Source organism: Haloarcula montana (assembly GCF_035666295.1).
Taxonomy (GTDB): domain Archaea; phylum Halobacteriota; class Halobacteria; order Halobacteriales; family Haloarculaceae; genus Haloarcula; species Haloarcula montana.
The window spans coordinates 2,433,800-2,488,563 of record NZ_CP142027.1; the positions used below are offsets into that span (position 1 = coordinate 2,433,800).

A 54,764-nucleotide genomic window follows, 5' to 3' on the forward strand; every position below is an offset into this window, starting at 1 on the left:
GTATAGACTCAGTCCAGCTTGAGTTCGATGACCCTGCAGCTGACGATGGGTTCTCGGATCAAAGCGACGACTACACGGTTGAACTGGTCCGAGACGGTACGGTTGTCGAAACCCGAGACCAGCTTTCAACCAGTACTGGCTCCGTCACAGCCGACCTCAGCAATAGCTTCAGTCCGGAAGATGGCGACGTCATCCGGTTCACGGCTGAGAACTACAACGCCCCAGACACGGACGGGACGTACGGCGGTACTTACTCCGTCAACCCCGATTCCTCCGATGGGACTTCGACGGGTGTCTCCCTGCAAGTGGGTGACGGAACCGGCGTCAACGTCTCAGCCCTCGACGCTCCGCGCGTCGCGGCACACGGGCAGGAAATCACCGTGACGGCCAACGTCACCAACACCGGTGATTCCGAGGTTGACGCTGATGTCAGCTACGAGGCAGACGGCACCACTGACGCAGCCGGCACCACCACCCAGACAATTACGCTGGGCGCTGGTGAGACCCAGGAAGTCTCCTTCACCCTCAACACTGAAGACCTCCCTGGCTCTGATGCCGGTACTACCAACGAGTACACGCACGGCATCACCGCAAGCACCTCGGATGACACGGACACCCAAACGGCAGATCTCACGGTCGGTACCGACTCCAACGGTGAGATCAACATCGAGGTCATCGACCAGCAGAGTAACGCTGTCGCCCCGCCGACTAACGTCGCGCTGTACCGGGCAGGCGACTGGGGTGGCTCTGTCGATGCTACCACTACGGCCCCGATCCGTGTCGACGAAACCGACAGTCAGGGCTTCGCTCAGTTCAGCGACCTAGCGGTCGGTCCGAGCGAAACCGGAACCCCCGGTAGCCAGGATTACGTCGCTGTTGCTGGCTACGACGACGAGAACTTCACGTCGCGCAGCACGCAACTCAGCCTGTTCGATCCCGACCAGCGTACGGACTCCCGAACGCTGCGTCTCGAACGGGTCATCAGCCCGGGTGAGCTCAACGTTGAGGTCATCCGCGGCGAGGCTACTGCCAACGGGCAGGACCAGGTTCAGTACGAAGTTACCGTTCTCGGTGACCTCAACGGCGAGCCCTACGAGGGCGCAACCGTCAACGTTGCCGACGACGGCACTGACCTAACCTACGAAGACGGTGACCAGACCGAAACGACCGACGAGAACGGGACGGCCCGATTCAACATCTCGTCCGATACGGTCCAGACCGTCGAGTTCACCTTCTCGGAACCGACCGAGAACCTTGAGGAGACCGCATCCGGTTCCTTCATCCCGCAGTCGGGTGAGGGCAACCTCTACGGCTCCGTGGTCGGACAGGACACGACCGAAGGCATCGAGGGCGGCTCGGTGTGGCTCGTCCGCTCCTCCGACTACAACACGAACTCTGTAACGACTACCATCGACCTGGACAATATCGACCAGAACGGTGACACGGATGACGATACGGTCTTCATTCGTCTGAACGACTCCGAGGGCGGCGTTATCTCGCCTGACGAGTACGACATCCGGGTCGCGAACACCGAGGCAGATTCCGGTGACTCTGATGCCGTGACGCTGGTCGACCAGCTGAACGAGACCGACGCTGCAGTCGGCGGCGGTTACGCACTGATCGATCAAGACAACGACGGCCTCATCACGTTCAAGCACACCCGCCTCGCGCCTGAGAACTACTACGCTCAGGTCTCCTACGATGCAGCCAACGCCAGCGACTTCGACGGTGACGTCGACGACACGCTCGCTCTCGACGAAGAGAACGAAGCGTTCGTCAACGTCACTGGTGCCGGTCCGGTGACCGATGCTGATCTCGGAACCGGAACTGCTGTCGAGTTCAGCCCGTCGGCTAACCTGACGCTCGAGCAGGCCGTCGAGGACTCCGAGTCGTCCGGTGCGAACCTCGCAGACACGGAAGGCTTCACCAACTCCTTCGGCGTCCCGACGGAAGGGACGAACGAAGACGGTGACTACGTGCTCAGCGAGATCCCGACCAACTACCAGAGTGGTATCCAGTACGTCGCAATCGCTGACGCACCGTCCTACTCGACGGACTTCGCTGACGTCGAACTGCAAGAGGACGGTCAGCTGACCTTCTCCGAGACGCAGGGTTCGAACGACTTCTACCTCGAACCGGTACCGGTCCAGCCTGATGGTGTCGACATCACGCAGGTCGGTACGAAGGAGAACTCCACCGCGGAAACGGTCGAGTTCGACAATTCGAGTGACCCGTTCTACCAGGAAGTCCCACGTGACGGACAGACGATCGACGTCTTCAACGTCAACACGACTGCCGAAGGTGAACTCGTCAACGCGACCACGACCGTGACCTTCGACTCCGAGGTTGTGGATGGTGAATTCGTCAACATCGCAGGTGGCGACTACGTCTCCATCGACAACGAGAACAACACCGCAACGCTCTACACTGGTTCCGATGGCCAGGCACAGGTCTGGTACCAGAGCGACCAGGGAGCTGAAACGATCAACACGCAAAAGCGTGCTGTGCTCGACGCGGACACCTCGGTCGAGGACACCTCGAACGTCACGTTCGTCGGTGTCAAGAACTTCGGTAGTGCGTCCATCTCCGGGATCGTGACTGACTCCGAGGACACGCCGCTACCGAACTCCGCTGTGTGGACTGAGGAGATCATCCTCGGTACTGACGACTTCGACGACCGCATCGTGATCACGCCGAACACGTCGGCAACTCCCGGCACACCGGCATACGGTGACGCCGTCGACGAGGACAGCGACGAGTTCGATGTCCTCCTGCTGACGTACAACGCTACCAGTAACGACTTCGACACCGTCAACAAGAACACCACGACGGCAGGCGACCTCCGTTCCTACGACTTCAGTGCGTTCCCATCGCTCAACGCGAACGGTGAGTACAAGCTGTATCAGCGTGCGAACCAGGACACACAGGGCGAAGCGTCGTACACCTTCGATCCCGTGCCTGCTCTAGAGACTGGTGGAATCGTGGATGCGACGACCCGATACCGTGTTGGTGCCGTCCAGTACGGTGACTTCCAGAAGGGGAGTGTCTCGAACGACGCGCTTCCGAGCGTGCAGCCCAACACGACTGCAACTGCAAACGTCGTGATCCCGATTGTCGCGGATCCGGCGGAACTGCAGATCTCGGGCGTGACTGATCAGACGATCTCGGAAGGCGAGAACACGACGGTCACGGCGACGATCCAGAACACTGGCGGCAACTTCCAGGCCGATCAGCAGGTCGACCTGGTTGTTGATGGGACTGTCGTTGCGAATACTACTATCTCAGTGGCCTCCGGCGAGAACGCTACGGTCACCCTCGTGGGTGACACCAGCGATCTCGCGGCCGGTGAGTACGATCTGACTGTCTCTACGGCCGATGACAGTCAGAGCGCGACGCTGACGGTCAGCGCAGAGTCTACTCCGCCGACTAACGTTGATCGGTTCGACACCGACAATGACGGAACAATCGAATTCCAGGAAGTCATCGCAGCGATCCAGGCGAGCAACGACGGCTCGCAGATCGGCGGTCAGCCTGTTGGCTTCCAGGATGTCCTCGCCGTCATCGAAGCATTCAATCAGAACTAACCAATCGAAATAGACACAACAACACATGACACGTAACCACAATTCAGTAAAGGCACTGGGCCTGGCAGCGCTTATGGTGCTGTCCGTCGTTGCCCTGTCGATGCCTGTTGCTGCAGCCCCGCAGGCCGATCTGTCGGCATCCGACCCGGGGACGGCGACGCAGGGATCGACATTCGACGTGACGTATACACTGACGAACGATGGAGACGAGGCTGCATCCGCTAGCGGGCTTGAAATCCGGGGCCTCCCGGACGGCGTCACCGTGGCATCGGCCTCTGGTGACGGCCAGACCGGCGGCTTCGGTGAAGGAGATACCGGTATCTTCTACACCAGCCAGCTCGCCGCGGGTGACTCCTTCACGACGACAGTCACCTACCAGGTTGCGGACGACGCATCGACTGGTGACAGTGGACCGATCGAGGTCGCTGGCTTCGTCGGCTCGGAAAGCGAATCGACCGTGACCTCCTCGGTCACGATCGAAGAAGCTGGAACCGAACCGCCGAATGAGGGCGGCTCCGAGCCCGGAGCACCCGAGCTGCGCAAAGCAACGCACTACGTCGACTCCCAAGAGGGTACCATCCTTGAACTGGCGTTCAACGAGGACGTCTTCGAGGACAACCCTGAAGTCACGATCCACCTCAGCAACGACGACGACATCTCCGTCGACGACTCGCAGATCCAGTCGCCCGATAACGGGCGCGTAGTGGTGGACACTGACCGGACCTACAACCGCATCGACGAGGTCACCGTCTCCGGCTACGAAGACACGGACGGTAACAGCCTCGACGAAGTCACGCAGGAAGCGAAGTTCGCACCGGCGACGGTCAACACGCTCACGAACGACGACGTTGAAGCCTACCAGGGCTCCAACGTCACGTTCGAGGGCAACGTCGGTGACCAGTTCCAGATCAACACGGACGGCGACGATGACCTGACGTTCTCCGCCACGCGTGGTACTGGCGCGAACAGCCAGGTCTACGTCTTCGACACCGACAACCGCGACGTTGGCGACTACAACGTCGAGAACGACAACGCGGGCACCAACAGCTCGCTGCAGCTCGAAGACCTCGGCCTCTCGGTCGAGGCTGACGAGGACACGTTCGAGGACGACGAGAACGTGACCGCGACTGTTGAGTCCAACGACATCGACCGCGAGGTCGACGCCGATCTCCTCGACTCCAACGGTGACGAGGAAGTCGAGCGAACGGTCACGATCGACAACGACGGTGAGGCCGAGATCGACTTCGGTGAAGTCGACACCGGAAATTACACCGTCGAAGTCTCCGACGTCAACACGCAGGTCAGCGCGAACAGCGACGAATTCGAAGTCGTCGAAGCTGGCGACGCTGAAGCCGGCTTCGAAGCCGACGGTGTCTTCATCGAGGAACGCGGTGACGTTGTGAACGTCACGGTCAACCTCGAAAACACCGACACCGCGATGCTGAACATCGGTGACGAGTCCGACGACAACTACAACCTGCTGCTGAACCTGACGGACGACAGTGACGACGGGCAGGTCACTGTTCAGTTCAACAGCTACTCCGCGGGCGCGGTCCCGATGGACGAGATCAACCCCGGCGTCGTCACCGTCGCTGACGACGACGACGAACTGGAAGTCATCGAGCGGAACGGTGGCTTCGTCGACACCGACCGTGAAGTCGGAGAGGATCTCCTCGACTCCACGGACTACGAGATGAACGTCACCGGTGAGAACGACGCCGATGTCACCGGCGACAACGAGCAGGATGTCGGAACGATCTCCCTGCAGGACCGGTCGACCGAGAACCTGCAGAACTGGGTCGCTCCGGAAGACAGCTTCAGTGACATCGAAGACCTCGACAACGACGAGGTCGGCGATGTCTACCAGCTGATCCAGGACGGCGAGCTGACGCAGTCCGAAGAGCTCGCGACGCAGGACACGCTCGTCGCTCAGGTCGAGGCCTCCGGCCTCGAAGGTCTGTACACGTACCACTCGGAAGTGAACGATCTCTCCGAGACCGAAGCGCTGCAGGCGCACACGGAGAACTTCCAGGACGAGGACACGGGCCACATCTCGTTCCTCTTCGAGGACGAGGACCCCGGCGCTAACGTTGAGGAGTCCGACATCTCCATCGACGACCTCGGCACCAGCAACGTCCACGTCCTTGTCGACGAGGACAACAACACGCAGTTCGTTGCCGTCGACAGTCAGGCGCTCCTCGACGAGGGTGCCGAAGACGGTGACGCGTACACGACCAACTTCAGTGTTGCCGGCGACGACTACACTGAACTGGGTACTGACGACGAAGCGCAGGATGTCAACGGTACCTTCGATGTTCTTGACCGTGACGACGGTACCAGCCTGAACAACGACGACGATGTCGTTGTTCGCGCTGCTGAAGGCCAGAACATCTCCGGCGAGAGTGTCGTCGCACCTGGCACGGAACTTACGGTGTTCCTCCGGAGTTCCGACTCCAGCGCTCCGTTCCTGAAGCAGCCGACCGCGATCGTCCAGCCGGACGGTACCTTCACGGCCACGGCTGACTTCAGCGACGAGCAGCCCGGCGCCAACTTCACTGGTCAGGTTCGCCTGAGCGGTGACGAACTGGGCGAAGAGATTGACGGTCGCGTCGCAGCCGCACCGGTTGCGTCCGTCAATATCAGCGACCAGGAATCCGACGGCGAGACGGTCACGGTTGACAGCGCGTCGCTGTCCGACGGTGGCTTCGTCGTCATCCACGACGGCACGCTCCTCGACGGCGAAGTCGAGGACAGTGTCATCGGGAACTCCGACTACCTCGACTCCGGCAGTCACGAGGACATCGAGGTCTCCGTGGACGCCCAGGAAGAGGACTTCACGGCGATCGCGATGCCGCACCTCGACACCAACGGAAACGAGGAGTACGACTTCCCGGGTGCTGACGGTCCCTACACCGAGGACGGCTCGGCAGTGACCGACAGCGCGAACGTGACGGTCGTCACCTCGACGCCGACGCCGACGCCGACGCCGACGGACGAACCGACGGCAACGCCGACGCCGACGCCGACCGAGGAGCCGACTGACCCGAGCACGCCGACTGACGAACCGACCACCACGTCCGGAGACGGTCCCGGCTTCACCGCCGTGATCGCTCTGGTCGCGCTGGTCGCCGCGGCGCTGCTCGCAGTCCGCCGTAACAACTAACCGGAGTACCTCCGGTCCCTGAAACTCGCCTTTTTTATGCGCTAGCCCGGTAGCGACAGCTGTCGCCGTCGGTATCGCTTGACCGATGCACGCGGGCGTAACGACAAAGCATATACGCCGGATTTGCCAATATACGGCCAATGATGGCGACAGTCCTGCAGTCCCGTGTCACGTTCGCTGGACTGTCGTTTGACCCGCTCGTTCTCTCGGAGCCGCTGATGTGGCTCGTTCTCGCGAGCTTTCTCGGGAGTGCGCTCCTCCACCACAGAGACGAGCAGTGGGCTCGAATCACGGCAGTCACGGGGTGGGGACTGTTCGGCGCGTTCTGGCTCGTGTTGATCCCCCATTTCGTCCTGACACAGAAGAGCTTCGTCGAGGGGATCGGCAGCGTGGCCGCGGTCCCGCTGTCGCTGTATGCCGGCTATCTGTTGTGGAACGGACGGGACTCGCTGTTTGTCTTGACCCGGGCGATCGGGACGATGGGGATCGTCTACGTCCCCTTCCTCACGATCGAGCCGCTACGGCAGTTCCTGGTCGAGGTTGTCACCGACCAGACCGGCTTTCTGATGGCGCTTTTGGGCGTCGATCCCGTCGTCGTCGACGGCTTCTCACACAACGGGATCGAGATCGTCACCAAGCAGTACCCCTACGAGAGCACGTTCTGGTTCGACCACGAGGAGGGGCCGGTCACCTACAATATCCTGCTTGCCTGTACCGGGATCGGGAGTATCTCGATCTTCGCCGGTGCCATCCTGGCGGTGTCGGCGCCGTGGCGGCGCAAGCTCAGGGCGCTGGCGGCGACGGCGGCGGTGATCTACGTCCTGAACCTGTTCCGGAACGTATTCATCGCCATCGCGTTTGGCCTCCAGCGGATGCAGGTCTTCGAGGGTCCCATCATGTCGCTGTTCGGGATCTCGGACCCACGGATGGTGTCGTACTATCTCGCGGATCGGATTCTCGCACAGGTCGGCTCGGTCGTCGTCCTCGTCGGGCTCACGTGGATACTGGTACGGGAGCTTCCGGAGATGACGGTACTGGTCGAGGACCTGCTGTTCATGCTGACCGGCAACGAGTACGATCTCGAAGCGGCGTTTCACACGCCCGACGCCGAGACGAGCGCGACGCCCGGTGACGACTAACGAGCAGCAGGGAGCCCGGCGAGTTCGGTTAGCGCGTCTTCCTCGACCGGGTGGAGATCGGCCGGAACGACGAGCAGGTGCAGCGGTGCCCCGAATTCCCGTTCGGAGAGCGTTGTGAGCGTGTCGGCGACGACGGTCGGGTCCAGGCTTCCGGCGCGGGCGACGACGACACCGAGTTGATCGGGGAAGCGATCGGCGAGCAGTTCGGCGGCGTGGTCCGCGGTCATGTAGGTGTCGTCGCTGTCGTCCCAGTGGGGATCGTCGACCTTGATATCGAGGTAGACCAGCGTATGCAGGTCGCGGGCCTGGTTGGCTTCGATCGTCGAGACCACGCTGTCGGGGACGCCGTCACCGCCGTGGGCGTCCTCGAACGGGAGGGTCGTGGCCTTCCCGAAGCGGTAGTTCTGGAGTCCGGTCAGCGACCCGGCGGCGGTCTGGGCCGTCGTCCCGTGGATCACGCCTGTCTCGATTCCGCGTCGTTCGGCCCGGAGGCGCAGATCGGTGTGTGTCGTCGAGACCATCGTATCGCCCGCGGTCAGGAAGACGACAGTTTCGGTCTCGGCGGCGGCCAGGACCGGTTCGGGGTCCCGTTCGACGCCGGCGCGGTCACGGACTTCGATGTCGGTACCGTGGGCGGCTTCCAGGGATTCGAGGTCGGTTCCCACGAGCCGACTGGTGTAGAACTCCGCGAACACGCGGTCGGCCGCCTCGATCGCGTCCCGACCGGCCAGTGTGACAGAGCGCTCGTCGTAGAGCCCGAGGCCGACGAAGGTGAGCATATCGCCACTCGGTCGTGGGAGTGGATAAAGGGCGCGAAGCGTCAGGCTTACCGCAGACGGCCGGCGAACGGTTGTATGGGCGTTCCCTGCGTTCGCGTGGCACGCGAGGACGGTGAGGCCACCCGCGGCCGGCTGGCCGAAGCCGGACTCGTCGACGACGGCTACGACATCACCGTTCAGGACGGCTCACTGTACATCCCGGTGACCGACCCGGAGGCGGTCCCCGACGCGTTCACTGTCGTCGAGTTCGACACGCCGGCCCGCGAGGGACAGACGATGCCGGCCGACCTGCTGTCGTTCGACCCCAGCTACGAACGGATCGGGGAGACCGTCATCGTCGACGAGGACGACCCCGACCGAGCACGGGAAATCGCTGACGCGATCATCGAATCCGATCTCCCCGTGACGACAGTCCTCAACCGTGCTTCGAAGATCAAGGGAACACAACGGGTCAGGGACTGGGATCTCCTGGCCGGCGAGAACACGGAGGTGCTCCACCGGGAGTACGGCTCGGAGTTCCTGCTCGATCTGGCCGAGGTGTATTTCTCCCCCCGGCTGGCCACCGAGCGCCACCGGGTCGTCGAACAGGTCCGGTCGGACGAACACGCCTTCGATATGTTCGCCGGTGTCGGTCCGTTCGTGATCCCGTTCGCGCGACGGGGCGCAGTCTGTGTGGGGACGGACATCAACGAGACGGCGATCGAGTACCTCCGGGAGAACGCACGCCGGAACGGTGTCGAGGAACGGGTCACAGCGATCAGTGGCGACGTCCGGGACGCCGCGACAGCGTACGAGGGATGGGCCGACCGGATCGTGATGAACCTCCCCCACAGCGCCGACGAGTTCCTGGAGACAGCCGTCACACTCGCCGGCGAGGACTGCTGGCTCCACTATTACGACATCCAACACGAGGACGACCCGTACGGACCGGGCGAGCGGGCGATCAGGGACGCGGCACAACCGACATACGATGTCAGCGTCGAGACGCGCCATACGGTCCGCTCGTACGCACCGCACGAGCACAACGTCGTTCTGGACGTTCACCTGACGAGGTGAGCCCAACAATTATGATGACCCGCGTGATGGTCGAAACCACCGACGGATGGGTGTGAGCGTGGCCGACGACATCGACGTACGTGACATCTCGCCGACCGCGTGGCGGTTGTTGCGGGTCGCGGCCGGGTTCGGACAGCGGGAGGTTGAGTCGGAGGTGGAGGACATCATGCAAGCGCACATCTCGATGCTGGAAAGCGACACACGGGGCCTCTCGGAGGCACGGCTGGGGGAGCTGTTCAGCCTCTACCGGGACGAACTGGACGACGAACAGGTCTGCGTGCTAGTCGAGCACTTCTAACATGACACCGAACCAACTCCGGGGGAGACGGCGATGACCTGGGGCGGCCTGCAGACGCCACGTCGAACCGCTGGCGCTCTCGTCGTTGCGGTCACGCTGACCGCCGTCGTCGCCGCCGTCCCGACGCCGTCGGGGCTCGCTCTGGCCGGACAGTACGCCCTGGCGACGATGGTGTTGGCCGCGACACTGTGGGTGACGACGGCGCTTCCGCTCCCCGTGACTGCGCTGCTCATCCCGGTCGCACTGACGGTGTTTGGCGTCTACGACGAGATGCAGGCCGCACTGTCCGGCTTTGCGGACCCGCTGATCTTCCTGTTTATCGCGGGGTTCATGCTCGCCGAGACGCTGCAGACACACAACATCGATCGGCGACTCGCGCTCTATCTCATCAACCGACTCGGCCGATCCCCTCGACTGCTCATTCTGGCGATCATGATAGCGACGGCGGGGCTCTCGATGTGGGTCTCGAACACCGCGACGACGGCGATGATGACGCCGGTCGCACTCGGTGTCCTCGCGGAGGTTGTCGGTCGGGAAGCGACCGACGACGGTGTCTCGAACATGCGAGTCGCGACGTTGCTGGGGACGGCGTACGCGGCAAGTGTCGGCGGTGTCGGGACGCTGATCGGGACCCCACCTAACGTCGTCGCCGTGGCCTTTCTCGATCGGCTCGTCGGCGTCGAGATCTCCTTCGCACAGTGGCTCGCGGTCGGCGTTCCGATCGTCGTCGTCACGCTGCCGCTGACCTGGTACGTTCTGACCTTCTGGCTGTACCCCCCGGAGATCGACGACGTCGACGACGCGCGAGCCCAGGCTGGCGAGTACCTCCAAGAGGAGGGGCCGCTCTCGCCGGCCGGTCGCCGGGCGGCCTACATCTTCGCCGCGACCGCCGGACTGTGGATTCTGGGGGGACTGGGGGTTCTCTTCGAGGGAATCCTCCCCGATCCGTGGTTCGTGACGCTGTTCGGTGGTGGGGGACAGACGATATTCGGACTGACTGGCCATCGTGGCGTCCTCTACTTCGTCGTCGTCGGCTTGCTTGCGATCCCGGCGCTGGTCCTCTCGGGTGCCGACGAGTGGGAGAACCTCGTCGAGATCGACTGGGGGACGATCATCCTCTTCGGCGGTGGCATCTCCCTTGCCGACGCGCTGGCCGACACCGACGCGACGGAGTGGCTCGCTCGCTCGGTGTTCGACGCCGTGGTCGGCGCGCCGCTCGTGCTCGTGGTGTTGGCTGTCATCGTCTTCACCGTCCTCGTGACGGAGTTGTCCTCGAACACGGCGACGACGACGATTATCGCGCCAGTGCTCATCGGGCTCGGGAGCGTGCTCGCGGGGACCCTTGGCGTCGATCCGATCCCGGCTGCTATCTTCCTCACTATCACCGGCGCGCTCGCTGCGAGTTTCGCCTTCGCGCTGCCGGTGGCGACCCCACCCAACGCCATCGTCTTCGGGAGTGGCCACCTCCGTCAGCGGGACATGATCCGTGCTGGGGTCGTGTTGAACGTCTTGATGACGCTCGTGCTCACCGCGCTGGTGGTCGTCTTCTTCGCGACGATCTGGCCAGCGGTCCTTTGGTGAGTAACTCGTTCCCGGCTGTCGTATTAGTTCCCTGGTAGGACAGAACTATCCTCAATGTTTATTAATGTGGATCACAACGTCCCGTATAGGGCGTGTATCACTGATACACGCACGTACCGAAGCTATGACCCGAGAACACGACCGACGGAAGTTCCTCAAGATTGCTGGTAGCACAGGCGTGATCGGACTGACTGGCCTCTCCGGTTGTTCCGGAGACGGCGGTAGTGGCGGCGACGGCGGAAGCGGTGATGGCGGAAGCGGCGACGGCGGTGACGGTGGATCGACAGGTGGGAGCGGCAGCGGTTCGGACGTGCTCACACTGGGCGGATCGATGAGTCTGTCCGGGGACAACGCCGATCTCGGGCAGTTGTACAAGGACGCTTACGAACTCACGATCCAGCGGATCAACGAGAACGGCGGTGTCGAGGCCGGTGACGGCAACACCTACGAACTGGAGATGATCCTCCGGGACGACGGGACCGACGCGTCGACCTCGAAATCCATCTATCAGGAGTTGATCGACCGCGAGAACGTCGACTACCTCCTTGGACCGTACTCCAGTACCGTGACGCTTCCGGCCAGTGCTGTCGCCGCACAGAACCAGAAGCCGATGGTCGAGGGCGGCGGTGCGAGCCCGGAGATCTTCGCACAGGGTAACGAGTGGATCTTCGGCCTCCTGCCGACGGCCAACAAGTACGCCAAATCGTTCATCGACATGTGTCTCGCGCAGGACGAGACACCCGAATCCATCGCGATCCTCGCGGAGGACGGGACGTTCAGCCAGTCCACGGCGGAGGGCGCCAGACAGAAGATCGACCAGACCGACCTCGAACTGGTCGTCGACCAGACGTTCCCCTCGGACACCTCGGACCTCTCGACGAATCTCGGGCGGGTCCGGGACAACGGCGCCGATATCCTGCTGTTGTGTGCCCACCAGAAACACAACATCATCCTGGCCAACCAGATGGAGACCCAGAGTGTCAACGTCGACGCCGCGATGGGCACCGTCGGCAGCCTCAACGACTCGTTCAAGGAGGAGGTCGGCGCCAACGGGGACTACATGTACGGCCCGTCCTCGTGGGCAGTCAACGCGAACTTCGACGATCCGGTGTACGGTAAGACCGGCGACTTCGTCTCTGCCATCGAGGAGAACTACGGCTACACGCCGGACTACCACAGCGCGGCCGGCGAGGCCGTCATCCTGACGTTCATGAACGCGTTCCAGAACGTCGACGAGGTCGCGCCGACCCCGGTCCGCGACGAGATCCGTGCCTCCGACTTCTCGTCGGTGTACGGCGGCATCGCCTTCGACGACAGCGGGGTCATCGACAAGAACATGCTGGTCTACCAGTGGCAGCCCGACCCGGGCCTCCAGATCACCTACCCCGAGAACGTCGCGCAGTCCGACCCCCTCTATCCGATGCCGGACTGGAGTGAACGCTAAGACGATGGCGGCGACACAGTTTGTCGTCAACGGCCTGCTCGTCGGGGCGCTGTTCGCGGCGGTCGCCGTCGGCTTCGCCCTCATCTGGGGCGTCGTCGACATCATCAACCTCGCCCACGGCGAGATGGTGATGCTGGGGGGGTACACCTCCTACTGGGTCCTCTCGCTGGTGACCGGCAACGCCGAGGGCTCGCCGCTGCTGTTCCTGGCGACGGTCCCGGTCGCGATCGGCGTGCTGTTCGTCGTCGGCTACGCGCTCCAGCGGACGCTCGTCTCCCGGGTCATCGGGACGGACATCTTCCTGACGCTGCTCGTGACCTTCGGAGCGAGCATCGCCATCCAGCAACTGGCGTTGCAGGCCTGGTCGGCCAACCCGCGGTCGATCCAGGTCTCCTTCGCCGACCCCTCCCTGGCGATCGCAGGCGTCGTCGTCCCGAAGATGAAACTCGTCGCCTTCGCCGGGGCGCTAGTCCTGACGGCGGTGCTGTTCGTCTTCCTCAAACGGACCCGGACTGGACGTGCGATCCGCGCGGTCGCACAGAACCCGGAGGCTGCTGCCCTCGTGGGTATCGACGTCGAACACACCCGCGCGGTGACGTTCGGGCTCTCGTCGGCCATCGCGGGCGGCGTGGGGTCGTTCATCGCCGTCATCCTCAACATCCAGCCACAGATGGGACTGATCTACACGCTGAAGAGCTTCGTCATCGTCGTCTTCGGCGGCGTCGGCTCGATCCCCGGCGCGCTCGTCGGTGGCCTGTTGCTCGGCTCCGTCGAGGAGTTGGTCGCCGGGTTCATCTCCTCGCAGTGGACGCTGGCAGTGAGTTTCTCGCTGTTGATCGTCCTGCTCGTCGTCAAGCCCAAGGGCCTGTTCGGTGAGGGGGTGGGAGAATGAGCACGGAGACGGACGACTCAGGAACGCTGAAGTCCATCTTCCCGCCGGATCAGGTCGATCGCGTGTTTCGGACCTGTGACGACCACGGCTGGAAGCTTCTGATCGCCAGTGCCGTCGTCGGCGCACTTCCGCCGGTGCTCGGCCTCCAGTCGGGGTACTACATGACGGTCCTGAGCGAGATGTACCTCTTTGCCATCCTGGCGCTGTCCTGGGATATCGTCGGCGGCCAGACTGGTTACCCGAGCTTCGGGAACATGGCCTTCTTCGGGATCGGTGCGTATACGACGGCGATCCTGGTCAAGGACTTCGCGGTCGCGTTCCCGGCGGCGTTTCTCGTTGCCGGGCTGGTCGCGACGGTGTTCGCGCTGGTCATCGGGATCATCGTCCTGCGCCTGCGGGGCCACTACTTCGCCATCGCGACGCTGGGCGTCCTGCTCGCGGCCCAGCAGGTCTCGCGGAACCTCGACATCACCGGCGGTGCCAGCGGGAAGATCCTGTTGGAGACGCCCTCGGGAACGGAGTTCTACTACCTGTTCCTGGGCGTGCTGGTCGTCGAAGCAGCGGTCGTCTACTACCTCTCCAGTACCCGCTTTGGGTTCGTTCTCAACGCCATCCGGGACGACGAGGGGAAGGCTACCGCGATGGGGTTCAACACGACCTACTACAAGACCGCCGCGTGGATGCTGGCGGCACTGTTTACCGGCTTCGCCGGCGGTGCCTACAGCCTGTTCAACACGTTCATCGATCCCCAGACTGCCTACAACGGTGCCTGGAACGTGGAACTGATCGCGATGGCGCTGCTGGGCGGTTCCGGCACTGTCGTCGGGCCGATCATCGGTGCGTTCGGCCTCCATACGGTCATCGAGATCGTCGAGTCCTACGCGGTCGGCTGGCAACTCGTCTTGCTGGGCCTTTCGGTTATCGTGACTGTCATCGCTATCCCGGAGGGGCTGGTCGGCTCGCTACGGCAGTACGCTAGTCAGATGGAGTACTACAAACACGGCGGGATGGCCGCTGCCGACGGTGAGGCAGATTCGGACGAGGAAACCTCGCCTGCGGGAGGTGACTCTCCGTGAGTCGAGCCACTGACACGCCGGCGACCGACCCCCAGGGAGACCGTGCAGTCCTGCGGACCGACGGCGTCACCAAGCGGTTCGGCGGGCTGACTGCCGTCGACAGCGTCGATATCGAGGTCAACCAGGGAGAGATCGTCGGCCTCATCGGACCCAACGGTGCCGGGAAGTCGACGCTGTTCAACTGCATCACGGGCGCCCTCGATGCCGACGAAGGCAACGTCTACCTCCAGGGAGAGGACGTCACGGACTGGCCCGAGTACAAGATCGCTCGGGCCGGCCTGGGGCGGATGTTCCAGGAGACGCGCATCTTCGGCGATATGACCGTCAGGAAGAACCTCCTGATCGCCGCCCAGGAAGGCGGTGCCGACGTGGGGAACCTGCTGCGACGGCCCGACGACTCGTTGCTGGGGCGTGCCAACGAACTGCTGGAGTACGTTGATCTCGGTGGACTGGCGGACGTGCGGGCCGGCCGACTGAGCTTCGGCCAGCAGAAGCTCATCGAATTCAGCATGGCACTCATGGCTGAACCCGAGATTCTGCTGATGGACGAACCAGCGGGCGGGATCAACCCCTCGATGATCGGAAAGCTCATCGAATACATCCGTACGGCAAACACTGACGAGGAGGCGACGATCTTCCTGATCGAACACAATATGGACTTCGTCATGGAGATCGCGGACCGGATCTACGTACTGGCCCACGGTGAGCGCATCGCCGAGGGAACGCCAGAAACGATCCAGAACGATCAGCGCGTCCTCGACGCGTACCTCGGGAGGGAATGAGATGGCAACGACAGACACATCCACGACGACTGACGACGCGTTGTTGTCGATGACCGACGTGACGTCGGGCTACGGCAACACGACCGTCCTCCACGACGTGAACATCAGCGTTCGGGAGGGAGAGATCGGCTGTCTCATCGGCCCGAACGGGTCGGGCAAGTCGACACTGATGAAGAGCATCTACGGCTTCGCCGATGTCCAGTCGGGGACTGTCCAGTTCCGCGGGGAGGAGATCACCGGCCGCTCGCCCCAGGAGAACCTCGCCGGCGGGATGAGCTACGTCCTCCAGGACGCCAGCGTCTTCCCCCGGATGAGCGTCCACGAGAACATGCTGATGGGCGGGTACGTCTTCGACGACGACGACCGCGCCGCCGAGCGCGCCGAGGAACTGTACGACGAGTTCCCGATACTCGGTGACATCAGGGGCCAGAAGGCCGGGACGCTTTCGGGCGGCCAGCGGCGCCTGCTCGAACTGGCCCGTGCGCTGATGGTCGATCCCGACGTGATGATGCTCGACGAGCCCTCGATCGGACTCGAACCGCGGTTCATCGACGACGTCTTCGAGCGGATCGAACAGCTCAACGACCTCGGGACGACGATCCTCCTGGTCGAACAGAACGCCGAGAAGGGACTCTCCGTCGCCGACCGCGGGTTCGTCCTGGCGAGCGGCGAGATCAAGTTCACCGGCTCCGGTACCGAACTCCTCAACAACGAGGAGGTCGGCCGGCTCTACCTGGGGGGATAAGATGTACCGTGTACTCGTTCCCGTCGACGACGACCCGGATCGCGCCCGCGGACAGGCCGCCTTCGTCGCGGACCTCCCTGGCGGAACCGACGAAGTCGAAGCGATCGTTACCCACGCGCTGACACCCGAACAGGCAGAGGCACCCGAGGATCTCAAATCCGTCGACCGCGTCGAGACGGTCCGCTTGGTTCGGGACACCCTCGACGAACACGGTGTCGACTACCAACTCGCCGAGGCCCGGACGCCACCCGCCGACGGCATTCTCGACCTGGCCGCCGAGTTCGATGTCGACCAGATCGTCATGGGATCGCGCAAGCGCTCCCCGACCGGGAAGGTCGTCTTCGGCAGCGTCGCCCAGCAGGTTCTCCTGGAGGGCGACGTTCCGGTCACGGTCGTCGGTGCTCACGAGGCGTGAGAACCCCTCGCGGGCCGGCACCGATTCGCAATCCTTATTGCGGTTATCGGCACAACACAGAGTGTACACGGACGGCGTGTGCCGGTGTAGCTCAGACTGGCAGAGCGAATCCTTCGTAAGGATTAGGCCGAGGGTTCAAATCCCTCCACCGGCTTCCTGCGAGAAACGGACGTAACGAGCGAAAGCCGACGAGGGATTTGGACCAGGGAGGAGTTTTGCTCCGACTGTGGTTCATAATCCTCTCCACCGGCTCTTTCCTTCGGAATTCAGCGAACGAATAGGTAGCGACCCGATTGATGCGGAAGGAAAGCTATCCGTCTCACTCTTCGTTCGTGTCGTCGGAATCGGCGATGGCCTCCAGTATCGTCTCGCGTTCCTCGAAGTACGCCGGCGCGTCCCGGTCGCGTTCGAACTCGGCGATGTGAGTGAGCGCGGCCTGGGTGTCGTCACCCGTTGCGTCGAGATCGTCGCCCAGGTCGACGTAGGCCGTCGCCAGGTCTTCGAAGGCGTCCCGGCGTGCCCGTTTCGCTTCCGCGAGGGCCTGTTTCTCTTCGAGGTCACGCTCCCGTGCTTCCAGATCGGCGACGCTCTGGTCGGGAGCCGTCGGGGAGGGCGTGTCGGCTGACTCCGCAACCGGTCGCTCGTGTGCGGCGACGCTGTCCTGGAGATCGGTGAGTTCGTCGTCGAGTTCGTCGAGCAGCGTCTCGGTCTCCTCGGTGAGTGTTTCGACGCGGCCCCAGAGGAACCGCGCTTGGGTTCGACAGTAGTCGGCCAGCTCCTGGACTGTGAGGGTGTCGTCGTTCATTGTCGGTCTATCGTCGCCCCGGCAGAAGACAGTTGGCACACTCAGGGGGTCACCAGCGTCCGTGCCTGTTCGACCAGTTCCGACTGCGCGATGTCACCGTGGTCGGTGATCGCCACGTGATCCTGTGGCTGGTCGTACTCGACGAGGTCGGCGGCGACCAGACACGGGACGTGGCTGTGATAGAGGTCGAAGTACAACTCGGTCACGGACTCGGGATCGATCTCGGTGAGTGGACGCCCGTACTCGATCTCCGCGAGTTCGTCCGCGAGGTCCGGGAGCGCCAGCTCCCCGTGGGTTGCCAGACACGACAGCGCCGCACGTCGACGGCTGTCTGCCAGCGCCCGGAATAACTCGTCGACGGAGCCCGCGTCGGCCATACACGCGGGAAGTGAGGGCCGAGATATAGAACCTTCCGGTACGGACTCAGTGGGTCAACAGGAGGAGCTCTTGTTCGGTCCTGGCGAGACAGAACCTGCGTCCGGGATCGCCGAAGGTGTTGGTCCGTCGCTCGCTGACGAACAGGCGTTCGAAGGGGTCGCCACAGGCCGGACAGGCGAACCCGTCGCGGTTGGCGAGCGTCATCGTCCCGCGGTCCTGTTTGAGGAGCTTCAGCCCGTGGCGGTAGTCGTGGACGTCGAAGCCGTCGCTGATATCGAGTTGTTCCATACGGGAAAGAGGTGACTGGCGGTAAAAAGCGTTAGACCAGGTTCGCGCCCATGTACAGGACGACGACCAGGAACACCCACACGACATCGACGAAGTGCCAGTACATCGACGCCGTCGAGACGGAGGTATGGCGTTCCGCGGAGTACTGGCCGTAGTAGCCCCGGACGAAGACGATCCCCAGCAACACCGCACCGAGCGAGACGTGCAGGCCGTGGAGGCCAGTCAGCCCGTAGAAGGCCGAGGCGTACGCGCCGCCGGTGATGGTAAAGCCTTCGTGGACGATGAACTCGTAGTACTCGTAGATCTGGCCGCCGATGAAGACGACGCCTAAGAGAAGCGTCACGGCGAGCCACTGGAGGAACCGTTCGTGGTTGCCCTTCCGGAGCGCGACGTGGCTGAAGTGGAGCGTCCCGGAGCTGATCAGCAGGATGACGGTGTTGACGATGACCAGCGAGCCGAACACTTCCGGAATCGCCATCGACGTCCAGACGTCGGTCCCGCGGACGATGAAGTAGTAGACGAAGCCGGCGCCGAAGGTCGCGATCTCCGAGCCGAGGAACAACAGCATCGCGAACTTCAGCGTCCGCCCGGAGTGGTGATTGGTTCCGCGGTCCCAGAAGTCCGAGACGAACGCGTGGTACAGCCAGCCGTAGATGCCGGCCAGGAAGAGGCCGACGCTGCCGACCGTCGCGGCGGCACCGATCGTCGTACTGATGAGCGGTTCATCGCCGAGCGAGAGGACGAACAGCGCGGCGCCGACGTAGATGCCGGCGGCGCCGATGGCCGTGACGAACGGCCACCAGCTGGCCTCACCGAAGCCTCGGGGCCAGTCCTCCGTCGCCGGGAGGTGGTGGTCCCCGTGCCCGTGGCCGCCATCCGTCTGTTCATCGGATAAGCTCATACTGGCCCCTTACGAGTCGATTACTAAAAGCCCATCCACTTCGCCGTGCGATGTCGGAAGCCATAGGGGGCCTAACGACCAACGGCCAGTGATGAGTGTGTCCCGACACCGGGCACTCGCTGTCCTCGCGACGGGGCTGGCCGCGCTTTCGATCGCTGGCACTGCGAGCGCACACGGCGGGAGTCTGGCAGCCGGCGGGCGCGAGTCGCTGACGATCCCGACCTGGCTGTTCCTTTCGACGGGCGGCGCTGCCGTCGGCGCGTCGTTCCTGCTCGCGTCGTTTGTTACCGATCGGGTCTTCGTCGAGCGACTCCACGATTGGGGGATCGATCTCGCGGGTGGCGGGGACCGAGCCCTCCGGACAATCGGGCGGGTGATCGGCCTCCTCGGTCTCCTCGCGGTCCTCGTGGTCGGGTTCGTCGGCCCCGAGACGCCGCGGACGAACCTCGCGATCCTGCTCGTCTGGGCCGGCTGGTGGGCCGGGCTGGTGATCGTGACCTATCTGCTGGGCAACGTCTGGAGCGGACTGAACCCGTTCAAGACGCTCTCGTCGCTGCTTCCCTCGCTGGAGTACGCCTATCCCGAGCGGCTGGGTGCCTGGCCCAGCGTCGTCGGCTTGCTTCTGTTGATCTGGGTCGAGGTGGTGAGTCCGCTGGCCGACCAGTCACGGTTGCTGGCGACGGTCGTCGCGGTCTACGGGGTCGTCACACTGACCGGCGCTGTCGTCTTCGGTTCCGAGACGTGGTTCCAGCGCGTCGATCCTGTCGAGCGCGTGTTCCGGTACTACGGTCGGTTCGCGCCGATCACTCGCGGTCCGGACGGGTTCCGGCTCCGGCTCCCGGCGATGGACCTGTCGACGCCGCGGCTCGTCGACGGCCCCGACGAGGTGGCTTTCGTCGTTGCCCTGCTGTGGGGGACGACCTACGACGGGTTCGTGACGACGGCACTGTGGCGGGACCTCTCGACGCCGATCGTTTCTGCAGGAGTCCCCGCACACGTGCTCTACCCCGTCGCGCTCGTGCTCGGTTTCGCGCTGTTTCTCGGGGCTTACTGGGTCGCAGCTCGGTTGGCCCGCCGGAGCGCGAAGACGTATCTCACGACGGAGACGCTCGCGGTCCGGTTCGCGCCGCCGTTGCTCGCCATCGCGGTCGGCTACCACTTCGCGCACTATCTGGGCTATTTCCTCTTTCTCGCTCCGGCGTTGGCCGTCGCCGTCCTCTCGCCGCTGTCCTCGCCGGCGGCGGTTCCGGTGTATCAGCTCCCGGACTGGTTCGGCGCGGTCGGCATCATCTCGGTCGTCGTCGGCCACCTGTTGGCGATCTGGGTGGCCCACGCGGCGGCCTACGAACTCTTCCCCAGCCGCCTCCAGGCGGTCCGCTCGCAGTACCCCTTTATCGCCGTGATGGTCGCATACACGATGATCAGCCTCTGGATCGTCTCCCGACCGGAGGTGTCACTCCCACACCTATGACCGACGCGACACAGACCCAGCGTGACGGACAGTCCCTCTCGTTCGACGTCCCCGACGGCGACGAGCCGGTGATCTGTGACTACTGCGGGCAACCCTACGCCCGCGAGAAGTGGCTGGCGCTCCACCACGGCCGCGCACATCCGGCCGAACTCACCGACGAGGAGATCGAAGCGTTCCGTGTGGCCCACGGGAGTGAGGAGACGGAGATCCGCGAGTTCCGCTTGCGCGCGCTGGGCGGGCTCGTGGCGATTTACTTCGTCCTCCTCATGATCTACGCGCTGGTGTGAGATCGGTCCCCGGCGGGAAGCGACACGTTGATGGGCGCCAGTCGACCAAACAACGCTATGGACCTCCGCGTCATCGACAAGTCCGACACGGAACTCTCTATCGAGATCGCCGGCGAGGATCACACGTTCATGAACGTCCTCAAGGGGGCGCTGCTGGAGACCGAGGGCGTCACCGCGGCGACCTACGACATGAACCCCGAACAGTCCGGTGGGCAGACCGATCCTGTCCTGACCATCAAGTCCGAGGCGGGTGTCGACGCGCTGGATGCCCTCGAAGACGGGACCGACCGCGTCGTCGCGAAAGCCGACAGCTTCACCGAGGCGTTCGAAGCGGCCTAACAGAGGACGTGGGTGACGAACACGCGCCCGTCGGGGGCGACGTGGATATCGACGCCGATCGTTCCGGCCGTCGCACTCCGATAGGGAGCGCCACGCTCGACGTATCTGTCCGCGAGCGCCGAGCCCAGCGCACTTTCGTCCGCGAACGACGACAGGGCGGTCCCCGTTCGATCGTAGGCGACCTGGTAGCCGACGACGGTCGGCCGCTCACAGGCCAGCGGGAACCGATCGAACGCCTCCCTGTTCGGGGGGTCGCCGTCGCCGTACCGCGCTGCGACGGTCGCCTTGTTGTAGTACGCCGCGGCACGGTCGACGCTTCCGTTGCGCGTGAGTTCGCCAGCCCCGCCGCTGGCTCGTCGTTCGTTGTACGCCACGATATAGGCGTCCTCGACGGCCGCGATATCCAGCCCGTCGACACTGTCACCGGCTCCCGGCGCGTCGGGGATCGCTGGCGGCGGCCCGTCCGCCGTCTGTCCGCCGGCCCCCGGCAGGGAGACGACGCCGAGGAACCCCAGGACGAGGACGCCGACGAGCAGCGCCACGACGGCGTAGCCGACGACGTACTTCGGTTCGACGACGTCGCGCCACCCCGTCCCGATCTCGTCTAACGGGTCGGTGTCGGCGACGGCCTCGCGCTCGAAGTCCGCGCCGCCACAGCGCCGGCAGGGCGGGGAGTTGCGCTGGTGTTGGCGACCGCAGTCCTGACAGACCCAGACCGATCCCCCCGGCGTCGACTCCTCGTCGGTCCGTTCGGGACCCATCGGCTTGACGGCTTTCTCGAAGGTCCCGTGACCGCAGTTGTCACAGGGCGGATCGTTCTCCTCCTGGGGTTTGCCACACCACTCACACCGCCATTTCATCAGGGAAACTAGGTCGTGGAGCTACAAAGGCTGCGCGGACTCGGCCGATGTCTCCGGGTCGACCTACAGCCGAACGGGGATACCCTTGCTGTCGAGGTACTCCTTCGTCTCCTCGATGGAGTACTCGCCGAAGTGGAAGATCGAGGCCGCCAGCCCGGCGTCGGCGCCAGCCTCGACGAACACTTCCTCCATGTCCTCCGGACCGCCACAGCCCGAGGAGGCGATAACTGGGGTCGAGACGCTGTCACAGACGGCTTTCATCAGCGGGATGTCGTAGCCGTCCTTGGTCCCGTCGGCGTCGATGGAGTTGACGAAGATCTCGCCGGCGCCACGCTCTTCGGCTTCCATGGCCCACTCGACGGCGTCCAGGCCGGTCCCCTCGCGGCCGCCTTTGACCGTACACTCGAACCAACAGGACTCCCCATCGACTTGGGCGTAGTGTTCGCCCGCCTCGTCGAAGCGTCGCCGGGCGTCCAGCGAGATGACGATACACTGGCTGCCGAAGGCCGCGGCGCCCTCGTTGATGAGATCGGGCTCGGCGATGGCCCCGGAGTTGATCGAGACCTTGTCGGCGCCGGCCCGTAGCGTCTCCTTGATGTCCTCGCGAGTCCGGATGCCGCCACCGACCGTCAGCGGGATGAACACCTCGTCGGCGACCGCGGAGACGGTTTCGAGCATCGTCTCCCGGCCCTCGGCGGAGGCGGTGATGTCCAGGAAGACGAACTCGTCGGCCCCGGACTCGTTGTAGGCCTTGGCCATCTCGACGGGGTCACCGGTGTACTCCAGATCCTCGAAGTTGACACCGGTGTAGACGGCGGCGTCCCCGTTCTCGTCGACGTCGACGTCGATACAGGGGATGATGCGCTTCGTGAGTGTCATTCGATACCCGACGGTTCGCCACAGGGCCGTTTGATCGTTTCGGCTGGCGCAACTACCCCATCGCGGTCGAGATCACGCGGATCTCCTCCCCGTCGAAAGCGGTGTAGTAGAGCCGGATCTCGTAGATCTCGCCGTCCAGTGTCTGTGAGTTACCGTTGGGGGCGTCCGCGCCGATCACCAGATCGCCCATGTTGACAGTCGAATCGTAGCGATCACTCCCGACACGGTTCCCGTCGACGTACAACTCGTAGGTCGAGCCGTCGAAGGTCCCGACGGCGACGTGGCGCTGGCCGGTGGTGTAGGTCGTCCCGGAGCTGACGAGATCGTTGGGATAGTTGACTGCATACTCCGTCCTGTACTGATTCCCACTCGCTCCCGGGTTCTCCAGGAACCACTCGTTGCCCCCGTTATAGTGTTCGACGAGCTGGTTGACGCGGCCGGAGGAGCCGTCCTGTCGGTACGCGACGGCGACGGTGAACTCCGAAACCGTCTTTCCTGGCACGGCGAGGTTCGTGACGTCGACGTGGTCGCCACCGCCGCCGCTGAACCGCAGCGAGTTCCCGGTCCACGTCGGCGATCCCGACAGCGTCCCGTCGTTGCCGTTCCCCGATCGATCGACGAGATCGGAGCCACTCGTCGAGTCGAACGTGTAGTACGCGATGAAGTCACCGACCTCCGAACGATCGTCGACTGTCTTGTCGACCAACACCGTCTGTTCGCCGTCTCGGGAGACGGCGGTGATCCGATCTCCCGGCGCCGTCGGGAGCAACACCGTTCGCCCGGCGGCGTCCTCACTGAACGTCGCAACGTGCTTGCCGTTGAGCTGGACGTCGACGGCCGTCGAGAGCGCCTCGGGTGTCATCTCTAGACCAGCCGGCGTCCGTTCGTAGGTGAAATCCGCGGTCGCGGTCGGCGCACCGAGCCCATCGAGATAGGCAAACGAGCCGATCGCAAGAACCGCTCCGAGAAAGACCACTGTTGCCACCAGCAAGAGATTGCCGACGATACTCGTCATTCCACGACTGTCCCTCCCACCACCTGATTCCCCAACCATACGTCGGGGTTCTCGCTACACGGGCAAAATGCTACTGTCAGTATCGACAACTGAGGGCTGCAGTATCGACCCGCGATACCTCGTGGCCCCACATCTTCTCGGAAGACGATTGGACCGCTCGAATCCGACAGCTACAGGTAGTCCCTGACAGAACGCACGGGTATGTCCGACGATCACCACGAGGAGGACCGTCCGGAGTTCGATCCCCAGAACGTCGACCTCCCGGCCAAGGAGCCACCGCTGCGATCGACGGCCCCCCAGAGCGACTTCACGATGTCGCAGGTTTCGACCGGAACTGTTGTGGCGCTTGTCGGTCTCGCGCTCACGTTCGGTATCGCGTTCGCGCTCGTCTGAGAGGCTGTCCTCAGAGGTGTCGTGCCAGTGTCGGGACCTTCCAGAGATCGGCAAGCCGGAACGGATACAGCTCCAGCAGGTCCGGGATCGTCAGCTCGTAGCGTTGGAGCCGGTCGAGTTGCGTCGGCGACATCCCACCGGCTGCACGGACGAACCGGTCTTGCTGGGTGGACGTGAAGTCGTACAGTAACTCGCCGACGGCCCGCTGGAGCTTCCAGGCGCCGCCCTTCTCGTCGTTCCACCGTCGCTCGTAGGCAGCCAGCCGTGAACGAGAGGTATCACCGGCCCGCAGCGCGTCGATCGCCACGTCGGCGGCCATCTCCGCCGACTCCATCCCCGGCCGGATTCCCTCGCCGAACAGGGGGTTGATGCTGGAGACGGCGTCGCCGACGGCGAGCAGGCCGTCAATCGCCCGCGTGTTGATCGAGTTGTTCGAGTACACCCGCCCGGCGTGGGTTTCACGGACGGAATCGACCGTCCATCGGTCGTCGTGCTCGGCCCAGCGCTCGACGTAGTCGTCGATCTGCCGGCTCGCGTCGGTCCGATGGCGCTCGTAGAAATCGTCGATCCAGCAGAGACCGACCTTGAACACGCCGTCACCGGCAGGGAACGTCCAGGCGTACCCGCCGGGGGCATCGAAGTGATCGAACCGGAACAGCATCTCGTCTCGCTCGAACTCACCGACGGCCTCGTACTCCTTGCCGATCCCCCGCTGTGCGCTGTCGCGGTCGAACATCCCGAGTTGCTCTGTCAACACGGCCGAGTCGCCGGTCGCGTCGACGACGAGGTCGGCCGAGACCGTCCGTTCCGCCCCGTCACGCAGACAGCTGATGCCGGCGATACTGCCACGTTCGTACACCGGTTCGGTGACCCGAACGCCGGTGTGGACTTCGCCGCCGTTGGCTTCGATATCCTCCCCGAGGAACTCCAGGAACGCCGGAAAATCGAGGACGTAGCCCGGGATGTCGAGCCGCTCGGAGGTGCTCGGTCCCTCGAAGAGCACACCGGAACTGTCGGCCATCACGACCGAGTCGGGAACGTCGTACCCCTGGATGACCTGCTCGAAGGTCCCACCGGTCGATTTGTCGTTGTCGGCCAGTTCCGCGTTGGCTTCGAGGACGGCGACCGAGAACTCCGTACGGTGGATGAGTTCGCGTGCGAACTGGAGGCCGGAGGGCCCGCCGCCGGCGACGACCACGTCGTACGTCTCCTGCATAGGTCGGTCTCCGAACGGCGCATAAAAAACCCTTCCGCGCTCGGCCAGCAAGTCGGGACGCTCCGCTCGACGGGACCGTCGCACAACGGTTCTGTGGGTGTTGTCGGGCGTGGCGGAACGCTCGACGCGATACCGACGCCAGTATATAAGTTCCTGTAGCGGGATGGTTCGAGCGTGTCGTCCGAACAGTCTCCGGGAACGGTCGTCGCGACCGGAACGTCGATAGCCGACGCAGGCGAGCAGGCCGGCCGTGAGGCGACGAGCGCGGCACGCACCGCGCTGGGCGCGGACCGGATCGACTTCTGTCAGGTGTTCGCGGATGCCGCGTTCGACCCCGAACGCGTTCTCGCCGGCGTCAGGGCGGCCGTCGACGAGGACACTGCCGTCGTCGGCTGTACCGCTGCGGGAACGTTCACCGAGGAGCGGACCATGGATCGGGGTGTCGCGGTCGGCGTCGTCACCAGCGATTCCTTCCAGTTCGACACCGCTATCGCGAGCGGACTCGGCGAGAATATCCAGGGAACGGTCAGAGAGGCCGCACGGGCGTTGCCCGACGACGTCGACTATCCCTACCAGTCCGCGCTCGTTCTCCACGACGGACTCTCCGGCATCGGCGAGCGGTTGTCCCTCGCGATCCAGCGCCGACTCGGCCCACACGTCGGGTTCGCCGGCGGCGCTGCCTCGGACAACTTCCGGATGGAGTCGACGCCCGTCTTCTGTGGCGAGACCGTCGCCGAGGACGCGCTCGTGTTGGTCCTGGTCTCCGGGGAGGACCGGGCGGTCATCTCCGTCGACCACGGACACGAACCGATCTCGGAGCCACACGAAGTGACCGACGTGGACGGCAACTTGGTCAGGGAACTCGACGGCGAGCCCGCCTTCGAGGTCTGGAAAGACACGGTTCGGGACCACGTCTCGGAGACGTTCGGGCTCGACGTCGATTCCTTCCAACTCGACGCGCCGCAACTGCAGCGGCTGATGGGTGCATACGAGTTCGGTATCGACCAGGGGGACGGCTACAAGATCCGGTGGCCACGGACCGCCGTCGGCGAAAACGGCAGTCTCCGGTTCGCCGTCGACATCCCCGAAGGGACGGTCCTCCGCGTGATGCACGGGAGTCCGGACAGCCAGATCGAGTCGGCCGGACGGGCCGCCAGCGAGGCCGTCGAGTTGGCTGACGGCGAAATTGCGGGCGGGTTCGTCTACGACTGTGCCTGTCGGGAGATCATCCTCCAAGACGAGTATCCGGCCGCCGTCGACGCCCTGGCCGATGTACTCGACACGCCGTTTGCCGGCTTCGAGACGTACGGTGAACTGTGTATGCAGATGGGGCAACTCAGTGGCTTCCACAACACGACGACAGTCGTGTTCGTCTTCCCGGAGTGACCGATGGACAGGAACGAACTCGTCTCGAAGTTCGCGGAGACGGTCGGCGTCGAGAAAGCCGAGTCCGTCGTCGGTGCCGCGATCGACGCCGTCGGTATCGAGGACCATACGTCGATGACGAACACCGACGCACGCGACGTCTGTGAGGTCATCCAGCACGAACACGACGGATACCTCGCGCTCGTGGCGGGCGAACTCCGTGTCCACCTCGAAGCACAGGGGCGGTTCGGCGCGCTGCTGGGGAACATCCCGGACCCCGCCGTCGTCGTCGAGTTCGACAAACGCGAGCCACGTGTCACGTCGGTCAACGAGGCCTTCGAGACCGCGTTCGGCTACGACCGCAGCGAGGCTGTGGGACGCCCCCTCTCGGATCTCGTCGCCGCTCCGGGACAGACGGCAGGAGAGATCGCCGAGAACTGGTTACAGGACAGCGCACACTCCGAACAGGAAGTCGAACGAGTGACCGCGAGCGGGGCGGTCCGGACCTTCCTCTTCCGGAGCGTCGTCGTCACGCGAGAGGGCGGCGGTGTCGAAGGGTACGGTGTCTATACGGATATCACGGAGCGCAAACGCCGCGAACAGCAACTCGAACACCAAAACGAGCGACTCGACGAGTTCGTCAGCATCGTCAGCCACGACCTCCGGAACCCGCTGAGTGTCGCCGCCGGCCACACCGAACAGTTGCGCGCTGTCGTGGACGATCCGGCGGCGAGCGACCATCTCGACGCGCTGGACCGGGCACACGACCGGATGGGCGCGCTCCTCGAAGACCTGCTGGAACTGGCCAGACAGGGGCAGGTCGTCGGCCAGCCGGAGCCTGTCGACCTCCGATCGCTCGCGACCGAGGCCTGGGAACAGGTCGATACCGATGGGGTGACACTCTCGGTCGACGCGACGACGACCGTCGAGGCCGATCCCGAGCGCCTCCAACAGCTCTTCGAGAACCTGTTTCGCAACGCCGTCGAACACGGTGTTCCCGACGAGTCCGCCGAACCGGACAGCGACGGGCCGGAGATAACGGTCACGGTCGGGACGCTGGGACCGACCGGAACTGACGGGTTCTACGTCGCCGACGACGGTCCGGGTCTGCCGGAGGGGGAGTACGAGCAGGTGTTCGAACACGGCTACTCGACCAATCCCGAGGGGACGGGCTTCGGGCTCTCGATCGTCCAGAACATCGTGGAGGCACACGGCTGGCACGTCACCGCGACCGAGAGCGAGAGCGGCGGCGCTCAATTCGAGATCCGGTGGTAATCAGGCCAGTTCGTCCTCGATCGTCGACCGGAGATCGGTGATCTCCTCGGCGTGGTACTGTAGCCGCTCGTCGTTGACCGTCAGGTCGAGGTGGTTCGAGCCGTTCGCCTCGCCCAGTTCCGTCACCGGGGCGATACCGTCGAAGGCCTCCCGTACCGCCGCCGGATCGGTCGTCTCGAAGACGACGCGGCCGGGCTGTTCGCCGAACAGGAGGCGCTTGCGGGTCCCGCGCTCGACGGTCTCGATCTCGATGTCGGCGCCGGCGTCCTCGTGGACCATCTCGGCCAGCGTCACGGCCAGTCCGCCGTGGCTCACGTCGTGGGACGCCAGAACGTGGTCCTCGTCGGCCACGTCGGCGATGGTGCTGATCAGACTCTCGGGGTCGGCCGGCAGTTCGGGGAACCGGTCGGTTCCGCCGAAGACGGCGGTGTACTCCGAGCCACCCAGCCGCGGGTCGGTCTCCCCTTCGAGGGCACGGTCACCGACGACGACCAGGGTGCCTTCGCCGGATAGCGACAGCGGCGGGGCGTCGTACCCTTCCTTCACGCCGACCAACGCGAGCGTCGGCGTCGGGGGGATGGGGCCGGTCGCCGAGTCGTTGTACAGCGAGACGTTGCCGCCGACGACCGGCACCTCCAGGTCGCTACACATGTCGGCCAAGCCGTCGACGATACCCTTGAAGCCGCCGTAGACGGCGGGGGTCTCCGGGTTGCCGCCGTTCAGGCAGTCGACGGCGGCGTGGGGGGTCGCTCCTTTGGCGGCGACGTTGGTGGCGTTCTCTAACGCGACAGCGCGGGCGCCCTCGTAGGGGGCGGCGTCGGTCCAGTTGGGGTCGGCACCGGCCGAGAACGCCAGGCCGGTACCGGCCTCACGGATGGCCAACAGTGCCGCGTCGTCGCCCGGCAGGACGCTCGTCCGGACCTGGACCTCGTGGTCGTACTGGCGGTAGACCCACCGCTTCGAGGCGGTGTTCGGGCTGGCGACGACCTGGCGGAACGCTTCCTCGATATTGACCGTCGGCAGGTCCCGCTCCTGTTCGGGCGGGGCCGTGCTCGGGAGGTCGTTCATCGGGGCGCCGTCGCCGAGGAATTCGGCGTCGACGTCGACGACGGTCTCGCCGTCTCGCTGGTCCTGCCCGTTCGACTCTCCCGAGGCTGTCGCCTCGCCTTCGAACGTACAGACGTAGTTCGACCCGGGTTCGGTGAGTTCGCCGATGACCGAACAGCCCAGGTCGTACCGGTCGGCCAGTTCGGCCACGCGGTCGACGTTCTCCGGGCGGACCTCGTAGACCATCCGCTCCTGGCTCTCGGCCAGCAGAATCTCCATGGCGTTCATGTTCGGTTCGCGCTGGTGGACCCGGTCGAGTTCGATGCGTGCGCCCAGGCCGCCTTTGGCGACCAGTTCCGAGGAGGCCCCACCCAGTCCCGCAGCGCCGAGGTCCCGGGCGGACTCGATCAGGTCCTCGTCCAACAGCGCCTCGTTACACTCGATGAGCAGCTTCTCCGTGTAGGGGTCCCCGACCTGGACGGCCGGTCGGTCCTCGGTCTCGGCGTCTTCCGCGAGGTCCTCGCTGGCGAAGGAGGCCCCACCGAGGCCGTCGCGTCCGGTGGAGTTCCCGACGAGGACGAGTTTGTTCCCGGGTTCCTGTGCCTCGGCGGTGATGGTCCGTTCGGGTTCCAGCAGGCCGATACAGGAGACATTGACCAGTGGGTTCCCCTCGTAGTCGTCGTGGAAGGCGACCGATCCCGCCACAGTCGGGACGCCGATACAGTTCCCGTAGTGGGAGATCCCCTCGACGACACCCTCGAAGAGGTACCGGGAGTGTTCCCGGTCGAAGTCCCCGAAGTACAGGGAGTCCGCCAGCGCGATGGGGTAGGCGCCCATCGAGAGGGTGTCACGGACGATCCCGCCGACGCCGGTGGCGGCGCCGTCGAAGGGGTCGACGTAGGAGGGGTGGTTGTGGGATTCGACGCCCATCGTGATGTACATCTCCTCGCCGTCGCCGTGAGTCGGGAGCGAGACGACGGCGGCGTCGTCGCCGGGGCCGATGACGACCTGGTCGCCCTCGGAGTCGAAGGCCGACAGGAGCGGTCGCGAGGAGCGGTACGCGCAGTGTTCGCTCCAGAGGTTCTCGAAGAGAGCGGCCTCTGCGCGTGTCGGCTCCCGACCGATCTCGTCGACCACGATGTCGTGGTCCGCGTCGGACAGGCTCATTACCTCCCCGTGGCTCCCCGCCGGCTAAATCGCTTTCCATGCGCCCCCGAGGCGGCCGTCGCTCCGTGCGTGTGGCCCGCCCTCGCGCCGACACAGCGACTGGTCCTTACTAGTTTGGGAACTAGTCTACCCTCGCGGATGCTAACGATAGATGTACGATGATGCGACTGACGGTCGACACCCTCACCGACGAGACGAACAGCGAACTCAAGCGTGCGGTCGACGGGACACCCAGCGTCGAACTGGCCGGCGGTTCCGGGACCTCGCTGACGATCAGCGGCGACGACGCCGGCGTCGAACAACTGGAACGGACACTGTGGACCCGCGAACTCTCGGCGCGTCAACACGGACAGGACTCGCTGGCAGACGCGGACCAGATTGCCCGCGAATCCCTTCGAGCGGCCCGCTGACTCACTCGACGACGTAGGATCGGTGTTGCCCGCGGCTCTCCGTGTCGACGAACCGGTAGCGCTGGCAGTCCTCGAACTGCCCCGCGAAGGCGGCGTCCGCGGCGCCGTCGACGTCGTACACCTTGTCGGCACCGGCGAAGCCGTCGGCCGTCAGCCGTTCCCGAACCGCAGTCGGAATCGGTTCTCCGGGGGCCGTCTCGACGACGAGCAACTGATCGGTGAAGCTCTTTGCCGTCCAGGCGTCGCGGACGCCGTCGTGTGTGGCTACGTCCGCTGCTAGCTCTCGGGCGGTCTGTGCGCGGTCGCTCATCCCATAGTCGTACGCTCCCTCCCTCGAAGTGCCTGACCGCGAAGGTGTTCGGTTACTCCTCTTCGCCGCCGTCGGTCAGCGCCGGGAGCTTCTCGTCGGCGAACCAGGCGAACTCGCGGGTGTACTGGTCCGTCTCCGCGAGGTCCCATGGGTCCCGGTCGGTGACCCGGGGGCCTTCGAGCCAGGACTGGACGATGTTCCAGAGGAAGATCAGTTGGCCGACGACCAGCAGGACGACCCCGAGGGTCGCGAGCTGGTGCAACAGGGTAAACAGGTCGACCGGTCCGGCGGTGACGGCGTAGGTCGCATAGCGGCGGGGCATCCCCGCGTAGCCGAGCAACACCATGGGGAAGAACGTGACGTTTGTGCCCAGCATCGTCAGCCAGAAGTGCCACTTCGCGAGGCTCCGCTGGTACCACCGCCCGGTGTACAGCGGGAACCAGTAGTAGATGCCGGCGAAGACGGCGAATGCGATGCCGCCCATGATGACGTAGTGGAAGTGCGCGACGACGTGGTAGGTGTCGTGGAGGATCAGGTCGACGGGGATGGCGGCCTCGAAGACGCCGGTGACCCCGCCGATGATGAAGTTCGCGACGAAGCCGACACAGAACAGAAAGGGGGCGGTGAGCCGAAGGCTCCCGTTCCACATCGTCGCCATCCAGTTGAACGTCTTGACCGCGCTGGGGATGGCGATGGCGATGGAGACGGCCATGAAGGAGGCCCGGAGCCGCGGGTCCATCCCCGTCGCGAACATGTGATGAGCCCAGACGCCAAAGGAGAGGACCCCCAGTGCGAGCGTCGAGTAGACGACGAACTTGAAGCCGAACAGTTTCCGGCCGGTGAACTTCGGCAGGATGTAGCTGATCAGCCCCATCGGCGGGAGCACGAGGATGTACACCTCGGGATGGCCGAAGAACCAGAAGAGGTGTTGCCACAGCAGCGGGCCGCCGCCGTCGGTCGTGAAGAACGTCGTCCCGAGGTTCCGATCGAGCAGGAGCATCACCAGCGCGCTCCCCAGCAGCGGGAACGCGAAGAGGATCTGGCCGGACTGGACCAGCACCGTCCAGGAGAAGATGTCGAGGTTCGCCCAGGTGACGTCTTCGCCGCGTTCGGTGAAGATGGTCGCGATGAAGTTGATCGCACCCATCGTCGCGGCGACCCCCGAGAGATGCAGCCCCAGCAACATGAGGTCGACACCTGGGTTGGTCTGCTCGACCGACAGCGGCGCGTACATCGTCCAGGCCGTCTGTGCGGGTTCGACGCCCTCCAGGAACGGCGCGCCGATGAGCCCACCCCAGATGAGCAGGGCGGCTGGGGGGAGCAACCAGAACGCGATGGCGTTGATCCGCGGGAACGCCATGTCGTCGGCCCCGATCAGAAGCGGGATGAAGTAGTTCGAGAACGCCGCCAGGATCGGCGTCCCGAACAGGAACAGCATCGTGATGCCGTGGGTCGTCAACAGGCCGTTGTAGAGGTTCGCACCGATGAAATCCTCCGCGGGGAAGAGCAACTCGAAGCGCATGAGGACGACGGCGACGCCGCCCCAGGCGAACGCCAGGACCGCGAACGCCCCGTAGAGGATGCCGATGTCCTTGTGGTCGACCGTCGTCAGCCAGCGGACGATCCCGCCGGGTTTCTCGTGTGTCGTCTCGGAGACGGTCCCCCCGCCACCGACCGTCGGGGCGTAGGACCGCCAGTTCTCGACGCGGGTGAGCGCGGCCATCACGCCCACCAGCAGCGCCGCCATCAGTACCGTCGTGACGAGTGTACCGACTACCATTTAGCTGCCGTTCCGGCTCCCGCCACCTGGGTCTTGGCGGGAATATGTTCGCCCGCCGTTTTTACCGGTTCGAGCGGTCAGAACGGCGTCTCGACGTCCGTCTCGGGCTGGCGATCCCTGCCGTCGCTCTCTCCGATCTGTTCGGGGATCTCACCGGTCTCCCGATAGGTCTCCGCCAACTGTTCGAGTTTCCCGTTGATCGCGGCGCTCTCGTGGTGCATCGGGTCGACACGCACTCGGACCAGGTCGTACTCGTGGCGCTCGGAGAGCCCGTTCCAGGCCCGAAAGGCGCCGACGGTGAGCGTATCGCTCTGTGGGCAAAACTCCGTCGTCGGGGTAAACGCCGCCCGCAGGACCGCCGGATCGTCCGGCTCGCGGGCGTACCGGAAGCCTGCCTCGGGGTGGCGGTGGTCGAGGTTCAACCGCGCGAGGTTGTAGCCGAAGGTCATGTCGTAGACGCCCCGCTCGTCGAACAACGCCATCGTCAGCCGGTGGAAGGCGGCGTGGTCCGCCCCGGTCAACACCGCACAGCCATCGAGGAACTGGCCCGGTTCGGGGACGTGTTCGGGCGCGAACGCGTCGTAGTCGTCGAAGCCGGCGTCCGTCTTCTGGCCGCGGAGTTCGGAGAGAAAGCCCATACACGACGTTCGTGGCGCCGTCACACAGGGGGTTGTGCCGAACGTGTTCGCCCGAACCCCCACCGTCGGCCGGCCCGATCGTCCGACGATGGTCGCGACCAGCTTCGACGACGAACGCGCGTACGACGACGCACAGTTCTCGGCCCGAACGGTCCACGAGACCGACCGCCAGAAGGTGGTGCTTGGCTACTTCGAGCCCGGACAGTTCATCCCCGTCCACGCGCCCGATAGCGACGTGGCGATCACGGTCCGCTCCGGGACCGGCGTCGTCCGCGACGGTGACGAGGAACACGAGGTGGAACCGGACGACGTGGTCGTCGTTCCCGCCGGACAGGACCGGGGCGTCCGTGCGGTCGGGGAGCGCCTCGAAGCGACGCTGGTGACCGCACCGCCCCCGACCGACGCCGAACACGACCCCGTCCGCCGTGGCCTCCGCGAGGGGACGTTCGATCCGGAGTGAGCCGAACATATTCGGCGACATACCCTGGACTGTCGGCAGCGAAGGTCGAGGTGATGCCAGCAACCGAACTCGATCTCCGAGAGATGCCGCCGCCGGAACGCCACCCGAAGATCCACTCGGCGTTCGACGATCTGGATGCCGGCGAAGTGTTACGGATCGTCAACGATCACGAGCCCAAACCGTTGTTCTACGAGATGCAGGCCGAAGTCGAGACCTTCGACGCGGAGGGCTACGACTGCCGGAAAGTCGAGGACGGAAAATACGTCGCGGATCTCCCGAAGGAAGCATGACCCAGTCGGGCGATACCACGACCGAAACCGAACGCGTCTCGCTGTCGGAACTCGACGGGGACGGCCGGACGCCGCTGTTCGAGGGCGAGCCCCGGACTGTCAGGCTGGCCCTCGACGCCGGGGAGTCGGTCCCGCCACACCAACACCCCGGTCGACAGATCGTCTTCCAGGTCCTCGACGGGGAGTTCGATCTCGAACTGGGGGCGGAGACGCTGTCGCTATCGGCGGGCGAGGTCGCCCGTTTCGACGGCGCACAGGACATCTCACCGACGGCAGTCACCGACGCCGAGGCACTGCTCGTGCTCGCAGCGGCCGAGTAGTCAACCGAACAACTCCATCGCCGTCTCGACCGCGTCTTCCTCACCGCAGTTCGCTGCCTCACGCAGCGTCTCCTCGGGGAGTGCAAGCAGTCGATCGACCAGTCGCTCGCTCAACTGTTCGAGGGCGGCGACCTGTTCCGCCGAGAGTTCGCCGTCCGCCCGCAGCCGGGTGACTGCTCGGTCCAGTTGCTCGGCCCGGACTTCCGCACCGCGGGCGGCGAGCTGTCCGAGCGCCTGTTCCACGTCCGGTGTCGGTTCCGTCGTGTCGTCGTTCACACTCATGGCGTCCAGATGATCGTCACGGTCGCGTCGTCGGTCTCGACGGTCTCGTAGTCGTAGCCGCGGTCGTCGAGTTTCGGATAGAGGTGCTGGGGTGCGCGGTCGTTCTCCTGGACGAGGACGGTCCCGTCGTCCAGTTCCGCGAGCGTCTCCAGTGTCTGTCGGAGCGGTTCCGGCGGCCCGAGTTCACGCACGTCCAGCCGTTCGGTCGGGGCGTCGGTCGGTGCGTCCGTCTCGGAAAGCACTGACGCGGGTTCCATATTCGACGGTACGGTCCCACCCTCGCCGTCGGTTTCCCCGAACATGTTCGCAGACAGCGCCAGCAGGACGTGGACCGAACGTCCCGGATATGAGTGCGCTCCCCGGAGATATCGACGCGGAGGCCGGCCCGCCGATGACGGTTCCGCTGCGACACTTCGTCGTCGCGCTGGGGTTTCTCGTCGCCGGCGTCGCCGTCGGCCTCGTCAGCGGTCGCGCGGGTCATCTCGCACAGATCCACCTCCTGCTCGCGGGCTGGGTCTGTCTCACTATCCTCGGTGCGATGACGCAGTTCGTCCCGGTCTGGGCCGGCGTCGAGTTGCACTCCCGTCGGCTCGCAGCCCTGCAGTTGCCACTGGCCGCGGTCGGGTTCGCCGGACTGGCTGTCGGATTCCTGAGCCGTGCGGAGGCGCTCCTGCCGGTCGCCGGCGGACTCGCAGTGCTCGGCGTCTGGGTGTTCTGTTACAACCTCGCTCGAACGCTGTGGCACGCTGACCTGGACGTGACCACCGGGCTGTTCGGAGTCGCGCTCGGCTTCTTCTTCCTCGTCACGGTCGCGGGCGGAGGACTGGCGCTCGACCGGACCGTCGGCCTGCTGCCCGTCGCCGGGGTCTCCCGGACGACGCTGCTCACCGGGCACGCGACCCTGGCCGTCTTCGGCGCCGTGTTGACCACCGTCACCGGCGCGCTCGCACAACTCGTCCCGATGTTCACCCAGGCCGACACCGGCCGTCTGGTGACCGTCACGGAGCGGGCCGCCGCGGTCGGTTATCCCCTCGGTGTCGTGTTGCTCGCCGGCGGACGGCTGTTCGCCCACCCCACCGTCGCACGCGCGGGCGGACTGCTCGTCGTGGCCGGTCTGGCGACCGTCGGACTCGTCCTGGCCCGGCGACTCCTCGGCGCGACCGTCGACTGGTCGCCGATGCTGACCCGGTACGCCGTCGTCGCCGTCTCGGTTGTCTGCTGGGCGCCGCTGGCCGCGCTCACGTGGTGGCGTGACCCGCTGGGCTACGCCGGACTGTTCGGCCACTCCGCGACCGGGAGCCTGCTGCTCGTCGGCGTCGTCGGTTTCGTCGTCCTGGGGACGCTGTATCACGTCGTCCCCTTCATCGTCTGGGTCCACCGCTACAGCGATCGGCTGGGTTTCGAGGACGTTCCGATGATCGACGACCTCTACGACGGCCGGATCGCGGCCGGCGACGCAACCGCGCTCACGGCCGCTGGCGGCCTCGCTCTCGGTCACGAGACGGGTGTGTTGCCGGGGATTGCGGCGACTGCTGCGGGAACGATGGCGGCCGTCGGTGCAGTCCTGTTCGCGGCGAACCTCGTCTCGGTCCTGCTCACTCACGGTCCACAGTCGATGCCGGAACTCCTCGGTGGACGCCTCGCCCACGCGTGGGACCGATAGCGGAACCATCAGTCCGACGGCTGTTCGGTGTACAGCGAGTACGTGAGGACGGCGAAGCCGGCTGCGGTGAACGTGCTCTCGACGGTGATGCTGGTCGCGACCGGGAAATCCAGCATCTGGTGGAGGCTCCCGGCGAAGATACTGCCGACAGTGACGAGTCCGATTCCGACGAACAGGGCACGCATCGCGGGGGAATCAGTCCGTCGGTACGCACGGTAGGTCAACGCCGTCAACACCGCGCCACACACCAGTGTCACCGTCTTGGCGGCGATCAGCAGGACTGCACTGAGCCCGATCATGGTACCGACTTCTGGAACGGAACGTCCAATATAAATTACAGGGTGTTTTCAGGGCGCGGGAAGCCCCGTCGGTGAGAGAGCTACCGGACGTATAGCGAGTACAGGATGATTCCCAACCCGATCGCGGTCAACCCGCTGGAGACGAACACGCTCGTATAGATGAGGTTGACGGCGTAGATCCTGCTGACGACGATGTCCAACACGCCGCCCAACACCGCCCCCAACGTGACCACCCCGAACCCGTAGGTCAGCCACTTGTGCTGTGGGGCGTTGGTCCGCCGGTAGGCCTGATACGAGTAGTAGGTAATCAATCCTCCGATGATGAGGATAAGCGTCTTCGAGACGACGATACCGATCTGTGAGCTTGGGATGTGTGGCATGGTACTACGTCTCCTTGCGGACCTCCGACCAGAGGTTCTCCAGGCGCTGGTCCGGCGAGCGCGCGCGGTGTGAGATGTCGACCGCGAGGTTGCGGTCCTCGTCCAGGGCGATGACGACTTCCTCGAAGTCGACCGCGTACCGGCTGGCGTGCTGGCCGTCCGGTCGCACTTCGACACCTTCGTACAGCAGCGACGACTCGGTCAGTAGTTCCAGCTTACGGTACGCCGTCGACAGCGGAACCCCGCTCTCGTCCGATATCTCGCTGGCCGTCATCGGCTCGTCGAGGACGCTGACGATGGCTCGACAGTCCTCGTCGTCAAGTGCGTCGAGTACCGTCTCCAACTCCGGTGTCTCGTCGTCAGCGAACGGGTCCCGGACCATCTTGCTCTGACGTGCTCTCTCGACACGGTTAAGATTCCCGAATCCCGCCGAAACCTACCGAGGGCGGCGGATTTCTGGCCGAATCGACCCCTGAAACTTAGGGTAGTCTTATGAAAGCCGCTCGGGGGTTCTCACTCGCCGGGAACGGTTCTACTTCGCCGGGAACACGCTCAATGGGGTTTATACAGAGGGTCCCTCTTCCGAATTGCACATGACTGATCCAATCGGCGCACCCGGCTCGGGAATCTCTCGTCGCGACTTCGTGAAAGCATCCGGCCTCGGCGGGACGCTCGCTATCGCGGGCTGTTCTGCACCGGGTGGCCCCAAGGAGACGGTCGAGACGGCCACGGATACGGCGTCTACGGCTGCGAGTCAGTCCAGTGACCTCCCGACCACCTCGCCGCCGGAGGTCGTCAACGTCGACGAACAGGGCGGCGAGGTCACGCTCTCGTCGGTCCCTGCTCGCCACGACGCCCACCCCGGCGAGACGATGGGCGGTCCAGTCGAACTCCCCCAGGTCTGGGCGTTCAAGGCCGACGACGGCGAGCCGAGCGTCCCCGGGCCGATCCTCCGGACGACCGAGGGATCGCCAATGGAGGTCACGTTCGACAACTCCGACGGCATGCGCCCGCACACGGTCCACTTCCACGCCGTCCAGAAGCAGTGGGAGGACGACGGAGTGCCGACCACGACGGGCATCCGGATCGACCCCGGCGAGTCACACACGTATACGATTCCGGCCAACGTCCCGGGCACCCACCTCTACCACTGCCACTACCAGACCCACCGGCACATCGATATGGGGATGTACGGCATCTTCCGCGTCGACCCGAAGGGGTACGAGCCGGCCGACAAGGAGTACTTCATGACGCTGAAGGAGTGGGACTCCCGACTCAACCGCCAGATGGCCGGGATGGACGCCACCTACGACGTTCGGAACCGTCGCCCGGACACGTTCACGATCAACGGTAAGTCCGCGCCGCGGACGCTCCACCCCGAAGACGGCTCGCCGATCATCGTCGAACAGGGCGACACGGTTCGCATTCATATGTGCAACAACGGGTACATGGACCACCCGATGCACATCCACAACCACCGGTTCCAGGTAACTCACAAGGACGGCGGGAAGATCCCGGAAGCCGCCCGTCACGATCAGGACATCACCAGCATCCCGCCCGCGGGGCGACACACCATCGAATTCGAGGCCGACGCCGATCCCGGCATCTACCTCGCGCACTGCCACAAGGTGAGCCACGCGATGAACGGGACCTCCTACCCCGGTGGGATGGTCACCGGTGTCGTCTACAAGGACGCGATGGACACCGATATCTTCAAGCAGTTGATGGAGTACGCGGGGTATGAGGGGTGAGCAACGCGAAGCCCTCATACAAAAACGAACGGGGAGCGTAGCGACCCGTGAGCCACGAAGGCTGAGCGAAGCGAAACCCTCGTGGCAGGCGAACGGCGAACAGCGTGCGCCGTGAGCCACGGCAGGCTGAGCAGCACAACACTTCCGAGAAGGAACGCGAGGATGCCACAGTTATCGATATTGAGGTCCCCGCTCCGACAAACCGGCCTCCGGTTCCCTCGCCCGTTCCCACCGGCTGGGAACGGGCTGGACCCGTTTTTTGTGGGGACACCAAGGCACGGATATGGGACAACTGGACCACGAGGTCGACGCGCCGCGGGGCGCGACGAGCCGGGAGTGGGAGGTGTTCGTCCGCGAGGACGCCACGGACCCGCTGACCCACGCCGGCAGCGTCAGTGCGCCTGCTGAGGAGATCGCCTACGAGCAGGCGACGAAACTGTTCGGCCACGCCGCCGTGGCGCTGTGGCTGTGTCCGGCCGACGAGACCCGGCGGTATCAGGACGAAGCCCTGGCGCTGGACCCCGGAGCAAACGACGGGGACGCCACGATGGACGAGTCCGAGATGCACGCCGAGACGCTGCGGGGTGAGGACGCGTGATCTCCGTCTCGAAGTTGCTCTGTGACTTAGACGCAGAGGGCGACGGCCTGCGCTACGACGCGGCCGACGACTCAACGAAAGCCCAGATCCGCGAGGAAAAGCAACGCCGTCCCGTCGTCGTCTGGAACGTCACCAAGCAGTGTAATCTCTACTGTGATCACTGTTACGCGGCCGCTGACACCGACATCGCCGACGGCGAACTCTCGACGGCCGAGGGGAAAGCGCTACTCTCTGATCTCGCCGACTACGGCGCACCGGTCGTCCTCTTTTCCGGTGGCGAACCGCTGGTGCGCCAGGACCTCGAAGAGCTGGTCGCCTACGCCAACGAGGTCGGAATCCGGCCGGTGCTCTCGACCAACGGGACGCTCATCACCGAGGAACGGGCCGAGTCGCTGAAAGCCGCCGGGCTGAAGTACGCCGGCGTCTCCGTCGACGGCCTCCCCGAGGCCAACGACGACTTCCGCGGGATGGAGGGGGCCTTCGACGGGGCGATCCAGGGCATCGAGAACTGTCTCGACGCCGGCCTCAAGACCGGACTTCGCTATACGATCACCGACCGGAACGCGCCGGACCTAGAGGGAGTCGTCGACCTCTTGACCGACGTGGGTGTCGACCGGTTCTGCTTCTATCACCTGGACTACGGCGGTCGCGGGACAGAGATCGTCGACGCCGACCTCACGCCCGTCGAGCGCCGGGACGCCGTCGAGCGCGTCTGTGACATGACTCGCGACTACCACGACCGGGGCGAAGAGATCGAGACGCTGCTCGTCGGCAACTACACCGACGCCGCGTACCTCGTCGAGTACGCCCGCGAGCACCTCGGGGAGGCACAGGCCCGCCGTGTCTACGAGTACCTACAGATAAACGGCGGCGATCCTACCGGCGAGCGGGTCGCGGACGTCGACTACCAGGGTAACGTCCATCCCACCCAGTTCTGGCAGGGGTACACGCTCGGGAACGTCCGTGATCGACCCTTCGGTGCGATCTGGGAGGACGAGTCCAACCCGTTACTTCGGGGACTGCGAGAGCGTGAAGAGCACCTCACCGGGAACTGTGCGGACTGCCGATACGCAGGGATCTGCCGTGGGGCCTCTCGACTCCGTGCGCTCACTGTCGAAAACGACCTGTTCGCACCGGACCCGCAGTGTTACCTCGAAGACAGCGAGATCCACGGTCCGGAACCGTTCGCCGACACCGGTCCCACGGGGACGGCGGACTGAGCGAGTTTCTCCCCCTACTTCAATGGCCTCTGCAGAGAGGGCGGGGACGTAGTAGGTTTCGTCCCGAACATCTACGTGCGGCCGTGAGAGACCGGCCGTGCAGGTAGCTGTCCGTGACTCCGGCATGGGAGCACCGACTCGCTTGCACTGATCGTGGTCGCCCGGTGGGCTCGGGTGACCCGAGCGGATGACACCAGTGGACCACCTGCGTCATGGGGCACCCGTCTCGGGCGCCGGGATCGCTCGTCTCACCTCGTTTCCCGGCTTTTACTGTCGGACCGATCCGGCAGAACGGTTTGTCGACTGCGTACCGAGGTGTTTTTGCCCTGTCCTCGTCTACTCACGAGCGTGCTGTCGGTCGAGCTTCATACACACTCGTCGCTCTCCTACGACGGTCGGGACCCCGTCGAGTTGCTCTTAGAGCAGGCCGCGGCCGTCGGGTTAGACGCGCTCGCAGTCACTGACCACGACGAAATCGACGCGAGCCTCCAGGCGGCCGAACTCGCCCCCGAGTACGGTCTGATCGGGATCACCGGCATGGAAGTGACCTGCGCCGCCGGTCACGTATTGGCGCTGGGTATCACCGAGGCGATCCCGAAGGGGTTACCGTTCGACGAGACGCTCGACCGCATCCACGAACAGGGCGGGACCGCTGTCGTCCCGCATCCGTTCCAGGAATCCCGGTCCGGGGTGCTCGAACACATCTCGAAAGACGAACTCGCGACCGCCGACGCCATCGAGGTGTACAACTCCCGGCTGTTGACCGGGCGGTCGAACCGACAGGCCGAGCGGTTCGCCAGGCGCCGCGGGCTTCCGATGACCGCCGGCAGCGACGCCCACATCGCTGAGATGGTCGGACAGGCGGTCACCAACGTCGACGCCGACGACCGCACGCAGGAGGCGATTCTCGAAGCGATCAAGGCGGGTCGAACGACCGTCGAGGGCGAGCGGACCCCCTGGCGGATCAGCTTCCGGCAGGCCGCTGGTGGGGCGAAACGCCGCGTGAAGAACCGTCTCCGAGGATTCCTGAGCTGATGTCTCTCCAAGGTGCATCACGGGCAGCGGTCGCGGCGGCACTCGAAAGCGGCGACCCACTGCCGGGCACCGCCGGGTTCGCGGGCGAGATCGACGGTCGACTCGTCCGGGATGTCCTCGGGCGCTATCCGCTGTTCGTCGAGGACGGCGACGATGGCGTACCCGACTGGAGTGGCGACCCGTCTGACCTCGTCGCTCCGGTGTCGTTCCCAGCCGGTCACGTCCGCACCGAGGCGGGCACACGCCAGGTCTTCTCGCTGCCGGACCCGACACCGATCGACGACGACGAGCGGGCCGTCGCCACCGTTCGCGACGCCGTCGAGACGAGCGTCGACGCCGTCGAGACTGACGGCCTCGCGATCGCCTTCTCGGGTGGCGTCGACTCGGCGCTGCTTGCGGCCCGGCTCGACGCGCCGCTGTACGTCGCCGGCTTCCCCGACAGCCACGATGTCGAGGCGGCCCGCTCGGCGGCCGACCTGCTCGACCGGGACCTGCGCGTCGTCGAACTGACTCACGACGCCATCGAGCGGGCGGTCCCCGAGATCGTCGCCGCGACCGGGCGGACGAACGCGATGGCCGTCCAGATCGCGCTTCCGCTGTTTCTCACAGCCGAGCGCGTTGCCGCGGACGGCTTCGATCGGCTCGCGGTCGGACAGGGCGCCGACGAACTGTTCGGCGGCTACGCGAAGGTCGCGAAGGCGGCCGAAGACCCCCGCGTCGAGGCCGAGACGGTCCGCGGTGCCCAGCGGGAGGTCGTCGCCACCCTCCCCGACCAACTCGAACGGGACGTGCTGGCCCTGCGAGCGGCCGGCGTCGAACCGGTCGCGCCGCTGTTGCACGACCGCGTGGTCGAGGCGGCGCTTCGCTTGGACGACCACCACCTCGTCGACGGCGAGACCCGCAAGTGGGCGCTTCGGCAGGCCGCTGCCGACTCGCTGCCCGAGGCCATCGCGACGCGGGACAAGAAGGCCGCACAGTACGGCTCGCTGGCTGCCCGGGAACTGGATCGGCTGGCCAGACAGGCCGGTTACAAGCGCCGGATGGACGACCACGTCACCCAGTACGTCGAGTCGCTCATCGAGTGATATCGTCAAGTCAGCGATATTCACGCACTGCGTCCGGCGCCTGTGACCGCGACCGGCCGCTCGGAGTCGAGGATGACCGACTGGCTGACGCTCCCGAACACCAGCGCACCCAGTGGGGATCGCTTGCGACCGCCCATGACGATCATGTCGACGTCCGCATCGTCGGCAACCGTGACGATACGCTCGGCGGGTTCGCCATGGACCGATTCGGTGGCGACGTCGACGCCGGCTTCGCGGAGATCCTCGACCATCAGCTTGCCCGCCGTGGTCTGCTGGACGGTCGTCTTCTCGGCTAAATCCTCGTTGTCGAAGACGTGGATCACCGTCGCTTTGACGAACTCGGCCGGTTCCGGCAGGGCGAGCGTGGCCGCCGTCTGTGCCGACGCGCGTTCCTCGCTGCTGTCGACCGGGAGAAGTACGTGGTACATGCTAGCACCACACGCTGGGCCGGAATTAGTTATGACTCGGCTACCGTCTCGATAGCTCGCAGCCCGATCTCGACCACGTCCGCAGGTATCTCGTCGCTGTGAGCGTCCAGTTCCGCCGGGGTGTACCACTCCCAGTCGTCGGCCGGCTGTTCGCCCGGTCCGGGGTCGATCTCGCGGCTGTCGGCGGCCCCGTAGAAGATGAAGTCGATGTGCTGGTGGCCGACCGCGCCGTCGGCGTCGACGTTGATGTCCTCCAGCAGGAAGTGCTGTGGCTGGGGGATCGACTCGACCGTCTCGCTCTCGATGGACTCCCGGGGCGCGACCAGGTCGACGCCGAGCCCGAGTTCTTCACTGGTCTCCCGGAGCGCGGCCTCGTGGGGGAGTTCGTCGCGGTCGACATGACCACCGGCGGGGAGCCACATCCCCAGCTTGTCGTGTTCGTGCAAGGCGACGGCGCCGTCGCTGACGACGTAGACGGTCGCGACGAAGTGCCGGGTCGTCTCCATGTCGCCTGCGAGGAGACGGACGGTGCTCTAGGTTACGGTCGAGAAGTCAGGGGTGGACTTCGTCTTCGGCTTCCAGCAGTTCGTGGTAGCGGTTGCGAATGGTGACTTCCGAGATGTTCGCCACTTCGCTGACCTCGCTCTGGGTGACCTTCTCGTTGGTCAACAGCGAGGCCGCGTAGACGGCCGCGGCGGCCAGTCCGACCGGGGACTTCCCGGAGTGGACGCCCTGCTGTTTGGCGTTCTGAAGCAGTTGCCGGGCTCGACGCTCGACTTCCTCGGAGAGTTCGAGGTCCGAGGCGAAGCGGGGGACGTAGCTCTCGGGGTCGGCGGGCTGGATCTCCAGGTTGAGTTCCCGGACGACGTAGCGGTAGGTACGGGCGATCTCGTCTTTGTCGACCCGGGAGACGTTGGCGATCTCGTCCAGCGACCGGGGAGTCCCGGCCTGGCGGGCCGCAGCGTACAGCGACGCCGTCGAGACGCCCTCGATGGACCGTCCCGGGAGGAGGTCCTCGTCGAGCGCCCGGCGGTAGATCACGCTGGCGGTCTCGCGGACGTTCTCGGGCAGGCCAAGCGCGGAGGCCATTCGGTCGATCTCGCCCAGCGCCTGCTTGAGGTTGCGTTCCTTGGAGTCCCGTGTCCGGAACCGCTCGTTCCAGGTTCGCAGCCGCTGCATCTTCTCGCGCTGGCGCGAGGACAGGGAGTTGCCGTAGGCGTCCTTGTCCTGCCAGCCGATGTTCGTCGAGAGCCCCTTGTCGTGCATCATGTTCGTCGTCGGCGCACCGACGCGGGATTTCTCGTCTTTCTCTTTGGAGTCGAACGCACGCCACTCGGGGCCGGGGTCGATCTCGTCCTCTTCGACGACCAGGCCGCAGTCTTCGCAGACGGTCTCTCCGCGTTCGCTGTCCGAAAGCAGGGAGCCACCACATTCTGGACAGACGAGCGATTCCTCTTGCTCGTCTGTCTGCTCGTCTTCTGTGTCGCGTTCACTCGTGTATCGGCGGATGGTGGTGTCGGTCATTGGTTACGTACAGACGGGTCTGAATACCCGGAAAACGTGTGATTCATCTCATTTTTGTGGACGGAGAAACTTAAATCCTCTGCCTACTCTGTAAGCATTCCTTTCGGAATCCAAAAGAGAGTTTTACGATTCTGATACCTCCTCCGGTCTCGTCAACGGCGAACGGACGCCGGTTTCGAAACGCTTACCGACGGGCCAGTACTCCGAGCGGACATGAGCGACAGCGCCGTCGACCCCGAGGAAGTCCGCCACGTCGCGGACCTCGCTCGCGTCGACCTCGACGACGAGGAAGTCGAGCGGTTCACCGAGCAGTTCGGCGATATCCTCGACGCGTTCGAGGCCCTCGACGAGGTACCGGAGACGGACCGAGAACCGGAGTTGGCGAACGTGATGCGCCCCGACGATGTCCGCGAGAGCCTGAGCCAACAGGAGGCCCTCCAGAACGCCCCCGAGTCCGAGGAGGGGCAGTTCAAGGGGCCGAAGGTGTCCTGAGATGACCGACTACAACGGGTACATCACCACGGAGACGATCGAGGGGGCCGACGACGGCCCGCTCGCGGGCAGGACCGTCGCCGTCAAGGACAACATCTCGACCAAGGGCGTCCAGACGACGGCCGGCTCGGCCATGCTGGAGGGGTACGTCCCCCCCTACGACGCGACGGTCGTCCGGCGGCTGAAAGAGGCCGGTGCGACCGTCCCCGGGAAGACCAACATGGACGAGTTCGGGATGGGGACGACGACCGAGACCTCCGCGTACGGCGCCGTCGAGAACCCGGCCGCCGAGGGTCACGTCCCCGGTGGCTCCTCCGGTGGCTCGGCAGCGGTCGTCGCCGCCGGCGACGCCGACATGGCGCTGGGTTCGGATACCGGTGGCTCGATCCGCTGTCCGGCCGCCTTCTGTGGCGTCGTCGGCATCAAGCCGACCTACGGCCTGGTCTCCCGGTACGGGCTCATCGCCTACGCCAACAGCCTCGAACAGATCGGGCCGATCGCCCCCTCCGTCGAGGAGGCCGCCGAACTGCTGGAGGTGCTTGCCGGGCCGGACGAACACGACGCGACGACACGCGAAGCGCCCGACGCCGAGGAATCCTACGCCGACGCCGCCGACGGCGACGTCGACGGGCTCTCGATCGGCGTCCCGACGGAACTGTTAGACGGGGCCGACGAGGCCGTCGTCGAGACGTTCTGGGACGCCATGGACGACCTGGAAGCACAGGGCGCCAGCTACCACGAGGTCGACCTCCCAAGTGTCGAACACGCCGTCGAAGCCTACTACGTCATCGCGATGTCGGAAGCCTCATCGAACCTCGCCCGGTTCGACGGTGTCCGCTACGGGCTCTCCGCGAGCGAAGCGAGCGGAGGCTCGGAAGGGGAGCGAAGCGAGTCTTCCGGTGAGAGTGGCGGCTTCGAGGGGAACTGGAACGAGAGCTTCGCCAACGCCCGCGAGGAGGGGTTCGGCGAGGAGGTCAAACGCCGCATCCTCCTGGGAACCTACGCCCTCTCCGCCGGCTATCACGACAAGTACTACAAGAAGGCACAGGACGCCCGGGCCTGGGTCAAACAGGACTTCGACGAGGCGCTTGCCGACGCCGACGTACTGGCCTCGCCGACGATGCCGGTCCCGCCGATGGAACGCGGCGAGAGCCTCGACGACCCACTGACGATGTACCTCGCCGACGCGAACACGACGCCGGTGAACCTCGCGAACCTCCCGGCGATCTCCGTGCCCGCCGGCGAGACCGACGACGGCCTCCCGGTCGGCCTCCAGATCGTCGGTCCCGCCTTCGGCGAGCGGGCGATTATCCGGGCCGGATCGGCGCTGGCGTAGCACGCGAGTGAGCCGCCACGGCGAACGAGCGCTTTTTCCCCACGTTTTTGCGCGGAGGGGGCCTCTGCCCCCTCCGACGGAAAAAGTGGGGTCCGATCATCCGGGCCGGATCGGCGCTGGCGTAGCGGCGACAGCCGACCCGACGATACGTTTTTCCGCCGTCGGACCGATTCCGAGACGATGGGAGTGACGGGACCTCACACCTGGCGACTGCGGGCACGACTTCTCGTGCTCGGCGTCGTCCTCGTCGCCTTCGACGCCGTCGCGGTCGCCGTCGCCTACGGACTGGCTCATCTCGCTGCCGGTCTGGCACCGTTGCTCTGGAGCGATCCGGGCGGGCTGTTCTCGGTCGGATTCGGGACTGGCCTTCTGGTGCCGGTCGTAGTCGTCGGGACGCCGCTGGTGTTGGTCGCACAGTCGGTGTTCGGCTACCGGATGACAGTTCGGGAGGGACTGTCCGGAGCGACCGATCCGAGCCAGACGGCTCCCGACAGTATCGCGGCGATGCGCCGGAAGATCGACCGGCAGGACGCTGTCCAGTCGGTCCGGGAGCGGGTCGACCGCCTCGCCCACACCGCGGACATGGCACCGCCGGATGTCTCGATCGTCGAGTCGGAGACGCCCAACAGTTTCGTCGCCAGCAGGCCCGGCGAGCGGACGCTGGTCGTGACGACGGCGCTGGTCGAGGTCCTCGCCGACGAGGAACTCGACGCGGTGCTCGCACACGAACTCGCCCACCTCAAACACGGGGACTCGGTCGTGATGACCGCCGCCGCCTTCCTCCCGACGGTGACCGACCGCTGCCGGGCGATCGCCGTCGGAGTGTTGCGCCGCTCGTTCCTGACGGCGTGGCTCTTCGACACCGACGACAGCGCCGACGCCAGGACGCTCATCGCTGGGCAGTTCGAGATCGCCCTCGTGGTGTTCGCGCTGGCCGTGCTGCCGGTCGTCGCGGTGCTGTCGCTGGCCAGCACCGCCTGCTATCGGTTGCTTTCCCGGATCAGGGAGTACGCTGCCGACGCGGGTGCGGTCGCGATCTGTGGCTCGCCGGCGGCGATGGCCAGCGCTCTGGAGACGCTGACGACGGATCACCGGCCCGACAGTGATCTCCGAGCCGCCGAAACCGGCGTCCGGGAACTGTGTGTTCTTCCCCACTCCATCGAGGACGGTCCCGGTGACAGCGGTGGCTCCGGCGGCGTGGCCGGGCGGATCGGCGGTGGCTGGGCACGTCTCCACGCTCGGCTGCTCCCGGGGTCCCATCCGGATCTCGACGACCGACTCAACGCCCTGCGGGAGCGCCAGGCGGCCGTCGACGACGCCGACGAGTCGACGTTCTAATCCGCGGCAGCGTTTAGCCAGTGGGGTCCGACCGAGTAGTATGGCACTCGACGATCTGTCCTGGCTCCACTGGCCGACGATGACGAAGGCGCTCACACTGGGTGTCGGTGCCGGACTCGTCGTCGCCGTCGGTATCGGCGATCTCTACTTCGGTCTTCTCCTCGGCGTGGTCAACGGACTCGCGTTCGGCGTCGGGCTCTCGCGGACGCGAGACGCCGATTGATACGACAGCCGACACGTTTTAGTTCCGCGGGTGGGAACTGACGAATATGGCCCCCGACGCACGCTCCTCCATCGCCCGATACGGTCGGCTGTTCGGGTTACTCCTCGTCCTCGTCGCCTTCGACGTCGTCGCCGTCGCCGCGGCGTACGTCCTGGGACACGTCTTCTTCGCCATCGTCACGACGATGCAGTTCAACCCCGACATGGCAGCGATGATCCTGCGGTTCGATGTCGTCCCGCTGGTCCCGTTCCTGCTGGTCGGAACGCCCCTGACGTTGGTCGCACAGTCGGTGTTCGGCTACCGGATGACGCTCCGGGATATCGATACCGTCCCGACCGAGGCCGATGGGACTGACGTGGCGGCCGACGACCTCACCGGCCGGGTCGCCAAACTGGCACACACCGCCGGAATGACGCCGCCCGATGTCCGATTGGTCGATTCGGAGACGCCCAACAGCTTCGTCGCCAGCCGACCGGGCGAGCGGACGCTGTTCGTGACGACGGCGCTGGTCGAGGCCCTTGATAGCGACGAACTCGACGCGGTGCTCGCCCACGAACTCGCCCACCTCGACAACGGGGATTCGTTCGTGATGACTGCCGCTGGGTTCCTTCCGACGGTGACGACGCGGTTCGTCGAGCGACTCTTCGAGGACGCCGACGACTCGCCGCTGTTCAGACGGCTCCGCGGTGAGGCCGTCGACTGGGACTTCACCGCAGTGGCGAAGTCCTACAACCCGCTGATGGTGCTGCTGTTCCTCCCGGCCGCGCTCCCGGCCGCCGGTGGACTGTATCTCGCCAGCACCGCCTGTTATCGGTTGCTCTCCCGGATCAGGGAGTACGCGGCCGACGCGGGCGGGGTCGCGATCTGTGGCTCGCCGGCGGCGATGGCCAGCGCCCTGGAGACGCTGACGACGGACCACCGGCCCGACAGTGATCTCCGAGCCGCCGAAACCGGCCTCCGGGAGCTGTGTGTCCTCCCCTACACGATCGAGCCGGAACCGGCGGACGGGACTGACGATCCCGACCGGTTCGACCGCATCGCCCGGCGCTGGAACGCCGTCTGTACCGCGGTCCTGCCCGGCTCGCATCCTGACCCGCAGGACCGGATCGCCGCACTCCGCGAGCGCCAGGCGTCCCTGGAACGAACCGGGTGAGCGCCCGACCGGTTTTGTCCCTGGCGCGCTAACGGTTCGCCGTGACGACCATCCTCGTCTGGCACCGGAGCGACCTCCGAACGGTCGACAACCCGGCGCTTGCGGCCGCACACGAGGACGGTGATCGCATCGCCTCCGCCTTCGTCGTCGACCCGCGCTACTACGGCGCCGACGGGCTAGCCTGTGACGCCCGCCTCCAGTTCCTCCAGGAGTGTCTGGCGGACCTCCGGGACCAGTACCGCGACCTCGGGAGCGACCTGGCGCTGCTCGACGGGGACCCGCGCCGGCGGCTCCGGGCGCTGCTCGATTCTGGGGCCGTCGACGCTGTCTACTACAACCGTCACCCGACGGCACGCCACGGCAGACGAGTCGCCGAGACGGTCCGGTCCTGGGCGGAGACGACCGCCGTCGCCGGCGACGGCCTGCGGTACGCCGACGGCCGCCACGACGACGGAACCGCCGCCGTGGACACGCGCGAGGGATGGGACGACCACTGCGAGGCGTACTTCGAGAGCGACCCTGTTCCCCGGCCGGAGGCGCTGTCGGCCACCCCGGTCGACAGCGACGTGACACTCGACGCCGTCGCCGACCGGTTCGGGGACCCGGACAAGCGCGACCGCCCCCGCGGTGGGACGGTCGCGGCAAACGCCCGCCTGGAGGGGTTCTGTGACCGGATCGGTTCGTACCCTTCGGTCGTCTCCCCGCCGGCGGCCGCACAGGACCGCTCCTCGCGGCTTTCGGCCGATCTGGCCTTCGGGACGCTCTCGCCGCGACAGATCTACCGACGGGTCCGCCAGTGTCCGGACGGGCGCGGTCGGTCGATGTACGTCTCCCGGCTCTACTGGAACCGCCACTACCACCAGAAACTGGCCGACTGGCCGGGCTGGACCGACCGGGCGGTGAACCCCGTCTTTCGGGGGCTGTTCCGGGACGAACACGATCCCGAACTCGACGAGGCCTGGCAGACCGGACGGACCGGCTTCCCGATGGTCGACGCGGCGATGCGGGCGCTGACAGAGACCGGCTACATCAACTTCCGGATGCGGGCGATGGTCGCGGCGGTGTACGTCTACGTCCTCAAGCAGTGGTGGAAACGCGGCGCCGATTTCATGTACGCCCACCTGCTGGACGCCGACGCGGCGATCAACTACACGCAGTGGCAGTCACAGTGTAACCTCACCGGCGTCCATCCGGTCCGGGTGTACGATCCGGCCAAACAGCAACGGGAGTACGACCCCGACGGCGAGTTCGTCCGCGAGTACGTCCCCGAGTTGGCCCCGCTCCCGGACGAGCACCTGGCCGAGCCGGCACAGGCCCCGGTCCACGTCCAGCGGGAGTGTGGCGTCGACATCGGCGAGGACTACCCCTATCCCGTCGTCGACTACGACCACGAGGCCGACCGCGCTCGGGAGATCTACGCCGACCTGGCCGATCGGGCACGGGAGGCGCTGTCGGACCCGCGCGTCAGACGGCGCTGCTCGTTCTCGAACCGCGGGCGAGACAGAACCGACGGGGACGACGGGCACGGCACGCGGGGACAGGCGACGCTCAGTGACTTCTGACGGGTGACAACACGCCCTCGTAGACCGACGCGAGCCGGTCGATAGCGTGATCGACACTCACCGTCTCACGGCGGGCCAGACAGTTCTCGCGGAGCCGAGCGGACTCGGCGAGGGTCCGTTCGATGGCCCGGCGGAACCCGTCGATGTCCCCTTCGTCGTAGCTGTAGCCCGTCTCGCCGTCCTCGATAGTGTCGCTGAGCGCGCCCGCGTCGACGCCGGCGACGGGGGTCCCACAGCAGTTGGCCTCCAGGGCGACGAGCCCCTGTGTTTCGACCGGGCTGGGGAACGCGAAGACGTCGAGCGCGCTGTACAGTCCCGGCAGCTCCTCCCGGTCGAGAAAGCCCAGGAACCGCACGTCGACGTCGCTCTCGGCGGCGGTCGCCTCCAGTTCCTCTCGGGCCGGGCCGTCACCGCCGAAGACGACCGTCACGTCCAGCCCCTCGCAGGCCGCGACGATGTCCTCCAGGCACTTCTCGTAGCCGTGACGGCCCGTATAGCCCACGAGCGGGCCATCCGGGAGGTCGTGGCGCTCGCGGACGGCGTCCCGATCTTTCGGTTCGAAGAAGTCGGTGTCGACGCCGTTTGAGATAACCGCGACTTCGACGTCGACGCCCAGGTCCCGGATGTAGTCGGCGGTGCGGTCACTGGGGGCGACGACCACGTCGGCCCGGTCCAGGTACCACCGCTCGTAGCTCTCGGCGCTCGATCGAACCGTGGCCTCGACAGCCCCGTTGAACGAGACGTACTCGGCGTACTCCGCGGTCGGCGTGTGATAGGAGGCAACGAGTGGTACGTCGAGTTTCCGGGCGAGCCGCTGGCCGGCCATCCCGAGACTGAACGGAGTATGAGCGTGGACCAGGTCGGCGTTCCGGACTGCTCCCGGGATCTGTGGCATCCCCAGGCGGTACCCCTCGTAGAACGGGAACGGGAGGCTACGGACGGGATGTTCGCCCGCAGTCGGCTCGTGTGCACTGCGCGGGTAGACGACGTCCATCCGGCCGCCACGGGCCTGCCAGTGGTCCCGCCAGGTCTTGACCGTGTAGGTGACCCCGTTGACCGTCGGGAGGTAGGTGTCCGTGAACGTCGCGACGTGTGGCAGTGCCATCGCAGCGGCGTAACACGACCAGCGGTTAAATCGTTGCCATCCGTGCCCGCCGAGCCAAACCGTTTTGGGGGCGGTCCCGGATAACACAGCAATGGCTTCGGACCGCTGGCTGTACGCGTGGGCGCTGGGCTCCGTCGCGCTGGGTGCGGCATCGTTGCTCGTCCCGCTGTATTTCGTGACTATCGGCGGCGGGACGCTGATGCTCGGCGTCCTGGCGGGTGTTGCGGCCGCCGCAGGCGCGCCCGGTGCGCTCATCTTCGGCCGGATCGCCGATCGGACCGGGCGCCGCCGCGTGCTCGTGTTGGCCGCGCTCGGGATGGCTGTGGCCGGAATCGTCGGGGTATCGCTGACCGAGTCCGAACTGCTCGTCGTCGCCGGTAACGGACTGGTGTGGTTCGCGGCGGGGGCCGCCGCACCTGTACTGACACTGCTGGTCACTGTCGGCCACCTCGAACGGGAGTGGTCGGCACGGTTCGCCACACTGAACCGCTACCAAGGGTGGGGCTGGGCAGGTGGACTCGTCCTCGGGTTGGTCTGGACGACGGCGCTCTCGGGACCGCTGGGCGCACAGACCGCACAGCGAACACTTCTGTGGGTCTGTGCCGGAGCGGCCGGGATCGCCGGACTGCTGGCTGGCGGCTGGCTTCCCACCGATCCCGGCGAGTTGGAGGGTCCACGGCCGAGTCGGGTCGCCCGCGCGCTCGCGCGCTCCCGGCGGCTCCCCGTCAGGTCGGCGACGTTTCCGGTCGGGCCGGGGCGGCTCTACTGGCTCACCCGACGTATCAGCGTGAGCGAGTTGCTAGCACGACTAACCCCTTCGCTGTCGCTGTACTTCGTAGCTGTCGTCGCGACGTTCGTCGGCTTCGGGATCTTCTGGGGGCCGCTTCCGCTGTATCTCTCCCGCTCACTCTCGTATGACTCCGGGACGATCTTCGCCCTGTATCTGGTCTCCAGTGTCGGGTCCGCGCTGTGTTACGGCGGGGCCGGCCGGCTCGCAGAACGCTACGACGCCAGCGCGCTCCAGGCGGCCGCCCTGCTCTCCCGGGCGGCGTTGCACCCGCTGGTCGCCGTCGTCGGTCTCTCGGTGGCGGCGACGACGCTGTCGCTCGTGACCAACGGCGTCGTGTTCGTGCTCATCGGGGTCGCCTGGGCCGTCATCGCGGTCACGGCTGCGAGCATCGTCACGCGGCTCGCGCCCCCGTCGATCCGCGGGGTCGCGCTCGGACTCTACACCGCCGTCTCGGGACTCGCCAACGGACTCGGCTCCGTGCTGGGCGGCTGGCTCGGCGCTCGCGGCTTCCTGCTGGCGTTCACCGTCGCCGGCGCGTTCGTCTTCGTCGGGACAGTGCTGGTGGCCGTCGTCTGGCGGCGCGCCCCCCAGAACAGCGTCGCCCAGTCGCCGTTGACAGGGTGATCACTCGGTCGGTGTCGCCGGGTCGCGGAGCGAGACGGTGGTCCAGTAGACCCCGCCGTCGTACCGGACGAGGTACGCACCACCGCCGTCGTCGCCTTCGGGATCGGCCGACAGCGGCCTGACTGGCTCCCGGTCGCGGAAGCGCTCGACGAGCGACCGGATCGCCTCCGGCGGCTCTCCGTCGGGCGGGACGACGTAACGGTCCTCGCGAGCCGTCTCGACGATCTCCCGCTCAGCGGGTGAAAGGCCACTCAGACCGAACGCGAAGCGTTCGCGGAGCCGTCGCCCGTATGCGGTGGCGGACATGACCTGCTCGCCACCGTATTCGAAGGTCTTCAGGACCGTCTCGGCGGAACCGTCGACGACCCACTCGGCTTCGGCCCCGTTCTCCCAGGTGATCGCGTCGTACTGTGACTCCGGGACCAGCACCGACCGTTCGCGCTCGGCGTCGGTGTACAGAACCGTCGTCCCGATTCCGACCGGGTCGCCGTCCGCGAGTCCGCGGGCGGCGAACTGCTTTCGGTCGACATCGGGGAGCGCCGAGAACGCGACGGTCTCGGACGCCGGGACCGACTCCTGAAGGATGTCGACTTTCACCGAGTAGGTCGTCGCCGGCGTCTCTGCGACGACCGTCGCCGTCAGTTTGTAGACGCCGTCCGCGTAGCTGACCCGCCGGTCCGTCGGAATCGGTCGCCGCTGCCGCTGTACCGTTGCTCCGTCGTCGAGCAGTCGTTCCATCAGTTGCGCTTCGCCGCCCTCTCCCTCTGTCGGGACCGTATACAGCACGCGATCCGGGAGTTCGGTGTCCGTGATCGGGCGCATATCGAGGTGTGCGGTCGGGGCCTCCGCGGCGAGGTCGTCGCCGAAGGGAGCGGCGGACCTCGAACAGCCGGCGACGACGGCCGGCACGAGGGCGAGAACCGAACGACGATCCATGGCTGGACCATGCCGTGCCGGCGGTAAGTATCGGCCGGTGGGTACAACCGCCGTTTGAACCTCTCAGGCCAGTTCCTCGTAGGTCTCGATCA

At 65.6% G+C, this 54,764-nt stretch carries 59 protein-coding genes and 1 tRNA gene (1 of these 60 cut by a window edge); 36 read left to right on the forward strand and 24 right to left on the reverse strand.

What is annotated here, in order from left to right:
• Positions 1 to 305: 305 nt before the first annotated feature.
• From VJ109_RS12875 to artA, 3 genes are all read left to right on the forward strand, one after another.
• On the forward strand, positions 306 to 3,584 hold the full coding sequence (locus VJ109_RS12875; RefSeq protein ID WP_324757248.1) for an Ig-like domain-containing protein: 3,279 nt from the start codon (positions 306 to 308) through the stop codon (positions 3,582 to 3,584).
• Positions 3,585 to 3,684: 100 nt separating this feature from the next.
• A complete protein-coding gene (locus VJ109_RS12880) occupies positions 3,685 to 6,747 on the forward strand; it encodes a DUF7282 domain-containing protein (RefSeq protein WP_324757250.1) in 3,063 nt (1,020 codons plus the stop codon).
• 140 nt (positions 6,748 to 6,887) lie between these two features.
• The gene (artA, locus tag VJ109_RS12885; RefSeq protein WP_324757251.1) at positions 6,888 to 7,886 is read left to right on the forward strand and encodes an archaeosortase A; all 999 of its coding nucleotides are present in this window, start codon (positions 6,888 to 6,890) and stop codon (positions 7,884 to 7,886) included.
• On the opposite strand, the gene dph5 is transcribed toward artA, so the two are convergent.
• Positions 7,883 to 8,665, reverse strand: a complete 783-nt coding sequence (gene dph5, locus VJ109_RS12890) for a diphthine synthase (RefSeq protein WP_324757252.1) — start codon at positions 8,663 to 8,665, stop codon at positions 7,883 to 7,885. The genes artA and dph5 overlap by 4 nt on opposite strands.
• A gap of 75 nt (positions 8,666 to 8,740) precedes the next feature.
• On the opposite strand from dph5, the gene VJ109_RS12895 reads away from it, so the two are divergent.
• The 10 genes from VJ109_RS12895 (at position 8,741) to VJ109_RS12940 (ending at position 17,108) form a co-directional block, all read left to right on the forward strand.
• Positions 8,741 to 9,721: a class I SAM-dependent methyltransferase gene (locus tag VJ109_RS12895; protein WP_324757253.1), complete on the forward strand. Its 981-nt coding sequence runs from the start codon at positions 8,741 to 8,743 to the stop codon at positions 9,719 to 9,721.
• A gap of 46 nt (positions 9,722 to 9,767) precedes the next feature.
• Entirely contained in the window at positions 9,768 to 10,019 is a 252-nt protein-coding gene (locus VJ109_RS12900; RefSeq protein WP_324757254.1) for a DUF8599 family protein, read from the forward strand.
• A 33-nt stretch (positions 10,020 to 10,052) separates the two neighbouring features.
• Positions 10,053 to 11,600 carry an SLC13 family permease gene (locus VJ109_RS12905; protein ID WP_324757256.1) on the forward strand — a complete coding sequence of 516 codons (1,548 nt, stop codon included), beginning with the start codon at positions 10,053 to 10,055 and terminating at the stop codon, positions 11,598 to 11,600.
• Between the two features lie 124 nt (positions 11,601 to 11,724).
• Positions 11,725 to 13,044 carry an amino acid ABC transporter substrate-binding protein gene (locus VJ109_RS12910; protein ID WP_324757257.1) on the forward strand — a complete coding sequence of 440 codons (1,320 nt, stop codon included), beginning with the start codon at positions 11,725 to 11,727 and terminating at the stop codon, positions 13,042 to 13,044.
• A gap of 4 nt (positions 13,045 to 13,048) precedes the next feature.
• Complete coding sequence (locus VJ109_RS12915; RefSeq protein WP_276222307.1) at positions 13,049 to 13,936, forward strand: branched-chain amino acid ABC transporter permease; 888 nt, start codon at positions 13,049 to 13,051, stop codon at positions 13,934 to 13,936.
• Positions 13,933 to 15,012 (forward strand): branched-chain amino acid ABC transporter permease, encoded by a 1,080-nt coding sequence (locus VJ109_RS12920; RefSeq protein ID WP_324757258.1) that lies wholly within the window; start codon positions 13,933 to 13,935, stop codon positions 15,010 to 15,012. The genes VJ109_RS12915 and VJ109_RS12920 overlap by 4 nt, the downstream gene beginning before the upstream one ends.
• Positions 15,009 to 15,794 (forward strand): ABC transporter ATP-binding protein, encoded by a 786-nt coding sequence (locus tag VJ109_RS12925; RefSeq protein ID WP_324757260.1) that lies wholly within the window; start codon positions 15,009 to 15,011, stop codon positions 15,792 to 15,794. The genes VJ109_RS12920 and VJ109_RS12925 overlap by 4 nt, the downstream gene beginning before the upstream one ends.
• Position 15,795: 1 nt before the next feature.
• Positions 15,796 to 16,539, forward strand: coding sequence for an ABC transporter ATP-binding protein (locus tag VJ109_RS12930; protein WP_276222302.1), 744 nt, complete (start codon positions 15,796 to 15,798; stop codon positions 16,537 to 16,539).
• A 1-nt stretch (position 16,540) separates the two neighbouring features.
• A complete protein-coding gene (locus VJ109_RS12935) occupies positions 16,541 to 16,954 on the forward strand; it encodes a universal stress protein (protein ID WP_324757261.1) in 414 nt (137 codons plus the stop codon).
• Positions 16,955 to 17,034: 80 nt separating this feature from the next.
• Positions 17,035 to 17,108 (forward strand) — tRNA-Thr (locus tag VJ109_RS12940).
• Positions 17,109 to 17,273: 165 nt separating this feature from the next.
• On the opposite strand, the gene VJ109_RS12945 is transcribed toward VJ109_RS12940, so the two are convergent.
• Genes VJ109_RS12945 through VJ109_RS12960 form a run of 4 tightly spaced genes read right to left on the reverse strand, consistent with a single transcriptional unit; the run spans position 17,274 to position 19,326 of the window.
• Positions 17,274 to 17,759, reverse strand: a complete 486-nt coding sequence (locus tag VJ109_RS12945; RefSeq protein WP_324757263.1) for a hypothetical protein — start codon at positions 17,757 to 17,759, stop codon at positions 17,274 to 17,276.
• A 41-nt stretch (positions 17,760 to 17,800) separates the two neighbouring features.
• On the reverse strand, positions 17,801 to 18,136 hold the full coding sequence (locus VJ109_RS12950; protein ID WP_276222284.1) for a DUF7344 domain-containing protein: 336 nt from the start codon (positions 18,134 to 18,136) through the stop codon (positions 17,801 to 17,803).
• A 46-nt stretch (positions 18,137 to 18,182) separates the two neighbouring features.
• Positions 18,183 to 18,425 (reverse strand): DUF7385 family protein, encoded by a 243-nt coding sequence (locus tag VJ109_RS12955; protein WP_324757265.1) that lies wholly within the window; start codon positions 18,423 to 18,425, stop codon positions 18,183 to 18,185.
• 31 nt (positions 18,426 to 18,456) lie between these two features.
• Positions 18,457 to 19,326: a cytochrome c oxidase subunit 3 gene (locus VJ109_RS12960; RefSeq protein WP_324757266.1), complete on the reverse strand. Its 870-nt coding sequence runs from the start codon at positions 19,324 to 19,326 to the stop codon at positions 18,457 to 18,459.
• Positions 19,327 to 19,417: 91 nt separating this feature from the next.
• Between VJ109_RS12960 and VJ109_RS12965 the strand changes: the two genes are divergently transcribed.
• From VJ109_RS12965 to VJ109_RS12975, 3 genes are read left to right on the forward strand one after another with little or no spacing between them, the layout of a single operon-like run.
• On the forward strand, positions 19,418 to 20,797 hold the full coding sequence (locus VJ109_RS12965; RefSeq protein WP_324757268.1) for a hypothetical protein: 1,380 nt from the start codon (positions 19,418 to 19,420) through the stop codon (positions 20,795 to 20,797).
• Positions 20,794 to 21,084 (forward strand): DUF7410 domain-containing protein, encoded by a 291-nt coding sequence (locus VJ109_RS12970; protein ID WP_324757270.1) that lies wholly within the window; start codon positions 20,794 to 20,796, stop codon positions 21,082 to 21,084. The genes VJ109_RS12965 and VJ109_RS12970 overlap by 4 nt, the downstream gene beginning before the upstream one ends.
• Positions 21,085 to 21,141: 57 nt before the next feature.
• A complete protein-coding gene (locus VJ109_RS12975; RefSeq protein ID WP_324757272.1) occupies positions 21,142 to 21,423 on the forward strand; it encodes a DNA-directed RNA polymerase subunit L in 282 nt (93 codons plus the stop codon).
• On the opposite strand, the gene VJ109_RS12980 is transcribed toward VJ109_RS12975, so the two are convergent.
• From VJ109_RS12980 to VJ109_RS12990, 3 genes are all read right to left on the reverse strand, one after another.
• Complete coding sequence (locus VJ109_RS12980; RefSeq protein WP_324757273.1) at positions 21,420 to 22,283, reverse strand: hypothetical protein; 864 nt, start codon at positions 22,281 to 22,283, stop codon at positions 21,420 to 21,422. The genes VJ109_RS12975 and VJ109_RS12980 overlap by 4 nt on opposite strands.
• A gap of 63 nt (positions 22,284 to 22,346) precedes the next feature.
• Positions 22,347 to 23,162 carry an imidazole glycerol phosphate synthase subunit HisF gene (gene hisF / locus VJ109_RS12985; protein ID WP_324757274.1) on the reverse strand — a complete coding sequence of 272 codons (816 nt, stop codon included), beginning with the start codon at positions 23,160 to 23,162 and terminating at the stop codon, positions 22,347 to 22,349.
• Between the two features lie 52 nt (positions 23,163 to 23,214).
• On the reverse strand, positions 23,215 to 24,177 hold the full coding sequence (locus VJ109_RS12990) for a LamG domain-containing protein (RefSeq protein WP_324757275.1): 963 nt from the start codon (positions 24,175 to 24,177) through the stop codon (positions 23,215 to 23,217).
• A 201-nt stretch (positions 24,178 to 24,378) separates the two neighbouring features.
• On the opposite strand from VJ109_RS12990, the gene VJ109_RS12995 reads away from it, so the two are divergent.
• The gene (locus tag VJ109_RS12995; protein WP_324757277.1) at positions 24,379 to 24,570 is read left to right on the forward strand and encodes a DUF7550 family protein; all 192 of its coding nucleotides are present in this window, start codon (positions 24,379 to 24,381) and stop codon (positions 24,568 to 24,570) included.
• A 10-nt stretch (positions 24,571 to 24,580) separates the two neighbouring features.
• Here VJ109_RS12995 and VJ109_RS13000 read toward each other — a convergent pair whose 3' ends face one another.
• Positions 24,581 to 25,786, reverse strand: coding sequence for an NAD(P)/FAD-dependent oxidoreductase (locus tag VJ109_RS13000; RefSeq protein ID WP_324757278.1), 1,206 nt, complete (start codon positions 25,784 to 25,786; stop codon positions 24,581 to 24,583).
• Between the two features lie 174 nt (positions 25,787 to 25,960).
• Here VJ109_RS13000 and VJ109_RS13005 point away from each other — a divergent pair, with 174 nt between their 5' ends.
• Positions 25,961 to 27,172, forward strand: a complete 1,212-nt coding sequence (locus VJ109_RS13005) for an FIST signal transduction protein (protein WP_324757279.1) — start codon at positions 25,961 to 25,963, stop codon at positions 27,170 to 27,172.
• 3 nt (positions 27,173 to 27,175) lie between these two features.
• Positions 27,176 to 28,426, forward strand: coding sequence for a two-component system sensor histidine kinase NtrB (locus VJ109_RS13010; RefSeq protein WP_324757280.1), 1,251 nt, complete (start codon positions 27,176 to 27,178; stop codon positions 28,424 to 28,426).
• Here the strand turns inward: VJ109_RS13010 and purL are convergent, their stop codons facing one another.
• Positions 28,427 to 30,640, reverse strand: coding sequence for a phosphoribosylformylglycinamidine synthase subunit PurL (gene purL, locus VJ109_RS13015; RefSeq protein ID WP_324757281.1), 2,214 nt, complete (start codon positions 30,638 to 30,640; stop codon positions 28,427 to 28,429).
• Positions 30,641 to 30,798: 158 nt separating this feature from the next.
• On the opposite strand from purL, the gene VJ109_RS13020 reads away from it, so the two are divergent.
• Positions 30,799 to 31,050, forward strand: coding sequence for a hypothetical protein (locus tag VJ109_RS13020; protein ID WP_324757282.1), 252 nt, complete (start codon positions 30,799 to 30,801; stop codon positions 31,048 to 31,050).
• A gap of 1 nt (position 31,051) precedes the next feature.
• Here the strand turns inward: VJ109_RS13020 and VJ109_RS13025 are convergent, their stop codons facing one another.
• The 3 genes from VJ109_RS13025 to VJ109_RS13035 form a co-directional block, all read right to left on the reverse strand.
• Positions 31,052 to 31,360, reverse strand: a complete 309-nt coding sequence (locus tag VJ109_RS13025; protein WP_324757284.1) for a hypothetical protein — start codon at positions 31,358 to 31,360, stop codon at positions 31,052 to 31,054.
• Between the two features lie 52 nt (positions 31,361 to 31,412).
• On the reverse strand, positions 31,413 to 33,140 hold the full coding sequence (locus VJ109_RS13030) for a cbb3-type cytochrome c oxidase subunit I (RefSeq protein ID WP_324757286.1): 1,728 nt from the start codon (positions 33,138 to 33,140) through the stop codon (positions 31,413 to 31,415).
• A 77-nt stretch (positions 33,141 to 33,217) separates the two neighbouring features.
• A complete protein-coding gene (locus VJ109_RS13035) occupies positions 33,218 to 33,778 on the reverse strand; it encodes a DUF7998 family protein (RefSeq protein WP_324757288.1) in 561 nt (186 codons plus the stop codon).
• A gap of 88 nt (positions 33,779 to 33,866) precedes the next feature.
• On the opposite strand from VJ109_RS13035, the gene VJ109_RS13040 reads away from it, so the two are divergent.
• From VJ109_RS13040 to VJ109_RS13050, 3 genes are read left to right on the forward strand one after another with little or no spacing between them, the layout of a single operon-like run.
• The gene (locus tag VJ109_RS13040; protein ID WP_324757290.1) at positions 33,867 to 34,238 is read left to right on the forward strand and encodes a cupin domain-containing protein; all 372 of its coding nucleotides are present in this window, start codon (positions 33,867 to 33,869) and stop codon (positions 34,236 to 34,238) included.
• A 53-nt stretch (positions 34,239 to 34,291) separates the two neighbouring features.
• A complete protein-coding gene (locus tag VJ109_RS13045; protein WP_276222251.1) occupies positions 34,292 to 34,528 on the forward strand; it encodes a DUF2249 domain-containing protein in 237 nt (78 codons plus the stop codon).
• A complete protein-coding gene (locus VJ109_RS13050; protein WP_324757292.1) occupies positions 34,525 to 34,848 on the forward strand; it encodes a cupin domain-containing protein in 324 nt (107 codons plus the stop codon). Before VJ109_RS13045 ends, VJ109_RS13050 begins: the two co-directional genes overlap by 4 nt.
• Here the strand turns inward: VJ109_RS13050 and VJ109_RS13055 are convergent, their stop codons facing one another.
• Entirely contained in the window at positions 34,849 to 35,124 is a 276-nt protein-coding gene (locus VJ109_RS13055; RefSeq protein ID WP_324757293.1) for a glutamyl-tRNA reductase, read from the reverse strand. It abuts the gene before it with no gap.
• 2 nt (positions 35,125 to 35,126) lie between these two features.
• On the reverse strand, positions 35,127 to 35,387 hold the full coding sequence (locus VJ109_RS13060) for a DUF2249 domain-containing protein (protein ID WP_324757295.1): 261 nt from the start codon (positions 35,385 to 35,387) through the stop codon (positions 35,127 to 35,129).
• An 89-nt stretch (positions 35,388 to 35,476) separates the two neighbouring features.
• Here VJ109_RS13060 and VJ109_RS13065 point away from each other — a divergent pair, with 89 nt between their 5' ends.
• The gene (locus tag VJ109_RS13065) at positions 35,477 to 36,793 is read left to right on the forward strand and encodes a hypothetical protein (protein WP_324757297.1); all 1,317 of its coding nucleotides are present in this window, start codon (positions 35,477 to 35,479) and stop codon (positions 36,791 to 36,793) included.
• A gap of 8 nt (positions 36,794 to 36,801) precedes the next feature.
• On the opposite strand, the gene VJ109_RS13070 is transcribed toward VJ109_RS13065, so the two are convergent.
• From VJ109_RS13070 to VJ109_RS13080, 3 genes are all read right to left on the reverse strand, one after another.
• Positions 36,802 to 37,092 (reverse strand): DUF7521 family protein, encoded by a 291-nt coding sequence (locus VJ109_RS13070; RefSeq protein WP_276222245.1) that lies wholly within the window; start codon positions 37,090 to 37,092, stop codon positions 36,802 to 36,804.
• Between the two features lie 80 nt (positions 37,093 to 37,172).
• Positions 37,173 to 37,472 carry a DUF7521 family protein gene (locus tag VJ109_RS13075; protein WP_324757299.1) on the reverse strand — a complete coding sequence of 100 codons (300 nt, stop codon included), beginning with the start codon at positions 37,470 to 37,472 and terminating at the stop codon, positions 37,173 to 37,175.
• Between the two features lie 4 nt (positions 37,473 to 37,476).
• Positions 37,477 to 37,854 carry a winged helix-turn-helix domain-containing protein gene (locus VJ109_RS13080; RefSeq protein ID WP_276222242.1) on the reverse strand — a complete coding sequence of 126 codons (378 nt, stop codon included), beginning with the start codon at positions 37,852 to 37,854 and terminating at the stop codon, positions 37,477 to 37,479.
• A 211-nt stretch (positions 37,855 to 38,065) separates the two neighbouring features.
• Between VJ109_RS13080 and VJ109_RS13085 the strand changes: the two genes are divergently transcribed.
• The 5 genes from VJ109_RS13085 to VJ109_RS13105 all read left to right on the forward strand — a co-directional run bounded on the left by VJ109_RS13085 (position 38,066) and on the right by VJ109_RS13105 (position 43,161).
• On the forward strand, positions 38,066 to 39,223 hold the full coding sequence (locus VJ109_RS13085) for a multicopper oxidase domain-containing protein (RefSeq protein WP_324757302.1): 1,158 nt from the start codon (positions 38,066 to 38,068) through the stop codon (positions 39,221 to 39,223).
• A gap of 283 nt (positions 39,224 to 39,506) precedes the next feature.
• Entirely contained in the window at positions 39,507 to 39,821 is a 315-nt protein-coding gene (locus VJ109_RS13090) for an Htur_1727 family rSAM-partnered candidate RiPP (RefSeq protein WP_324757304.1), read from the forward strand.
• The gene (locus VJ109_RS13095) at positions 39,818 to 41,041 is read left to right on the forward strand and encodes a TIGR04347 family pseudo-SAM/SPASM protein (RefSeq protein ID WP_324757306.1); all 1,224 of its coding nucleotides are present in this window, start codon (positions 39,818 to 39,820) and stop codon (positions 41,039 to 41,041) included. The genes VJ109_RS13090 and VJ109_RS13095 overlap by 4 nt, the downstream gene beginning before the upstream one ends.
• A gap of 348 nt (positions 41,042 to 41,389) precedes the next feature.
• Positions 41,390 to 42,076, forward strand: a complete 687-nt coding sequence (locus VJ109_RS13100; protein WP_324757307.1) for a PHP domain-containing protein — start codon at positions 41,390 to 41,392, stop codon at positions 42,074 to 42,076.
• Complete coding sequence (locus VJ109_RS13105) at positions 42,076 to 43,161, forward strand: asparagine synthase C-terminal domain-containing protein (protein WP_324757309.1); 1,086 nt, start codon at positions 42,076 to 42,078, stop codon at positions 43,159 to 43,161. Before VJ109_RS13100 ends, VJ109_RS13105 begins: the two co-directional genes overlap by 1 nt.
• Positions 43,162 to 43,181: 20 nt before the next feature.
• On the opposite strand, the gene VJ109_RS13110 is transcribed toward VJ109_RS13105, so the two are convergent.
• Genes VJ109_RS13110 through VJ109_RS13120 form a run of 3 tightly spaced genes read right to left on the reverse strand, consistent with a single transcriptional unit; the run spans position 43,182 to position 45,113 of the window.
• Positions 43,182 to 43,589: a universal stress protein gene (locus VJ109_RS13110; protein ID WP_324757311.1), complete on the reverse strand. Its 408-nt coding sequence runs from the start codon at positions 43,587 to 43,589 to the stop codon at positions 43,182 to 43,184.
• 29 nt (positions 43,590 to 43,618) lie between these two features.
• Positions 43,619 to 44,095: an NUDIX hydrolase gene (locus tag VJ109_RS13115; RefSeq protein ID WP_324757312.1), complete on the reverse strand. Its 477-nt coding sequence runs from the start codon at positions 44,093 to 44,095 to the stop codon at positions 43,619 to 43,621.
• Between the two features lie 46 nt (positions 44,096 to 44,141).
• Positions 44,142 to 45,113, reverse strand: coding sequence for a transcription initiation factor IIB (locus tag VJ109_RS13120; RefSeq protein ID WP_276222217.1), 972 nt, complete (start codon positions 45,111 to 45,113; stop codon positions 44,142 to 44,144).
• A gap of 213 nt (positions 45,114 to 45,326) precedes the next feature.
• On the opposite strand from VJ109_RS13120, the gene gatC reads away from it, so the two are divergent.
• From gatC to VJ109_RS13150, 6 genes are all read left to right on the forward strand, one after another.
• A complete protein-coding gene (gene gatC / locus VJ109_RS13125) occupies positions 45,327 to 45,605 on the forward strand; it encodes an Asp-tRNA(Asn)/Glu-tRNA(Gln) amidotransferase subunit GatC (protein WP_324757313.1) in 279 nt (92 codons plus the stop codon).
• 1 nt (position 45,606) lies between these two features.
• Positions 45,607 to 46,941, forward strand: coding sequence for an Asp-tRNA(Asn)/Glu-tRNA(Gln) amidotransferase subunit GatA (gene gatA, locus VJ109_RS13130; protein ID WP_324757315.1), 1,335 nt, complete (start codon positions 45,607 to 45,609; stop codon positions 46,939 to 46,941).
• 180 nt (positions 46,942 to 47,121) lie between these two features.
• Entirely contained in the window at positions 47,122 to 48,279 is a 1,158-nt protein-coding gene (locus tag VJ109_RS13135) for a M48 family metallopeptidase (RefSeq protein ID WP_324757317.1), read from the forward strand.
• Positions 48,280 to 48,319: 40 nt separating this feature from the next.
• Positions 48,320 to 48,502 carry a hypothetical protein gene (locus tag VJ109_RS13140; RefSeq protein ID WP_324757318.1) on the forward strand — a complete coding sequence of 61 codons (183 nt, stop codon included), beginning with the start codon at positions 48,320 to 48,322 and terminating at the stop codon, positions 48,500 to 48,502.
• Positions 48,503 to 48,548: 46 nt separating this feature from the next.
• A complete protein-coding gene (locus tag VJ109_RS13145; RefSeq protein WP_324757320.1) occupies positions 48,549 to 49,655 on the forward strand; it encodes a M48 family metallopeptidase in 1,107 nt (368 codons plus the stop codon).
• A gap of 41 nt (positions 49,656 to 49,696) precedes the next feature.
• A complete protein-coding gene (locus VJ109_RS13150) occupies positions 49,697 to 51,217 on the forward strand; it encodes an FAD-binding domain-containing protein (RefSeq protein WP_324757322.1) in 1,521 nt (506 codons plus the stop codon).
• Here VJ109_RS13150 and VJ109_RS13155 read toward each other — a convergent pair.
• Positions 51,204 to 52,322 (reverse strand): glycosyltransferase family 4 protein, encoded by a 1,119-nt coding sequence (locus tag VJ109_RS13155; protein WP_324757324.1) that lies wholly within the window; start codon positions 52,320 to 52,322, stop codon positions 51,204 to 51,206. The genes VJ109_RS13150 and VJ109_RS13155 overlap by 14 nt on opposite strands.
• 91 nt (positions 52,323 to 52,413) lie before the next feature.
• Here VJ109_RS13155 and VJ109_RS13160 point away from each other — a divergent pair, with 91 nt between their 5' ends.
• Positions 52,414 to 53,736, forward strand: a complete 1,323-nt coding sequence (locus VJ109_RS13160; protein ID WP_324757326.1) for an MFS transporter — start codon at positions 52,414 to 52,416, stop codon at positions 53,734 to 53,736.
• Here VJ109_RS13160 and VJ109_RS13165 read toward each other — a convergent pair whose 3' ends face one another.
• Positions 53,737 to 54,672 carry a hypothetical protein gene (locus VJ109_RS13165; RefSeq protein ID WP_324757328.1) on the reverse strand — a complete coding sequence of 312 codons (936 nt, stop codon included), beginning with the start codon at positions 54,670 to 54,672 and terminating at the stop codon, positions 53,737 to 53,739.
• A 63-nt stretch (positions 54,673 to 54,735) separates the two neighbouring features.
• On the reverse strand, positions 54,736 to 54,764 hold the 3' portion of the coding sequence (locus VJ109_RS13170) for a glycosyltransferase family 4 protein (protein WP_324757330.1). Its footprint extends 1,027 nt past the window's final position; the window shows 29 of its 1,056 coding nt (coding positions 1,028-1,056); its start codon lies off the right edge, out of view; it ends in the stop codon at positions 54,736 to 54,738.

Bases quoted from the DNA above. Each gene is read 5' to 3' on its own strand.
- VJ109_RS12880 (WP_324757250.1), top strand. From the start codon at position 3,685: ATGCCTGTTGCTGCAGCCCCGCAGGCCGATCTGTCGGCATCCGACCCG.
- artA (WP_324757251.1), top strand. From the start codon at position 6,888: ATGATGGCGACAGTCCTGCAGTCCCGTGTCACGTTCGCTGGACTGTCG.
- dph5 (WP_324757252.1), bottom strand. From the start codon at position 8,665: ATGCTCACCTTCGTCGGCCTCGGGCTCTACGACGAGCGCTCTGTCACA.
- VJ109_RS12895 (WP_324757253.1), top strand. From the start codon at position 8,741: ATGGGCGTTCCCTGCGTTCGCGTGGCACGCGAGGACGGTGAGGCCACC.
- VJ109_RS12900 (WP_324757254.1), top strand. From the start codon at position 9,768: ATGGGTGTGAGCGTGGCCGACGACATCGACGTACGTGACATCTCGCCG.
- VJ109_RS12905 (WP_324757256.1), top strand. From the start codon at position 10,053: ATGACCTGGGGCGGCCTGCAGACGCCACGTCGAACCGCTGGCGCTCTC.
- VJ109_RS12910 (WP_324757257.1), top strand. From the start codon at position 11,725: ATGACCCGAGAACACGACCGACGGAAGTTCCTCAAGATTGCTGGTAGC.
- VJ109_RS12915 (WP_276222307.1), top strand. From the start codon at position 13,049: ATGGCGGCGACACAGTTTGTCGTCAACGGCCTGCTCGTCGGGGCGCTG.
- VJ109_RS12920 (WP_324757258.1), top strand. From the start codon at position 13,933: ATGAGCACGGAGACGGACGACTCAGGAACGCTGAAGTCCATCTTCCCG.
- VJ109_RS12930 (WP_276222302.1), top strand. From the start codon at position 15,796: ATGGCAACGACAGACACATCCACGACGACTGACGACGCGTTGTTGTCG.
- VJ109_RS12935 (WP_324757261.1), top strand. From the start codon at position 16,541: ATGTACCGTGTACTCGTTCCCGTCGACGACGACCCGGATCGCGCCCGC.
- VJ109_RS12945 (WP_324757263.1), bottom strand. From the start codon at position 17,759: ATGAACGACGACACCCTCACAGTCCAGGAGCTGGCCGACTACTGTCGA.
- VJ109_RS12950 (WP_276222284.1), bottom strand. From the start codon at position 18,136: ATGGCCGACGCGGGCTCCGTCGACGAGTTATTCCGGGCGCTGGCAGAC.
- VJ109_RS12955 (WP_324757265.1), bottom strand. From the start codon at position 18,425: ATGGAACAACTCGATATCAGCGACGGCTTCGACGTCCACGACTACCGC.
- VJ109_RS12960 (WP_324757266.1), bottom strand. From the start codon at position 19,326: ATGAGCTTATCCGATGAACAGACGGATGGCGGCCACGGGCACGGGGAC.
- VJ109_RS12965 (WP_324757268.1), top strand. From the start codon at position 19,418: ATGAGTGTGTCCCGACACCGGGCACTCGCTGTCCTCGCGACGGGGCTG.
- VJ109_RS12970 (WP_324757270.1), top strand. From the start codon at position 20,794: ATGACCGACGCGACACAGACCCAGCGTGACGGACAGTCCCTCTCGTTC.
- VJ109_RS12975 (WP_324757272.1), top strand. From the start codon at position 21,142: ATGGACCTCCGCGTCATCGACAAGTCCGACACGGAACTCTCTATCGAG.
- VJ109_RS12980 (WP_324757273.1), bottom strand. From the start codon at position 22,283: ATGAAATGGCGGTGTGAGTGGTGTGGCAAACCCCAGGAGGAGAACGAT.
- hisF (WP_324757274.1), bottom strand. From the start codon at position 23,162: ATGACACTCACGAAGCGCATCATCCCCTGTATCGACGTCGACGTCGAC.
- VJ109_RS12990 (WP_324757275.1), bottom strand. From the start codon at position 24,177: ATGACGAGTATCGTCGGCAATCTCTTGCTGGTGGCAACAGTGGTCTTT.
- VJ109_RS12995 (WP_324757277.1), top strand. From the start codon at position 24,379: ATGTCCGACGATCACCACGAGGAGGACCGTCCGGAGTTCGATCCCCAG.
- VJ109_RS13000 (WP_324757278.1), bottom strand. From the start codon at position 25,786: ATGCAGGAGACGTACGACGTGGTCGTCGCCGGCGGCGGGCCCTCCGGC.
- VJ109_RS13010 (WP_324757280.1), top strand. From the start codon at position 27,176: ATGGACAGGAACGAACTCGTCTCGAAGTTCGCGGAGACGGTCGGCGTC.
- purL (WP_324757281.1), bottom strand. From the start codon at position 30,640: ATGAGCCTGTCCGACGCGGACCACGACATCGTGGTCGACGAGATCGGT.
- VJ109_RS13020 (WP_324757282.1), top strand. From the start codon at position 30,799: ATGATGCGACTGACGGTCGACACCCTCACCGACGAGACGAACAGCGAA.
- VJ109_RS13025 (WP_324757284.1), bottom strand. From the start codon at position 31,360: ATGAGCGACCGCGCACAGACCGCCCGAGAGCTAGCAGCGGACGTAGCC.
- VJ109_RS13030 (WP_324757286.1), bottom strand. From the start codon at position 33,140: ATGGTAGTCGGTACACTCGTCACGACGGTACTGATGGCGGCGCTGCTG.
- VJ109_RS13035 (WP_324757288.1), bottom strand. From the start codon at position 33,778: ATGGGCTTTCTCTCCGAACTCCGCGGCCAGAAGACGGACGCCGGCTTC.
- VJ109_RS13040 (WP_324757290.1), top strand. From the start codon at position 33,867: ATGGTCGCGACCAGCTTCGACGACGAACGCGCGTACGACGACGCACAG.
- VJ109_RS13045 (WP_276222251.1), top strand. From the start codon at position 34,292: ATGCCAGCAACCGAACTCGATCTCCGAGAGATGCCGCCGCCGGAACGC.
- VJ109_RS13050 (WP_324757292.1), top strand. From the start codon at position 34,525: ATGACCCAGTCGGGCGATACCACGACCGAAACCGAACGCGTCTCGCTG.
- VJ109_RS13060 (WP_324757295.1), bottom strand. From the start codon at position 35,387: ATGGAACCCGCGTCAGTGCTTTCCGAGACGGACGCACCGACCGACGCC.
- VJ109_RS13065 (WP_324757297.1), top strand. From the start codon at position 35,477: ATGAGTGCGCTCCCCGGAGATATCGACGCGGAGGCCGGCCCGCCGATG.
- VJ109_RS13070 (WP_276222245.1), bottom strand. From the start codon at position 37,092: ATGATCGGGCTCAGTGCAGTCCTGCTGATCGCCGCCAAGACGGTGACA.
- VJ109_RS13075 (WP_324757299.1), bottom strand. From the start codon at position 37,472: ATGCCACACATCCCAAGCTCACAGATCGGTATCGTCGTCTCGAAGACG.
- VJ109_RS13080 (WP_276222242.1), bottom strand. From the start codon at position 37,854: ATGGTCCGGGACCCGTTCGCTGACGACGAGACACCGGAGTTGGAGACG.
- VJ109_RS13085 (WP_324757302.1), top strand. From the start codon at position 38,066: ATGACTGATCCAATCGGCGCACCCGGCTCGGGAATCTCTCGTCGCGAC.
- VJ109_RS13090 (WP_324757304.1), top strand. From the start codon at position 39,507: ATGGGACAACTGGACCACGAGGTCGACGCGCCGCGGGGCGCGACGAGC.
- VJ109_RS13105 (WP_324757309.1), top strand. From the start codon at position 42,076: ATGTCTCTCCAAGGTGCATCACGGGCAGCGGTCGCGGCGGCACTCGAA.
- VJ109_RS13110 (WP_324757311.1), bottom strand. From the start codon at position 43,589: ATGTACCACGTACTTCTCCCGGTCGACAGCAGCGAGGAACGCGCGTCG.
- VJ109_RS13115 (WP_324757312.1), bottom strand. From the start codon at position 44,095: ATGGAGACGACCCGGCACTTCGTCGCGACCGTCTACGTCGTCAGCGAC.
- VJ109_RS13120 (WP_276222217.1), bottom strand. From the start codon at position 45,113: ATGACCGACACCACCATCCGCCGATACACGAGTGAACGCGACACAGAA.
- gatC (WP_324757313.1), top strand. From the start codon at position 45,327: ATGAGCGACAGCGCCGTCGACCCCGAGGAAGTCCGCCACGTCGCGGAC.
- gatA (WP_324757315.1), top strand. From the start codon at position 45,607: ATGACCGACTACAACGGGTACATCACCACGGAGACGATCGAGGGGGCC.
- VJ109_RS13135 (WP_324757317.1), top strand. From the start codon at position 47,122: ATGGGAGTGACGGGACCTCACACCTGGCGACTGCGGGCACGACTTCTC.
- VJ109_RS13140 (WP_324757318.1), top strand. From the start codon at position 48,320: ATGGCACTCGACGATCTGTCCTGGCTCCACTGGCCGACGATGACGAAG.
- VJ109_RS13145 (WP_324757320.1), top strand. From the start codon at position 48,549: ATGGCCCCCGACGCACGCTCCTCCATCGCCCGATACGGTCGGCTGTTC.
- VJ109_RS13155 (WP_324757324.1), bottom strand. From the start codon at position 52,322: ATGGCACTGCCACACGTCGCGACGTTCACGGACACCTACCTCCCGACG.
- VJ109_RS13160 (WP_324757326.1), top strand. From the start codon at position 52,414: ATGGCTTCGGACCGCTGGCTGTACGCGTGGGCGCTGGGCTCCGTCGCG.
- VJ109_RS13165 (WP_324757328.1), bottom strand. From the start codon at position 54,672: ATGGATCGTCGTTCGGTTCTCGCCCTCGTGCCGGCCGTCGTCGCCGGC.